The sequence below is a fragment of the Pseudotamlana haliotis genome (genome assembly GCF_008806375.1).
Taxonomy (GTDB): Bacteria; Bacteroidota; Bacteroidia; order Flavobacteriales; family Flavobacteriaceae; genus Pseudotamlana; species Pseudotamlana haliotis.
The window spans coordinates 1-41,348 of the sequence record NZ_WAAT01000040.1; the positions used below are offsets into that span (position 1 = coordinate 1).

Genomic DNA, 41,348 nt, shown 5'->3' on the forward strand with positions numbered 1-41,348 from the left:
AAAATAAGCGACAACTGGAGAGAAGACTATAATTTTAATCATCCACATAAATCTCTAGGAAATAAATCCCCTAAAGAATATATACCCAGATTTGATGAAGAATTTAAATTCTTCATCAAATCTATACTTAATTTCGAAAACGTTATATTTCCCAAGGGAAATATAACGTCATTTAATTGTTTAATTTCTTCATCACTACCTGTGTATAGTAATCCTGTATACTACTTTTATATCTCTATTATTTGAACGTGATATTTATGAAATAAATCAATTATGACGTCATTATTTAAAATAATATCAGTCAAAATTTTATACAATACTATTCTTTTTTTAATCATACTCTGAATAAGAAATTCTAACAAACAAGATGTTTTTTTAAAATAAAATCTAAGCTAAATCTGAAACCAATTGTTAATTATTTCTCCTTCTATATTATGATTTCCTTTGTGAATGAATTCATTTTTAGCAGCGTTATACTCATAGTCTTTTCCCCAATCTTTATAATTACGAGAAACAGATTTAATAGCATCACAAATAAACGAAACCTCTTCATTGGTCATGGTTGGGTGAACAGACATACGTATCCATCCGGGGCGTTCTATTAAACACCCTTCTAATATCTTTACTTCAATTGATTTTGAAGTGGCTTCATCTACGTTTAATAAATAATGCCCATAAGTACCAGCACATGAGCAGCCACCTCTGGTTTGTACTCCAAATCGATCGTTTAAAAGTTTTACAATTAAATTATAGTGTGCATCTTCAATATAAAATGAAAAAACGCCTAATCTTGCTGTATGGTTTTCTGCAAGGATTTTGAGGTTCTTTATTTTTTTTAGGCGTTTAAAAATGATCGCATTCAGTTCGTGCTCTCTATCTAAAATATTTTTAACACCCATTTTTTCTTTCAACTGAATGGACAGGGCTACTTTTATAGCTTGTAAAAACCCAGGTGTGCCACCATCTTCTCTAGTTTCAATATCATCAATGTAATCATGGTCACCCCATGGATTGGTATAGTTTACCGTACCGCCTCCAGGGTTATCTGGCACCAGGTTTTTATAAAGTTTTTTGTTAAAAATTAAAACTCCCGAAGATCCTGGACCTCCTAAAAATTTATGCGGGGAAAAGGTTATAGCATCTAAATATTGATCTTCATCTTTTGGATGCATATCAATATCGACATAGGGAGCAGAACATGCAAAATCAACAAAACATAAACCATTGTTTTGATGCATAATTTTTGCTACCTCATGATAATTTGTTCTAATACCTGTTACATTAGAGCAGCCTGTAATTGCTGCTATTTTTATAGGTACGTTTTTATATTTCTCAATTAAATCTTTTAACTTTTCAGTACTAGGTAGGCCTTTATCGTTCGATGGAATAACTGCAACTCTTGCAATGGTTTCAAGCCATGACGTCTGGTTAGAATGATGCTCCATATGGGACACAAAAATGATAGGTCTTTTTTCTTCTGGAACATCTGTATGGTCTTTTAAGTTTTCATTAACTTTAAGACCCAGAATACGTTGAAACTTATTGATAGCACCTGTCATTCCAGTTCCTACAGTAATTAAAATATCATCATTGGAAGCATTTACATGTTTTTTTATAATGTTTCTTGCATTGTGGTAAGCCAACGTCATTACTGAACCTGTAATTGAGGTCTCGGTATGAGTGTTGGCTACGTAAGGTCCCATATCATTTAGCAGCTTTTCTTCAATAGATTTGTATAATCTTCCGCTTGCTGTCCAATCGGCATAAATGATTTTCTTTTTTCCGTAAGGAGATTCAAACTCTTGATTTATTCCAACAATTTCGTCCCTAAAAGGCTTAAAATAAGCTTCAAGGTTTGATCCTTTTCTTTTAGTACTGAAAATGCTTTTAATCTTATTGGCTGTTATATTCATAATAATTAAACGTTTAACAAAGAATCACTTTGGTTTATTCAAAAAAACTCAAAGTGACTCTTCTCACTAAAACAAAAAACTAACTCAATTCTTAATTAAATTTTGAAATACCCTCTTTTAACCAATTGTAGTACTCATCTACATTTGGGGTATAAGCTACTGGGGTTATTAAGTTTTCTTCATCATGATTCATTAATACATAAAATGGTTGTGAGTTGGTTTTGTATTTAATAGTTTGTAACTCACTCCATTTCTGACCTATATATTTAAGCTTTTTTCCTGGCTTTAATTTTGAATCTATAACTTCATCAGCTTTAAGTTTGCGTTTATCATCTACATAAAGTGAAATTAATATAACATCATTTTTAATTATGTCTAAAACTTTTGGTTTAACCCAAACATTTTGTTCCATTTTTCTACAATTAACACAAGCATGCCCTGTAAAATCAATCATAACAGGTTTACCTACTTTTTTAGCATACGCTAAACCTTTATCATAATCATTAAAAGCTAAGATATTATGTGGCGGCATTAAATGCGCACCTTCTGGCACATCATCATGATGCCCTCCAGGCACCATACTAGAACTTAATTCCGTATAACCAACGCCATAAGGCGATTCACTATAATGCTGAGGTGGAGGGAACGCACTAATTAAATTCAGCGGTGCACCCCATAAACCTGGAATCAGGTAAATAGTAAATGATAATACCAGTAATCCTAAACTTAATCGCCCAACAGAAATATAGGTTACAGGCGAATCATGTGGTAACTGTATTTTTCCGAAAAGATAAAAGGCCAAAGCTCCAAATATAGCTATCCAAATAGCGATAAATACTTCACGCTCTAACCAGTGCAATTGTAATACTAAATCGGCATTCGATAAAAACTTAAAGGCTAATGCTAGTTCTAAGAATCCTAAAACCACTTTTACCGTGTTCAACCAACCTCCAGATTTAGGTAATGAATTTAACCATCCTGGGAAAGCCGCAAATAATGCAAATGGTAAGGCTATGGCTAATGAAAACCCTAGCATACCAACTATAGGACCAATTTGACTGCCTCCTGCTGCGGCTTCTACTAATAATGTTCCTACTATTGGACCTGTACAAGAAAAAGAAACAATAGCTAATGCTAAAGCCATAAAAAAGATACCAATCAATCCACCTCTATCGGCTTGCTTATCTACTTTATTTGCCCACGAATTAGGTAACATGATTTCAAATGCACCTAAAAAAGATGCAGCAAATACTAATAACAATAGGAAAAATGCAATATTGAACCAAACATTTGTAGAAAGCGCATTAAGGGCATCTGCTCCAAATATCAAACTCACTAAAGTACCTAATAACACATAAATCACAATGATAGAAATACCATAGATAATAGCATTTCTTATACCGGCTGCCTTATTTTTACTTTGTTTAGTAAAAAAGCTTACCGTCATAGGGATCATTGGAAAAACACATGGTGTTAATAAGGCCGCAAAGCCTGATAAAAAGGCGATAAAGAATATTCCCCAAAGCCCTGTTTGTGATTCTTTTTTGTTTGATGTTAGAACATCATCCTCTACCTCTGAAAATGTTGCTTTTGCCGCTGCTTTATCATCAGAAATCTTAAACATTAAATCCACTTCTGTGGGAGGTAAACACCTGGTATCATCACATACCATGAACTCTACAAATCCTTTAATACTATTTATTCCTTCTTTGACTTCTACAATTTGCTCGAAAGTTGCAGCGTTTTCAAAAAACTTAATTTTGATTTTAAACACAGGGTCATCAATAATATGTCCTGCTTCTTCTTGGGTATTGCCTTTTAAAGAAAAACCACCCTCTGAATCATCATAAGAAAATGTTGTTGGGATTGGTCCATCTTCTGGAACATCTTGTGAATATAAATGCCAACCGTTATCTATTCTGGCTTTACTGATTAACTTGTATTCTGTTTCTGAAACTTTCTCAACGCTTGTAGTCCATTTTACAGGCTCAAATATTTGAGAATATGTATTAAGACTAAAGGCTAAAACAAATAATAATAAAAGGTTTTTCATAAAAAAATATGTGTTAAAAAAGGACTGCTGATCACAGCCCTTCTTTTTCATCTTGCTAAACTTTATAATTGACTGACTAACTCAAATAGTTAAAAACAAAGACATTAGAAAGATGCTTAATTATTATTTTAACGGTTTAAATATTATTTCAAATGAACTTGAATTGTCTAGTAACTTTTTAACAAACTCTTGAATATCATTTACAGTAATATTCTTAACTATATTTTCAAAATTATTAGGATCATTTCTATTGTATCCTTCTCTAAAAAAATCGATTAACAGATCCATTTCATACCTATTATATCCCTTTTCCTGCTCACGCTCTTTTAGATAATTATTCATGGTCTTTTCTAGATCTACGGGCAAAACATCTCCTTGCGCTAATTTATGAATCTCACGATGTACAATTTCTACTAATGTCTCAACTTTATCAGGGTTACAATTAAAAGTTACCATGAGTTCTGCTTCACTTTTTGGTCTTTTATAAAGATTCGATCTTGTACTCGCTCCATAGGTCCCTCCTTCTTCTTCTCTTAAGGTCTGGGTAAACCTAAGCTGTAAAACATCACCTATGGCTTTAGCTAGAATTTCATTTTTTAAACTAAATTCAAAATCAGATTTATAACCTATAAACACCTTACCTTTGGGAACTTCCATTTTAAGATTAAACTTTTTATCAATCTCTTTATTAACCCAAGAAGATGATTTATCCTTCCAGTTTTCTTGAGTATTCTGTGATGGAATACTTGCAATATATTTTTCTAATAATGGTTTTAGTTGCGCTTCCTTAACATCTCCTACAATAAAAAACTCAAAATCTGCTGGATCATTAAAACGATCTGAATAAATTTCTTTTACTTTTTCAAAAGAAAACTCTTTAACCAAATCTGAATTGAATAATCTATGATTAGGATCTGCTTTACCATATAAAGCAACAGTAAGGCTGTCATTCATTTTCTCATCAACATCCTTACTTCTTTTTAGAAGGTAATTATTAATATTACCGCGTTGTACTTTATATGCTTCTTCATCAAAACGAGGTTTTACAAATCGTAAAAATGTCATTTGTAATAAGGTTTCAACATCTTTAGTTACTGAAGAACCTGAAATAGACTCACTAAGCTGCCCTACTGAAACTGATGTGAAGGCCGTTTTTCCTGCTAAGATTTTATTCAATTCTACAGCAGAGTAATCTCCAAGACCTGATTTACCAACAAGATCAGATAAAATTCTAACTGAAGGAATCTCATCTTCATTTAACAAAGAAACTCCACCATAGCTCAGTGCTTTTAGACTTACATCATTTTTATTTTTTTTAGAAAATTTGAAGTGCACTTTTGCTCCATTGCTTAATACAAAAGTTGTAGCCCCAATCTCATTTGTTTCAGTCTCTTTAACTATGTTACCTGGCTTAATTGCTATACCAGACATTAATGTTTTTCCGGCAAATTCATCAACATAAGGTTTAATGCTATTATCATTTTCAATGCTTTCAATCATACTCGCAGCATCTTCCTCTGATAGATTTTGGTTACCTTTTACACCGGTAACAATTATATATCTGTTTTTATCTGAATATAATTCTTTAAGTCTATCATGAACCTCCTCTGCTGTTAATTGTTCAAATATGGATTTAATAATTTGAAAACGCTCTTCTAAATCTGGGATTGTTATGTTTTCTAAATAATTGCCTTTAATACCCTCAGCAATACTACCATGTGATTTATCATCTTGCCCCGTGATCTCATTCTCATAATAGTTAGTGTAATTAGAAATTGTTCTATCAATTTCTGCTTGCGTAAACCCATGCTTTACCGCTCTATTAAGTTCCTTAACCCCTATTTTAAAAGCTTCATACTGCTTATTTGGTTTTGGAGAAACCCAAAGAGAAAACACATTTGATGACCTAGAATTTTTACCGTAGCTTACAGAAGCTCCTAGTAAAGGCGTCTCAGGGTTTTGAAGAATTTCATTCATTCTTGAAGATAACATTCCGGTTATCATACTACTGATTATTGATGTTTTTAAATCTGAGACATTTCTATCTGTTATTTTTTTAGGATGTCTAATAGAAAAATTGATTCCTGATGTTGTAACTTCTTCATCCATCGCCAAGCTAAATAGCATTTCTTCATTATCAGGAATATCTACTATAAATCTTTCCTTAGGGTTATCAACTTTAGGTATAGCAGAGAATTTTTCTTTAATTTTTGCTTCTATTTGAGCAACATCTACATCCCCAATAACAGCTATAGCCTGTAAATCTGTTCGGTACCAATCATGGTAAAAATCACGTAAGGCCTTATACTCAAAGTTTTCAACGATATCCATTAAGCCAATAGGTAAACGGTTAACATATTTTGAATGGTTAAAGCGTGTGTTTAAAGATTGTTCTAAAATTCGCATTGGCCCCGTGCGCCTGCTTCTCCACTCTTCTTTTATAACACCACGTTCCGCATCAATTTCTTCATCAGTAAGTAATAAATAATTAGACCAATCGTGCAAAACTAATAAACAAGTGTCAATCAACTCTGGTGTAGTAGGAATATTGTTCATATTGTATACGGTCTCATCAAAAGACGTATATGCATTAATATCTTTACCAAATACAGCACCGTGTTTTTGCAACGTGTTTAATACGCCTTTACCCTCAAAGTTTTCAGTGCCATTAAAGGCCATGTGCTCAAGAAAATGTGCTAAACCTTGTTGGTCATCGTTCTCAAGAATAGAACCAACATTTTGGATAATGTAATAGCTTGCGGCATTTTTAGTAACATCTGTATTATAAATATAATATGTTAGGCCATTAGGTAAAACTCCTTTTTTAACCTTAGTACTTGCAGGAATAGGAGCATTTAAATTTAATTCTTGTGAAACTCCTTTTGAGCTCATTAGAATAACAGTTATAAGTAAAATATTTTTAAATAACATTTTTACAGTTCTATACATAGTAAAGTCTTAGTGTTTTTTACTTAAGACGAAATAATTAATATCAACCCCTATTTTAGAAATGTTAAAATTATTATAAATCAGATTTTGAATACTTTATTTCATTGGAAAAAGGTCGCCATATTTTTAAATAGATGACTGTAGGCTTCCCCATATATAGAACTGCTTAATTTTCCAAAACTGGTTTAAAATTACTGTTTTTAATTCTCTTAGGGTTAGCCTTCGAATATGTATTTGTTTAGGACTCCACGTCTATAACTTCCATTGAAGCGTTCTATAAAAGCATTTTGAGTTGGTTTTCCTGGTTGAATATATTTAAAGTCTATTCCATGCATTTGACTCCATTCTTTGGTGATATTAGGGATAAATTCAGGACCGTTATCCATTCGTACTTTTCAGGCTTGCCCTTTTTGTTAATTAGGTGGTTAAGCACCCAAACTATGCGGTTACTGGTCAATGAAAAATCTATTTCTATATGAAGAACTTCTCGGTTAAAATCATCAATGATATTAAAGGCTCGAAAACGTCTTTTGTTTTCTAATACATCAGTTACAAAATCCATACTCCAAGTGTAGTTGAGTTCTTTTGGTTCTTCTAAAAGCTCTATAACTCGTGCAGGTAAACGCTTCTTTACTTTCCTTCTCAAGGGAAGTCCTAACCAGACATACACCCGATGTACGCGTTTGTGATTCCACAGGTTGCCTTCTTCTCGTAAGCGATCATAAGCCTTACAAAAACCCTATTCAGGGCGTTCTTGAGCTTTTTGTTGTAAAGCTTCTTCTATGTCGCCGTCATCCTTGGCTTTGCATGTATAATAATAAACACTCTTACTCATTCCTAGAACACGGCACGCCCTACTAATACCGTAATGAATAAGTTCCTTAGTGATGCTGCGTTTACTGAAGGGCTTTAAAGCTTTTTTTCAATGATCTTTTTGGCCATTTGGTGGTCAAGAGCTAATGTAGCATACATCTGTTTAAGCTTACGGTTTTCTTCTTCAAGCTCTTTTAACCTTTCTAACTCTTTTGAGTTCATTCCAGCGTATTTTGAACGCCACTTATAAAAAGCAGCTGAGCTTACTACGTGCTCACGACTTATTTGGACGACACTCTTTCCGTTATCAAACTCCTTTAAAATCTTTGCAATCTGTTGCGGGGAAAATTTACTTTTTCTCATAATACTGTTAAAGTTAAAAATTATTATTATACTTTTAAACAGTTCGGTTTTAAGGGAAGCTTGCACTCGGCATAAACAAATAGCAGATCAGCACGGTGTCAAAACGTATTTCACAAGACCATATACGTCGCAAGATAAGGGTACTGATGAGAACCGGATAGGATTGATAAGAAGATTTTTACCCAAAAGAACAGACCTGAACCTAGTGAGTTCAGAACGGATTCAAGAAATAGAAAAATTAATCAATAATAGAAGAGTTAGAAAGTTTGGCTACATTAGCCCTATAGAAAAATTAAAATCTACTTGGCCTGTTGCACTTATAACTTGAACATGGTAATTTAGAATTTGTGTTGTCCCTAAATAGAGTAACACAAAGCATTAGTTTTTAGAAGAGAATTAGCTATAGCAATTCTAATAGGAAAGAATTGAACTAAATATATTCATTTAAAATCTTATAAAAATAAGCTCTTAGCTCTTGAACATCTCTTTTATTTTAGCAATCTCATATAAAAGGTTAAACACCTTATAAACAAAATATCTAAAAACCATTTACTTAATCTTTTTAGACTAATAATTGGTTTTTTAAAAATCTACAACATTAAAAAACGTGCAAGTTTTAATATAGTCTATTTGACTTTGTTGGTTATATAAACCTTTTAAATATTAAAAAAAGTACTTCTAAGAATATTTAATTCTTAGAAGTACTTTCTATAAGTAGGTATAAAAAAATTAATATTTATTTTGTACCGTTTCTCCTTTACTTAAAAGTATAATTTCATTACCTATTGGCCTAGCATACCTTCTATCATCTGGCTGAATAGTAACTGTTTCACCATTAACAACTCTAGTAAGAATAATAGAATCAGTAAGATCATCATTATTCAATCTTTTAATATCCATAAAGCGATATTCAAAAGGGTCTTCTCTTCTACGTTCATCAATTATTTCTTCAACAGTTTCTTTCACCGTTGAAGGTATAGGTAGAGCTACATAATCAGCAGGTTTAAAGCGGTTTACTCTTACCATTTCAACATCTGCCATAGCCCCAGTGATATCATTATCACGAGCCTTGCACTCTGCTCTTGTTAAATACATTTCAGCAACTCCTGGTCCAGCAAGTGAAGTACCAGGTCCTAAATCCATATAACTTGTCCAAGTATTTGTAGTTACACCAGAACGTGAAAACCAACCATCAATAAAAAACATGTTTCTTATATCATTTGGATCATATAAATCCAATAACTCTTGACTTGGACTAGTATTCCAGTTACCATTTGAAGATTCTACATAGAAATACTCATCAGTATAAAGCTCAGGAATAGAAATATCCCAAGTTCTTAACTCGACTGAATTTGGATATGTAAATGGTCCGTACCATAAAGAGTAAGGTAATTCATAAATACTTGTAGCGTAATCTACCATAGCATTGTACCCATTTAACGCCGCATCTGCATGTGTTTTAGCTTTTTCATATTCTCCCAAATACAAATATACTCTTGCTGCTAACGCATGAACACTAGGCTTATCGGTTCGAAAAGGTGATTGCTTTAAAGCAATTGGATGCTTTAAAGCTTCTTCAATATCAGCTTTAATAAAATCAAATGTTTCTTTTACTGTTGCTCTTGCTAAACTTTCTGTAATAGATGACGTTTGTTTTAACACAACACCCATTTCATTAAGGTTTGAATCATTTGGATAAAGTGAATACACTACTGCTGCTTGAAACAAATGAAATGCTCTTCTAAAATGAGCTTCAGCAATAGTCTCAGCCAATAAAACAGGATCTTCTGAAATTAATTCACCACCAGCTATTTGATCTAAGGCTAAGTTTGGTAAAAGCAAATAGCGATAATAACCACTCCATTGACCATCTCTAGTTCTATCAACATCTGTTTCAAAAGTATAATGTGCCAATTGTTCATCAGTAATTGTAAATGACTCATCTAAAACAGCTTGAGGGACATATGCATTATCGGTACACCAGATATTTACTTGATCGTCTGTAAAAGGTATATTAATACCATTAAATAATTTATCAATATCGTCAACTGATGTTATTTCTACTGAATTACTAACGCTCGGGCTCTTATCTAAAAAATCCTCAGAACACCCAAATGTTAAAATGCTTAATAAAGCTATATATATATTTCTCATTTTATTATTTTTTTAAAATTCAACATTAATACCTACAGAAAAAGTTTTTTCAGGAGCTCTAGCCACTCCTCTATTATATTCAGGGTCAATTTTAAAATCATTAGCAACCCAGATATTTCCTAAATTTTCTGCCTGAGCAAATAAACGTAAATTAGAAATCCCTATTTTAGAAAGTACATCTCTAGACATATCATATGACAAATAGATTTGTTGTAAACGTATATGAGCAGCATCTTCTACTAATGAATCTAGCTGAGGCACATACCATCCCCAACGGTAATTATAAAATTCATATTGAGTAGTTAATTGAGGTAATCCCATAGCATCATGATTCCCTGCCATTAGTCCTTCTAAATCTTCGTGATAAAGCCCACCTGTTCTAAATGATGGATACTCAAAAGTTGTTCTCACAAATTTATGCCCAAACTTACCTAGCATACGTGTACTTAATGTAAATTGTTTAAACCTAAATGTGTTATTCCACCCTACAACTGTAGGAGCTACTTTAGTACCCATATATTTAAGAACTTCTCTTCCATCTTCTCCGTTAATTCCTATATTTTCATCCATACCATAAGTCACTCCATTTTGCCCGTTAATAGTTGGGTATGGTACTGGCTGAGATGGTATAGTTTGCATGCCTCCATATTCAAAAGCATAAATAGGTTGATATGGTTTCCCTTCAATATATGGAAAGCTAACTAATGATCTTGGATGAATAAAAAGGTCTGCTAAGGATGTTGTTTCACTATTATTATGACCATAAACTAAATTGGTTGTTAAGAAAGCGTTATCTGAAAATTTAATATCAGAAAACAAATTGAATTCTACACCTTTATTAACCATTTCACCAACATTATATCTAGCCGATGATTGTCCTGTTGTAGAAGGAACATCTACTGATGCTATTAGAAGTTTACTATGCTTATTATACACATCAATAGATCCATACAATTTACTATCAAATAAATTAAAATCTGTTCCAAAGTTTAGAGTATTGATGCGTTCCCAGCGTAAATCTGGATTTCCTAAACCATCAAGGTAACCACTAAATAATCCGGTATTAGCATTAGGTGTAGAATATATAGTTATAGTTGGCTTTGTTGCTTCACTACCAACCAAATTTCCATTTTCACCATTAGTTACTCTAAAAGATAATTTATTTATAGCATCTACATCTTCTAAAAAACTTTCATTCTTTGCATTCCATGAAAAGCCTAAAGACCACATAGGATTATAACGTTGACTTTTATCTTCTACAATAAAGTTTGCGCCATCAGAACGTGCGCTTCCTGAAACTGTATACTTACGGTCATAGGTATATGATAAGTTACCAAAATAGGATAAAAAACGACTATCATATTGACCATATGCTCTTTCTCTTCCTATATATTTAGTATCATAGTCCCATACTGGCGACCATGGTGTGTTTTCTGGCAAATCAAAAGTATTATTATCTTTATTAAAACCATAAGTTCTAGCTCTTGTAGCACCTTTAGTAGTGCTTGAAATTCTTTCAAAACCAGCTAAAGCGCTAACAGCATGTTTTCCAAATATTTTATCATATGTCAATAAACTTCTAAAAGTTGTTGAAATAGTTTCTTTAGAATCATAATCAAGAATAGCACCTGGATTAATACGAGTTCTACCTATTGCAGCATTTGCAGGATCATAATCCTCTATAGATGAACTATTAATGACTTCCATTTTAGAAAAGAAACTATTGGCACCATAAGTAGTATTAGCTGTTGTTTTAAAGTTTTCATATTGAAAACTTGGTTTAAATTGTAAACCATCAACAATGTCAATTTCTAAACCAGTACTAATTCTGTAATTGGTGTTTTTAAATTCTTGTAAATTTTCTCTAGCATCCCTTAATGGGTTGTAAGTAATCTCATCATAAGGTAAGTTTGTTAGGGTATTCCCCATAACATCAAGATATTTTGAATTATAAGAAATACTAGCGACAGATGAATAAGCACCATTAGCATCAATTAAACTTTCATATGGCGCCATGTTTCCAAGTGTTTGTAACCCAACTCTACGAGCTCCGGTTGAACCATAAGGCGCTGACCCCTCTAATGCATTCGTAAATTTTGAATTATCTACCATTCCATTTAGATTAAAAGTAATCCAATCTCCTATTTTGTATTGATTATTAATGTTAATCAAAAGCTGATTACTAGTATCATTAATAAAAGCATTAACATTGTCGTTATATACTGCAGAAACACGCGTATTACTCTTTTCAGTAGATGTAGATATCGCTAAATTATACTGCTGATTAATAGGCGATGTTAACAAATATTTGCTTGCATCATCCAGGGTATTGGTACCTCTTAATCTATTTATTTTTGAATTTAATTCTGCTTGTGTAATATTACCATGATAAGCATCATAATATGCTTGAGCACCATGACCATATGCGACTTGAGCTATACCTCTATCATAAACGGTTTGAGGTGGTGGGTTATTTGACATACTACCTACTACTCCAAACCCACCTGGTGTCCAAATGGTACTTTCAAAATCTAATGTTGTTGCTGAATTAGCTCCTGTAAAATTATAATCTAAATCTACTTTAGATCTTAATTTCACAAAAGTACTAAATGAAACTTTCAACTTACTACCTTCCTGTGCCTTTTTAGTAATAACTACAATAACACCATTACCTGCTCTAGCACCCCAAATAGAAGCTGCTGCCGCATCTTTTAAAATTGTAACACTGGCAACATCATTAGGGTTAATAGTATCAAATCCCCCTTGAATTGGAAAGCCATCAACAACAACAAGAGGAGCAGTACTAGAATTAATAGAACCAACCCCTCTTACAACAACGTTATTAATATCAATATTACCATCTGCGTCTTCAACAATTTGTACATTTGGAGCAATACCTTGAAGAACAGAACCGATGCTTTGTGTTACATTATTTTTTATTTGATCTTTTCCAATAACATTAAAAGCCCCTGTAGATCTTTCTCGTGATATTTTTTGATATCCAGTAACAACAACCTCTTCAAGTTGGTTTAAATCTTCTTGTAAAATAAAGTTATATGTTGTTTTACCTGCTAAAATATTTTGTTGCGCTTTTTTATACCCAATTCCTGTAACCACTAATATATCTCCAGGAGTGGCAGTTAATCTAAAAACACCATCGAAGTCTGAAGTAGTACCACTAATAATATTTGTTTCAGCACCGGAAGTATCTTTAGTTAAATAAACACTAAGCCCAGGAATAGACATGCCGTTTTTATCGGTTATTGTTCCTGTAACCAAAATTCCTTGAGTGTTATTTAATGCAGCCCGCTCTGTTATTAAAACATTATTAGAATTTGCCACTAGTTGAACTTGAAACTCACCTTTAGACAAGGTTTTTTGAAGTAAGCTGTTAATGTAAATATTACCTTTTTTGAGGTTTACTTTAGGTAAATCTTTAAACATATCAACTTGATAGATAAATGTATATTGGGTTTGATCCATAATAAGATCAAAGACTTGATCTACAGTTAACACCTTATCTGCATCGATTTTTATTTTGGTATTTTGAGAAAACACCTCACTTGTTGGTGTTAAACTAAAAACCATAGAGCAAAACAAAAAAATAAAACTCTTCATAACTGTAATCAGTATTTTTTTTCTGACAAAGAAAAAAACATTTTTTAATTTAATTTCCATAAATTTACATTGTTAATTGGTTAGTTAATATTGAATTAATAATTGACACTTTATAGAGGGAGATGAAGTATTGTTCTGTGGTAAGTCTAAAACCTCTCTCCCTTTTATTTTATAATAATTGTTTTTCCATTAATTTCGTATGAGTTTATAAATTTAGTATGCTTGATATTTAATAGAATTTCTTCAATATTTTGATTTTTTCTTGATACCCCATTAAAACGGATATCTTCTAAATCATGATTAAGAAAAACGATATCAACATCATACCATCTAGATAATACCTTCGCTATTTCTCCTAAGGTTTCATTTCTAAAACTAAAAATACCGTTCTTCCAAGAAATCACCTTTTCTACATCTACACTAGCTACCTCTATTATGCTGTTTTGAATTTTAACATTTATTTTAGACTGCTCTCCTTCTTTTAATATGGTATTATCGAACATATTACTTACAGATACACGCCCTTCTGCTAATGTTGTATAGATATTTGTTTCGCCTTTATAAGCTTCTATATTAAACTTAGTACCTAAAACCTCAACCTCTTGAGCATGAGTTCCAACAATAAAACGAGCGCCATGATGCTCAGTGCTTGAAGACACTTCAAAATAAGCTTCTCCATAAACAAGTTCTACCTTACGTGGTTCTCCCTCTACAAAAGCTATTGGATATTTAAGTTGAGATTCCGAATTCAGCCATGCTTTAGTGCCATCAGGCAACTTAATAAAGAACTGCCCCCCCCTAGGTACGGTCAAGAAATTATATTTAACTTCTTCCTTAGAAACTTTAGAATTACTATATAATACATGCTCTCCATTGGCAGATAAATTATTAGACACAAAATCCTTACCATCTTCTAATATGACACTTGAACCGTCTTCTAATGTTAACACAGCCCTATTTGTTCCTGCTTCAATAGTGTTGTCTATAATAACAGGTGGGTTTGTTGTAATTTGATTTGGCAACTGTTCATGGACTTGAGTCTTTACATAAGCAATGGAAAGCGATATAAACAACACTATTGAAGCCGCAACAGCATATTTCCAATAAGCTGGCTTTCTTTTTTCTTTCTTAATTTTAGATTCAATACCACTCCATGTAACATCAAGATTACTTAAGTTAACTGTTTGATATTGCTCAATATTATAATTCACACTAACATAGTGTTTAAATACAAGCTTATTGTTTTCACTTTCGTTTAACCAATTATTAAGAATATTTAATTCATCACTGCTTATTTGATTTGAGCAGTACCTAATAATTAAATTTTCTATATCGTTATTTATCATAATATCTTTTATATTTAGTTTTACGGTTACTTTTTAATATACCCCTACTTAAAATTACTTTTTTTTTTTAGATTTGCTCTTTAGCCACCTCAAAATGAAAAACAACACGGAAGACCTTCAATTATTGATTCTTAATTTCAAAAAAGGGAATACTTCGGCTTTTAAATATTTCTTTGAAAAATATCATAGCAAACTTACCTCCTTTATTAATAGCTACACTAATAATCCTGAATTAACCCAGGATATTGTTCAAGATGCTTTTGTAACTTTATGGGAATCAAGAGATAAAATTGATAGCAGCAAATCTATAGCTCCATATTTATACAAAATTGCATACAACATATTCATTAACAACTACAGAAAACATGTTAAAGAATCTAAAATGCTTGATGCCTTAATGTATAAAACTTTAATTGATTTAAGTGAAGAAGACACTGATTTACAAGAAAAAAAATTAAAACAAATAACAGAGGCCATCGAAATTCTTCCTCCAAAGTGTAAAAAAGTTTTTCAAATGAGTAAGCTTCAAGGGTATAAATACGCCGAGATAGCTATCATGCTTAATATATCTGTAAAGACCGTTGAAGCTCAAATGGGTAAAGCCTTCGCAATAATTAGAGAACGAATCAAAAAAACAGGACCATTAATCTTAAGTTTAATAGCAAAACATATCTACCATAAAACTACAAATACCTGGCATAAATACTTAAACAAAACCCCCATTTAAAAAATAAATGAGGATTGAAAAATATTACAAAAGACTATTAGTCTTTCCAATTCTCTAATCTTCTTTGCTGTTCTTTATACGGTATTCCTTCAGTTATCCAGTCTTCAGCTTTATCCTCTTTAAGATAATGGCCAAACCATTTTAAAATACGTGTTTGATAATCAAATCTGTTTTTTTCTTGCCTTAACCCATGCCCTTCATTAGCATAAACTAATAAAACAAAAGGTTTACCAGCTCTTCTAGCCGCATTATAATAGGCTAACCCTTGAGACCAATTAACATTAGTGTCGTTATCTCCAACTTCAAAAAGCATTGGTGTATTTAAATTTTCAATTTGCATTATTGAAGAATTTCTAAAGTAATTATCAGGACTAACCCAAGGTGCAGAATTCATACGCTCCTGCCCTACTTCAAAATGATCATTTTCTGGTCTACCTCCAAATGCAGGAGTAATAGCTAAATTCATAGCAACTAAATCTGTTAACCCAGCTCCAGCAACACTAGCTGCAAAAATATTGGTTTGGGTAGGTACAAACCCAGCTTGGTAACCTCCCCAAGAATGCCCAATAAGACCAACCTTTGAGGCATCAACATCGCCTTTATCAACAACTACATTAACTGCATTTTCTAGAGTTGTTGTTGATGAAGTACCTGGTTCCCCTGCTATAAAGTGAATATCTGGATTTAGTACAAAATATCCATTTTGAGACCATACGGTTGTATTATAGTAATCGTATTTTGAAGGCGCAATATACCTATGTAATCGGTTTGAAAGTTTTTCATAGACATAAGTAATCATGGGGTACTTTTTACCCTTCACATAATTTGCTGGATAATATAAAATACCTTGAGCATTTTTACCAACTGCGTTTTTATACTCAATTAACTCCGCCTTACCCCAAGCAAAATTATTTTGAAAAGCATTTGTATTTGAAAGTTTTACAGGAAATTTAAATTCGGTATTTGTTAAATACAAATTTGGAGAATCTTGGTAGGATTGTTTTACAAAAAGGATATTATCTGAGTTCTTTAATTTTAGTGATGCCAAAGAAATATCAAAATTATCATAAACTAGTCTTTTAATTTCTTTACCAGGAATACCTTTAGCAAAACCTGTATTTTTTGTGTATTTACCTTTCAAAGAAAAATACACAGTTTTACTAGCATCGGTTTCTATTTGTTCACTATCAAAATTAATAATTCTATAAACAACACCTTCTTTTTCACCATTAGTTATTTTTTTTGGAGCAGCCCCATTTGTAAAAAATTGCCAAACATTAAATTCACTATAAACAAAAAATGATTTACTGTCTTTATTCCATCTATTAAAACCAAAAGCTGCTTTTTGAGGCAAAGGATGGTCATTTTCAAAATTAATAAATGTACCATTTAATCCTTGTGTAATATTTTTAGAGGTGCCTTTAGAAATATTAAACAAGTGAATATCATTATCTTTTAAATATGTAAAGTATTTATTATTTGGGCTTACTCCCCATGCCCTTGTAATATTTTCTAATACTTTTAATTTAGCTCCTGTTTTAGAGTTAACGGTATAAACATCATAACTAGGTCTGCCAAAAATAGCTTCAAAATCATAAGGTGTTCTATCAAGACCAAGCACAACTTCATTATCTATTTGAACTTGAATTTTTTCAACTAAATCATCAGCTAAGGGAACAAATTTATTTTCATTAATATGCCATACTGCACTTAATGGTTGTTCAATATCTCCCATTTTGCTTTTCTTTTGAGCAGAAATAATAACTAAATCTTTACTATTCCAAATTTCTACTTCAGGAGCTTCTTCTTTACTAGCCCCGGTAATAAGAGAGTCTTTTTTCTTTTCTGTTTCTTCAATCTTTTTTGATTTATTTTCCCAACTAAATGTTGTAAAATAAATTGAATTTGCATCTTCAGACACCCTAACTCTATTACTTAATAATCTTGTATCTTTTGGGAAGTTTTCAAATTTTGATTGATTAAAAATATGAGAAGAGGTCTTTTTTGAGTTTAAGTCTTTCCATAATAGTAAATGATGGGTTTCATCTATATAATCATCATCTTCAAATGTTCTCATTACAAATAGATCATCACTATCTTTAAGCCATAGCATGTTAGAATACGTTGTGTTTTCCTGGTCTAAAACTCTTAAAACACCTGTGTTTGGGTTATACGTTTGAATAGCATTTCCAACCTTGTCTTTTGTTTCAATTATCATAGCGATAATGGCATTATCACTTTGCCAGTTGTAACTCTTAACGTTTCCAAAAGTCACTTCATTTTTAGAATTTAAATTTTTAACAATCAAAACATCTCCCTCACTACGCTTCATAGCAATATAGCTGCCCACATCACTAAAACTAATAGATTGATACCCTTCCAGCTCTAAAGTATCTTTAGTTTTTAGATTATAAATTATAGATTTAAGAGATGCTTTATCTTTATCGGCATCTTTCTTTTTAGATTTTAAACGTTTTTTCGCTTCTTTCCCTGGAAGCACTTTGCTTAAACTTATCCAATTAGCATCATTAGAAAACACAGCTTTTGAAGTATTTGGAAATACAATTGAACTTTTATTTTTTGTATTGTAAATATACGTTGAGTTATCTTGATCATTAGTTGTTGTCTTATAAGTAACCCATTCTCCATTACCTGAAATAATCACATTACTTAGCCTTTCCCATTGACCGTAATCACTAGGCTTTACTAAATTAATAGAATCCTTTTTTATTTCTTGAGCAAAAATATTAGAATGACTATTAATAAAAACTGTTATTACAACAGCAACAAGTTGTTTTAAAAAAGAAGATTTTAGCATAATTATTTATGTTAAGTTATTTTTAGTGTCTGATATTCATTACGGATTTTTGTTAAATACCCTAATTATCAATACTGAAAACTAGATTTTTTAACTTTATTTTAGTAGTTCACTAATTGCGTGTGTGTGTGTGCGTGTTGCAAACGAATATTTACCCTTTTTCTTTGAGATAAAAGTTTTTCAATTTGATTAATAAAATAAATTTTAGTCCTGCTTAGGATAACCAAAAAGTTTCAATAAAAGCAAAGGAGGGTTAAAACATAACCCTCCTTTGCTTTTATTGAAAAAAAAACTACTTAATCTTCAGTATAAATATTTGATGGCCAATCGGTTCCATCTGTTCTTGTAAATCTTACGGTTCCTGTTTCATCATAAGCATCAGAATATTGGTATGTGAAAGCTATATCCATAGAAGCTCCATTTAAATTTGAAATGCTCCATTTTTCTTGATAACTTCCTTGAACATAAGTTAAGCCATCTAAAAAGTCATAATAAACCTTTCCTTTCCCTCCATATTTGTAATCCCATAAAAGATTACTCATGCTATAAACACCTTCTCCATCATGTGTGATATTAACAGTACCTGTTTTTCCTAACCAAACACCTCCGTAAGTAATTGCACCTCCACTTAATTCAATCCACTCAAATTCAAAAGTACCCTCAAATAATGGTGGCGCAAAGTCTTCAACTCTAACTTTCATGGCATATCTATTACTTTCTCTAATAGATTCTCTTGAGTCTAATGTAGATCCATCTTTAGCAGTAATAACATAGTAAAGTAAAAAAATATCGCCTTCTCTTGCCAAAGTGCTAGACCTATCCTTCTGAAAATCATTTTCATATACCCCATAGGCTTCATCAGCTCCTAAAGAAAAAGTAAAAGCGCCAGATTCTGGGATTTCTGCAGAACCAATCATTTTACCATCGGTATTAAATGGTGTTGAATAGTTATAACCATCTTTTTCTTCTACAGTAATGTAGAAATCTACTTTTGAAAAGTCTTTAGCCGGGTTTTTTGACTTTAACCTCATATTTATCTCTACTTCATCATTCCCCCAATATTCTTGTTTTGTTTGTAAATCATAATACCAAATGAAAGTTTCTTTATCCTCTACAGGTTCAAAAACTAACTTAGTATCTAGTTGCCAAATTGATTCTGAATTTATTGTATCATCATCGTTATCACTACAAGAATTAAATAATAAAATGGCGCCGAAAAATAAAAAGCATCTTAAGATCAATGTTTTTTTCATAATTTGAATTGTTAGTTAATATTAAATTGTTCTGTGGTTATTTATAATCTTTACGTATTATTTACAAAAACCCCTACGTGATTTTTATTTTTTTAACATGGAATCTAAAAATGCTACTATTTAGATACTTAAATCATCAAATAGGTTAATTAATTTGTGATCTGATGGTCTTGGTGCATTAGCTGAAACAATATTGCCAGAAGGGTCTATTAGAATGAACCTAGGAATTCCTTTTATTAAATACCCCTTAACAAACTCTGAACTCCAACTTTTATCTGAAAATAATTGAATGCCTCCTAGGTCTTTATCGTCAACCATTTTTTTCCACTTTTTATAGTCTCCTTGTCTATCTACAGAAATACTAATAAACTCAATGTTTTTTCCGTGGTAATTTTTTTCAATTTTCTTTAATGATGGGATCTCAGCCATGCATGGTCCGCACCATGTTGCCCACACATCTATGTACACGTATTTACCTTTTAAATCATCTAAAGATGTTGTTCCTCCAGCATGATTTTCATAATCAACAAACTTTGGTGAAGAGCTCCCTTTTGATAAAAGTTTTAACTGATTATAAATCTTAGTAATTGAGTCTTTTGCAACCCTATCTGTAGACGCATTGTTAAAAGCTTTATAAAAACCATCTAAATCACTTGTATAAGTGATATTACCTGAACTATTTCTTAATAGCAATTGGTTCTTTATTTCTTGATTGTCTACATTTTTGGAAATAAAATCAATTAAACCCAAGTAATAATCTGCGCTCTCATCTTTAATTGTACTTTTATATGTATCTCTCAAGTCAGTCTCAACAATAACTCTATAGAGTCCAGACCTATTGAACTCATCAACATTAAATTTATCTAAAGTGTTCAATTCTAAAAAAAATGAATCAGAAGGCTTAAAGGATTCATTTTTTATAAAACGTCCTCTTGCAACAGGGTATTTTTGCAAATCATAAATGAATTCATAATCAATATTAAACATCTGTTCTTTGATAAACTCAGCACCCAAGTCTTTAGCTTCATTTAACAAGACTTTTTTCTTATTTTTATATGCAGTTATATATTGTTTAAAACCAACCTCATCTCTGTTATATTTTTCTTCATAATTTGAATTCTCTTCATTTGATATCTTGGCTAGTTCAACTTTAATATTTTTTTCTTCAGAACCTACGCCTTCAAAGCTTAATGTATTAAAAAAATCATTTCCATCTAGAGTCATTTTAACATGATCGCCCTGATTAACAGGTAGCCAAATATTCTTGTTTTTATATAAAAAAAGGAACTCTCCGTTTTGTATTTGAATGGTATCATTAAAGCTACCATGCTCATCTATTTTTAAAGTATGAGATTTTATTTGTTTATAAGATTTTATTACGAAACTTTTTGATGTATCATAATTGGCTATTGTTCCTTGTACTATAGCATAATCGATAGGTTTTTCATTTACGTTACAATTAAACATTACCCCTAAAGCTACTAGTAATAGCATGTACCTTATCTTCATATTTATTTTTATATGTTTAATGAATTAAATAATTCAATTAACTTTTTATCTGAAGGTCTTGGAGCAGAATACTTCACAATATTGCCATTAGGATCTAATAAAATAAAATGTGGAATTCCTTTAATTTGATAATCTTGAACGAATTGAGATTTCCATGCATTATCTGCTAACACTTGAACACCACCTAATTCTTTATCCTTAATCATCTTTTTCCATTTATCATGATCTTTTATCTTATCTATTGATAAACTTAAAAACTCAATATTTTTATCATGATACTGCTTTTCAACCTTCTTTAAAGAAGGTATTTCAGCTTTACAAGGTCCACACCATGTTGCCCAAACATCAACATAAACATATTTACCTTTCAAATCATCTAATGAAGTAGTACCACCAGCATTATTTATATAATTAACAAACTTTGGCGACGGCTCACCAACCGCAAGAACTTTTACTTTTTCATATAACTCGGTAAGGGCTTTTTTATCATCTTCATTTGTTGAAGTCTCCATAAAAAGGGTATAATATTGCCCCATATTATCAGAGTATTTAATTTCCTCTATTTGCTCAGATAACAAAGCATCCCTTATAATCTCATTGGGAATTTCTTTAACTGATTTAATAAATGACACACCAAAATCCTGAGAACTTGAGTTCGCTAACTCAATACTCTTAGACTTATAATAACTTTGCACCAAATATTGATAATAAATAGAATTTAAGTAGTCTTCTTCATTGTGATAATCAAATCCATCTAATTCAGCTAAAAAAGACTCTGGCACTTTAAAGTCTGGCTGTTTTGTATAAAATGAATGACTAGACTCGTAGTTATTTAAATGATACAAATAATTATAATGAATATTCTTTTTTTCAACATTAAAAAAAGCTTTATCTAACCCCTTATAGCTTGAAGCAATATGCGTAACTTCTTCTTCAATTTTTTTACATTTAGCCTTAAAATCTTCTGGTTGTAATTGATAAAAAGATTTTCTATCCCCCATTATATTTGCAACCGCATTCTCTTTTTTAGTAAGATAATTACTGCTCTCATTCCCTTTTCCTGTAATTGAAAGACTGTTTTTAAAATCTTTAGAATTATAATTCAGTATAATATGATCTCCAGCAGATAGGTATAAATCACTATAGTTTCTACCTTCACTAAAGTGGAAAATACCAGGTAAATAATTAATAGTATCAATAAAAGTTCCTTCCCTATCAACTGCAATCGTTTTATTAAATTTATAGTCAGAACTCATTAATCGAATTGCAGATATTTCTGTATTCAAAATTTTTCCGGAAATGATTGCGTAATCAACTTCCGCCTCTTTTTTACAAGATATTATTGAAATAATAGATAAAAATAAAATTACTTTTTTCATATTGATAAGTTTTCTAGTTTAATAGTTATATGTTTTAAATACGCTGAACTTTTTATTTACCCTTAGCCTTGTATTTTTTTTAACATAAAATTATAATTTCACAAAATAGCTTATCCTATATAGTTGATATAAAACTAAAACACTTCTACATAAAACACTTTAAGTAGTTTGTTGTTAACCCTCAAACATAAACACTATCGGATTTAACATAAATAAATGAAAGAAAATAACATTCACTTTTAAATAGCATGTTGTTCATATACCAGAAATAAACTCTAACATTTTAGATAACATGGGGTTTCTATTATTCTTACTCCAAACGGCAGATAATATTGTTCGTTGTGAGATATCTTTAAGTTCAATAAATTTAACATGCTCATTAATTCCTGTTCTTAAAGAACTTGGCACAATTGAAATTCCAAAATCATGCTCTACTAATTTGTATATGGATGAGGAATGAATGGTTCTGTGAGAAACATTTGGTGTAAAGCCACTTTCTTTAAAAATCTCCATTATTTTTTGATAATAACTAGGGCTATAAGACTTATCAAACATAATGAAATTCTCGTCCTGTAATTGTTTTAAACCTGTGAAATTTTGTTCACTTAAATGATGTTTCAATGGCAGTACTAAGGAAAATGTATCTTCTAAAATTGGTTGAATATTCAATTCATTTGGTATAGTCTCAATTCTTACAAAACCTATATCAATTTCTTTCATTTGAAGTGCAGAAATTTGATTTAGGTTATCCATTTCTTGAAACCTGAAATGAATATTTGGATGCTTGTTTCTGAGTTTCACTAATAGCTCGGGTATAATGTTTTCCATCGCAGATCCTATATAACCAAAGTTTAGATTTCCATCAATACCGTCATTGATACGTTTTGCTTGATTTAAAATATCATCTAAGGCATTTAAGTTTACTTTCAACTCTTTTTTTAAATATTCTCCCGCTTTGGTTAAAGAAACATTTCTATTATCACGATCAAAAAGAATAACCCCCATACTTTCTTCCATTTGTCTTATTTGCCTACTTAATCCTGGCTGAGAAATAAACAACTTATCTGCAGCTTTTCTAAAATGCAATTCATCTGCTACAGCTAAAAAATAAATTAAATGACGATATTCTAATTGATTACTCATAGTTATTAATTGTTAACTAAAACAGTCTTATTTTGCATCAAATATAATGGTAAATTTGTAACAAATCTTTATCTACCATGTTCAAATACGGAATCGACACTTTGACTGTCGAAAAAATCTTAAAAATTTCAAAAGGAAAATTAAAAGCTATTTTAACTCCAAATGCTATAGAAAAAGTTAACCAATGTAGGTTAAAAGTAGAAAAAATGGCCACTGGAAAAAAAGCTATTTACGGAATAAATACAGGGTTTGGTCCATTATGTGACGTACAAATCACACCCGAAGAAACCAATTTATTGCAAAAAAACTTATTAATCACTCATGCCGTTGGAGTTGGCAAACCTATTGATAAAGAATTATCTAAAATAATGATGATTTGTAAAGTTCATGCATTATGCCAAGGGTTTTCGGGAGTTCGATTGGAATTAATAGAAAGAATTATATTTTTTATAGAAAATGATTTATTACCTGTAGTTCCAGAACAAGGTTCAGTAGGAGCGTCTGGAGATTTAGCACCTCTGTCTCATCTTTTCTTGCCACTTATAGGAGAAGGCGAATTTTGGATAGACAACCAAATTCAACCCGCTTTAACAATATTAACAAAACATAATCTGAAACCTATCACGCTTCAAGCCAAAGAAGGACTAGGATTAATTAACGGTACTCAATTTATTCTAGCCCATACTATTATAGGTTTGAAAAAAATGGAATACCTTTTAGATTTAGCAGATGTTTGTGGAGCAATGAGCATTGAGGGTTATCAAGGTAGTTCTTCTCCATTTAGAGACGAGCTTCACCGTATAAGACCTTTTCAAGGAACGATTGAGGTAGCTGAAAGAATGACCATGCTTCTTTATAAATCTCAAAATGTGGATTCACATGAAAATTGTGAACGCGTGCAAGACCCTTATTCAATGCGATGTATTCCACAAGTACATGGCGCTTCTAGAAATGCCTATTATCATTTAAAAGAATTGGCAGAAATAGAAATGAATTCTGTCACAGACAACCCTATTGTTTTAAGTGATACTGAAGCGATTTCTGGAGGGAATTTTCATGGACAACCGTTAGCTATGGCTTTAGATTATTGCTCAATTGCAGCTTCAGAATTAGGAAACATTTCAGACCGCAGATGTTATTTATTACTAGAAGGCAAATACGGGCTACCTAGGCTACTAACTACAGGAGGCGGATTAAATTCTGGTTTTATGATACCTCAATACACAACAGCTGCCCTAGTTACAGAAAACAAATCACTATGTTTTCCGCCATCAGCAGACAGTATCCCAACATCGCTAGGTCAAGAAGACCATGTTTCTATGGGGAGTATTTCTAGTAGAAAATTCAATCAAATCTTAGGGAATCTAGAAAAAATACTTGCTATAGAGTTAATGTATGGTGCTCAGGCATTAGAATTTAGAAGACCAAATACATTCTCTGATATTATTGAAGAAAATCATAGAATTATTAGAACTAAAATTCCAAAATTAGAAGACGATCGCATTCTAAAAGATGACATTAATGCTATAATAGAGTTAGTTAACAATCAAGTTTTCAACTTAAAATAACTAAAGAGATGACTTTTAAAGAACAAATTTTACAGGGTATTCCTTCTAGTTTACCCACAAAAAAAATCTATCCAGAAAATGCTAATAGAGCGCCAAAGAGAAAAGATGTTTTATCTATTGAAGAGAAACAATTAGCCATTAGAAATGCTCTTCGTTACTTTCCAAAAAAATGGCATCAAGAATTGGCAATTGAATTTGCTCAGGAGTTAAAAGAGTATGGGAGAATTTACATGTATCGATTCAAGCCAGATTATGATATTTATGCGCGGTCAATTTCAGAATACCCTTCAAAATCATCTCAAACAGCTGCAATCATGCTAATGATTCAAAATAATTTAAATCCTGCTGTTGCGCAACACCCAGAAGAATTAATAACATATGGAGGAAACGGTGCAGTTTTTCAAAACTGGGCTCAATACTTATTAGTCATGCAATATTTAGCAACCATGACAGATGAACAAACCTTACATATCTATTCTGGTCATCCAATGGGGTTATTTCCTTCTTCAAAAAATGCACCAAGAGTTATTGTCTCCAATGGCATGATGATTCCTAATTATTCAAAACCCGATGATTGGGAAAAGTTTAATGCTCTAGGAGTTACTCAATACGGACAAATGACTGCCGGATCATTCATGTATATTGGCCCTCAAGGCATAGTGCATGGCACTACTATCACTGTAATGAATGCTTTTAGAAAAGTACTTAAAAAAGACGAAAAACCAGCTGGAAAAATATTTCTAACGGCAGGATTAGGAGGCATGAGTGGAGCTCAACCAAAAGCAGGAAATATTGCAGGGTGTATTACCATTTGTGCCGAAGTTAACCCGAAAGCAGCCATAAAAAGACACGAACAAGGCTGGGTAGATGTACTTATTAATAAAATTGATGACCTGGTCATGCGTGTGAAAAAAGCACAATTGAATAACGAAGTTGTTTCCATTGCTTATATAGGAAATGTTGTAGATGTTTGGGAGCGCTTTGATTCAGAAAATATATTTATTCATTTAGGCTCAGACCAAACCTCCTTACATATCCCATGGACAGGAGGCTATTACCCGGTTGATATTTCGTATGATGAATCCAATCGATTAATTCGGGAAGAGCCAGAAATTTTCAAACAAAGAGTTCAAGAAACCTTGAGACGTCATGCTGAAGCAATAAATAAACATGTAGCAAAAGGAACCTATTTTTTCGATTATGGAAATGCGTTTTTATTAGAAGCCTCAAGAGCTGGTGCAGATGTAATGGCTAAAAATGGTATAGATTTTAAATACCCATCATATGTTCAAGATATTTTAGGACCTATGTGTTTTGATTACGGCTTTGGGCCTTTTAGATGGGTCTGTGCCTCAGGAAATTCAAATGATTTAGATACCACCGATGCAATTGCTGCTTCTGTTTTACAAGAAATTATGGAAAACTCACCTGAGGAAATCAAACTTCAAATGCAAGATAATATCACTTGGATCAAAGATGCAAAAAAAAATAAAATGGTTGTTGGGTCTCAAGCTCGTATTTTATATGCAGATGCAGAGGGTAGATCTAAAATTGCAGAAGCTTTTAATAATGCCATTGCATCAGGTAAAATTGGTCCTGTTGTATTAGGAAGGGACCATCATGATGTTAGCGGCACAGATTCTCCTTATAGAGAAACTTCTAATATTTATGATGGTAGTAAATTCACGGCAGACATGGCCATTCATAATGTTATAGGAGACAGTTTTAGAGGCGCTACCTGGGTGTCTATCCACAATGGCGGAGGTGTTGGTTGGGGTGAGGTCATAAATGGAGGTTTTGGTATGTTACTAGACGGAACTAAAGAAGCCGAATCTCGCTTAAAAAGCATGCTTTTCTATGATGTAAATAATGGAATTGCACGTAGAAGTTGGGCAAGAAACAATGAGGCTATTTTCGCTATAAAAAGAGAAATGAAAAGATCTCCAAATTTAAAAATAACTTTACCTAACTTAGTAGAAGACAACCTTTTAAACAACTTGTTTTAATGACCACTTTATTTAAAAACATCAAAGAATTAGTTCAAGTTCGTAATACCCCTGTTTCTTATGTGTCAGGCTCAGAGATGAAAACCTTACCTACAATCAAAAATGCTTTTTTAATTGTTAAAGACGGATTGATTTCAGACTTTGGAACCATGAATAACTGTCCAACTTTAAAATTTGATAACACTATTGATGCTTCAGGGAAACTAATTTTACCTGCATGGTGTGACTCCCACACTCATATTGTTTATGCCGGAAATCGTGAAGGCGAATTTGTTGATAGAATACATGGATTGTCTTATGAAGATATAGCTAAAAATGGTGGTGGCATACTAAACTCTGCAAAAAAACTACAAAAAATTTCTGAAGAAAATTTATATAAACAAAGCAAGGTTAGACTTGAAGAGGTCATAAAATTAGGCACAGGTGCTATTGAAATAAAATCTGGCTACGGATTAACGGTTGATGCCGAACTAAAAATGCTTAGAGTTATTAAGCGCTTAAAAGAAAGTTATCCTGTAAAAATCAAATCAACTCTTTTAGCCGCACATGCATTACCAAACGCATATAAAAATAATAAAATAGGGTTTTTACAATTATTAATTGATGAATTGATTCCTAAAACAGCTAAAGAAAATTTAGCCGAATTTATTGATGTTTTTTGTGAAACCGGGTACTTTTCAGTTGAAGATACAGAGCTTATTTTAAAAGCTGGTAAAGCACATGGTCTCTTACCAAAAATTCATGTGAACCAATTCACAGCTATTGATGGCATACAAGCTGGTTTAAAGTACAACGCCTTATCGGTAGACCATCTTGAAGAAATGAGAAAGGAAGATATTATGGATTTAAAAAACACTGCAACTATGCCTGTAGCATTGCCAAGTTGCTCCTATTTTTTAAGCATTCCTTACACCCCTGCTAGAAAAATTATAGATGCCGGCTTACCACTTGCCCTTGCATCAGATTACAATCCTGGGTCTACACCATCTGGAAATATGAATTTTGTTATTTCTACAGCCTGTATAAAAATGAAAATGACTCCTGAAGAAGCTATCAATGCAGCTACGATCAACGGTGCTTATGCTATGGGACTTGAAAAAGAAGTTGGTTCTATATCCATTGGTAAAAAAGCAAATCTTATTTTAACAAAAAAAATAAGTTCTTATGCTTTTATACCATATTCATTTGGGAACAACCAAATAGAAACAGTATTTATAAACGGTAACCCTTTCAATTAAATAATCATGAAAGACCCTTTTAAAATTTATAAAGCCAAAGGACAAAAAGTTCCTATTATACTAAGTATTCCACATGCAGGAACCAAATTCCCAAAAGAACTAAAAAACAAGTTCGACAAAAGAATGCGGCAACAGGTTGATGATACCGACTGGTATGTTGACCAATTGTATCAATTTGTTCAAAACATGGGTATTACCATTATAAAAGCAAAATATAGCAGATGGGTTATTGACTTAAACCGAGACCCACAAAGTGAAGCTTTGTATAATGATGGAAGAATTATCACAGGGTTAACACCAACTACAGATTTTTTTGGAAATAACATTTACCGTAAAGAAAAATTTGTTCCAAATACTATTGAAATAAATAGACGTCTAGAAAACTACTATTGGCCATATTACAAAAAAATTGAGGAATTACTAAAAGAACGAAAATCTGAATTTGGAAACGTATTACTCTGGGATGCACATTCAATTCGAGAATTTGTTCCAACTATAAGAAAAGAAAAATTTCCCGATTTAATTTTAGGAAATAATAATCATGTTACTGCACACCCTAAACTAACCACTTCAGCAATTGAAGGTCTTAAATCTGGTAGTTATCAAGTTAGTATAAACACACCATTTAAAGGCGGGCATATTACTAGGTATTTTGGAAAACCAGAAAACAATATTCATGCACTACAATTAGAGATGAATAAGATACTGTATATGGATAACCGAGAATTAAATTTTGACGAAAAACGTGCTATCCAAATGCGAGACGTGTTAAAAAACACTTTAGAAGGGGTTATAAAAACCATCTATAATTTATAACTAAAACATCAATGAAATCATTTTTATTTAAAGGACTTTTAACTCGTCATGGATGGGAAGAAAATACAAAAATTACCATTGACAATGATGGTATAATTACTGCCATTCATCATGATTCTCAAAATGATAATTCAGAATTTATTAATGGCTTTGCTATTCCTGGTTTTCAGAACGCCCATTCTCATTCTTTTCAATATGCCATGGCTGGTTTGGCTGAAAGACATGAAGGAACTGGAGTTCCAGATGATTTTTGGTCTTGGAGAGATGCCATGTATAAGTTGGCTCTATCTGTAAATCCAGATCAATTTGAAACTATTGCCACAATGCTTTATGCTGAAATGGCAAGACATGGCTATACTCAGGTTGCAGAATTTCATTATGTACATCATGATAAAAATGGTAAGAAGTATAATGATCTTGCCGAAATGGGAAATCGACTAGTCTCAGCTGCAAAAAAAGTGGGCATCAAAATCACACTAGTTCCTATATTTTACCAAAAAGGAGGTTTTGGTGAAAATCCTACAAAAGCACAACGCAGATTTATATCTTCAACCTTTGATGAATATCAAAAACTATATGATGCCAGTGAGCAGGCAACAAAAAATTATCATGGTGCCAATATAGCTACTGGAATTCACTCTATGCGAGGCGTTGAACCAGAACTTATAAAACGAATCGCTACTGATTTTCCACAAAATGTTCCTTTTCATATTCATATTGCTGAGCAATTAAAAGAAATAGAAGACTCTAAAACCTACTTAAATAAACGCCCTGTAGAATGGATGTTAGATAATATAGAAATGACTGAGAGGTTTCATTTAGTTCACGCTACTCATTTAAATGACCGAGAAATTAAAGGAATTGCAAAATCAGGGGCCAATGTTGTTTTATGCCCATCAACAGAAGGTAATTTGGGTGATGGCATTTTCCCTTTAAAAGAATTTCAGGAATATGGAGGACATTGGAGCATAGGAACCGATTCACATATTAGCTTAAATCCATTAGAAGAATTACGTATTCTTGATTATGGTCAAAGATTAACATCTCATAAGCGCAATATATTCTATAATCCAAAACAAGTAGATAGTGGTTTATTTAGTATTGATATGACTCTAAAATCAGGAAGAAAAGCAATGAATAACTATAATACTAACTATTTCAGGATAGGCGCACCACTAGATGCCGTAGTATATGATGCAGAATCTCCGCTTTTAGCCTGTACATCACTTAAAAATATTGCTTCTACTCTTATTTATAGTTCTGATGTATCTATGCAATTAGGAACCTTAGTTGATGGTAAATGGATAACCAAGAAAGAAGGATATTTCTTAAAAAAAGAAGTACAACGTGATTTTATAAATACCATGAAGAATTTAGAATTGAGGTAGAAGGCTGAAATTTTTCTAATAAACCTTTTTAATGATTGTCCCTTTTAGAAAGTAAGTTAAGTAAAACGCTAAAATATTATACCAAAATAAAAAGCAAGATCCATTGAACGAAAAGAGTCTAAGATTCCTCTTCATTTTTTGTATAGATAGGAGAGACTCTAACTCCTAAACATTGCTGTATTAGACCCTATGTTTAATTTTTCTAGCAAATCCACCACATCCGCACATTATTGAAAATAAGATAATCAATTATTTCATTTTAATCACTAATTCATAATAAAACAAATACTCCTAAGTAGAAGAAAAATATCGAAACTCTGCACTTATTCTGTACTGGATAAAATAAAAAAGCCTCTCAATTTCTTGAAAGGCTTGATTTTTATATCTTGTTGCCTCTATACGTAATAATATTATTATTAGTCGCTCTATTAAGTCTTCAACCAGACACATAGCTATTAAATGTGTGGAATTATTACAATTTACTTTTTCCAACAGGTTCTTTTTATACGTACGCACGGTATAAGGGTTTCACACCTCTCTTTCAAATAAACTAAAGCATTTAGAACCTCAAAATTTTACTATATTGCAGCCAAATTTCGCCTAGCTCTGTGCAAAAAAAGTGTGCAAACACCTGAAAACCAAATAAAAAAAATGCTTGAAATAGATAGTTTATTAGAATTCGAAAACTGGATAAACACTGGGGCTAAAACACCTCTAGCCTTACAAGAACTGAATTTACTTGCTTATGATGCCAAGATATTCGAACACACGTTTAAAGATTCTATGTTTTTAGGTTGTGAATTAAGCAATGAAGCCGCAGGACATATTGTTAAAACAGGTGGTATGGTCATTTCCAACAGAAAAGACCAGCCTTTTAAAATGCACAAAGCCAGATTATATTCTGTAGAAGAATTGTTTAAAGGTTTTGATATCAATAGCGAAGGTGGTTATAAAGACACTTTCGATTATAAAGTTTATAAAGATTATGTAGAAAACGGCATGGAAACCCCAGCTTCCATTCATACCAGTTTAGCCCGAAGACTCCACGACCACAGCATCACCGATGCCCTTTACGAACTTATTGAAGGCAAAAAAGTAGTAGCCATTATGGGCGGACATGCCATGGAGCGTCAAGACCCTTATTACTTAGAAATAGCAAAAATATCAAGAACGCTTACGCGGAAGGGCTTTTTGATGGTCAGCGGAGGCGGTCCAGGTGCTATGGAAGCGACCCATTTAGGGGCTTACTTTGCCTGTAGAACTGAAGCGGAATTAATAGAAGCTGTTGACACCTTTAAAACACGTTTACCTGATGCCATATCTGGTAAGGAATATGATGATAAAGATTGGCTGCATCGTGCTTGGAAGATAAAAACCCAATACCCTATTCTGCCCGGTAAAGAAGAAGCTTCCATGAGTATTGGTATCCCAACTTGGTTGTACGGTCATGAGCCACCAGCACCTTTTGCTACTCATATTGCGAAATATTTTGCTAATAGTGTTCGTGAAGATGGCCTGTTAACCATTGCCAAATACGGAGTGATTTTTGCCCCAGGAAGCGCTGGAACCACTCAGGAAATTTTTCAGGAAGTCACCCAAAACCATTACGCACCTTATAACACCCATACCATAAAAAAACATGTGTCACCCATGATTCTTTTCGGAGTTAAGACCTGGACGGAAGAAAGACCTCTTTGGGATTTCATGAAACACACTTCGGAAGGTAGACCTTACGGCGAATTGCTAAACCTTACAGAAGATGCTTCAGAAATTATTAATTACATTGTAAACTACGACCCCGAAGCTTATGCCTTTCCGAAGTAAAAATGGCAATGTTTCTATTTTTTTATTGCATTCAAAAATTTAACTACAAAAAAAAGCAATTATTACTTATATTTGTAGTGTTATGACTTTTATATCAAAAAACATCAAACATTTGAGAGGACTAAAAAAGCTTTCTCAAGAAGCCTTTGCAGAAGAGCTAAAGGTAAACCGTTCACGTATTGGGTCTTATGAAGAAGGTCGTTCAGCACCAACAATTGAGTTTCTTATCCAACTGTCTGATTTCTTCAAAATCCCTATTGATATCTTACTCAGAAAAGACCTTACCAAAGCCAAAGACTTTTCGTTTATAGAACTGAATAATCAGCGGGTACTATTTCCTATTACGGTCGATAGTGACAATGAAGACCTGATTGAAGTAGTTCCAGTAAAAGCTTCGGCAGGTTATTTGGCCGGATATGACGACCCCGAATTCATTGAGCAATTGCAAAAAATCAAGCTGCCTTTTTTACCGACTGGAAAGCACCGTGCCTTCCCCATCAAAGGAGAATCTATGCTTCCGCTAAAAGACGGCTCCTATGTTATTGGACGTTTTGTTGAAAGCAGAAGCGAAATAAAAACAGGCCGAACTTACGTGCTTGTTACCGCCAACGACGGCATAGTCTATAAGCGTGTGATGAACAACATCGATTTTAACGACTCTTTGCTATTAATGTCCGATAATAAATTCTACCACGATTATAGTGTCCCAATTGGTGAGGTTTTAGAGCTCTGGGAATACGTTTGCAGCATCAACACGCAAGAATACAGTGAAGAAGAATTAAAACTGAGTAGTATTGCCACCATGCTTACCGAATTAGGTGTTGAACTAAAGGCTTTGGAGAAGTTAGTTAATTGATGCTAGTTGTTGGTTTTTGGAGACTTACGCTTACACTAATTTTCAGATATGGTGTAAGCATTAACCTGTGAAATGGATGCCTAATTATTTTCTCAGTGCAACTCGGCGTTATCCTCTGTGAAACCCCGTATAATAAATGCAGAAAAACCTCAGCTAACCTCTGAGGAACAGAAACAGCAAAAACAAAAGCATTACCCCTAGTTCTGAAGTCTGATCGAGCCTACCTATCGGCAGACAGACACAGCCGACACTTTTATTCAATACAATAAACCAAACTTCTCGACTCCGCTCGAAGACCGAAAACGAACAGCTCTAGAGATGGTGATTGAGCGGAGTCGAGAACCTGTCTTCTTTATAATAAAATCCAAATATTTATTTCAAAATCAACTAATTACTTCATAGAAATCGAAGACCGTTACGAAACAGCAATTTTACTGGTGTTCGAGCGGAGTCGAGAACCATCATACCCCAAAGAAAAGCATGAATTCACCAACATTCCGTTGTCAAAAAACTCGATTTCTACTACGCTCAATCTGACACACTACTCAAATTCAATATATACTATTTAAGTCTTTGCTGCGCTCTGTGAAATAGCCCCTAGATTTTCCAATAATAAATTATTTACAATGACTTCTACATATTTATTGAAATTATAAGTAAATTGAATCATTAAAAATTAATCCAACTGAAATCACAACTATGAAATGGAAAGGTAGAAGACAAAGCTCAAATGTTGAAGACCGAAGAGGTCAAGGAGGTGATAATAGTCGCGGCATTGGCGGTTTTAGCCCTATGCTTCTCGGCCCGCTAATCAAGCTCTTATTTTCAAAAACAGGTTTAATAATTGTTGGTATCTTTCTTATAGGATCCTTTCTTACCGGCAACAACCCTTTAAATATTATCAGCCAGTTTTTTGGTGGCGGACAAATTCAAACCGAAAACGCTTCCCATTACCAAGGCACTGAAAAAGAAAATGAATTAGCACAATTTAGCGCTACCATCTTAGCAAATACTGAAGATGTTTGGAATGCTCAATTAGAGAATTACCGCAACCCTACCCTAGTGCTTTTTACCGGTTCGGTGTCTTCGGCCTGTGGCTCAGCATCTAGTGCTACGGGCCCTTTTTATTGTCCGGGAGACGAAAAACTATACTTAGACCTCAGCTTTTTTAGCGATATGGAGCGCCAATTAAATGCGCCAGGAGATTTTGCTCAGGCCTACGTTATTGCCCATGAAGTTGGTCATCACATTCAAAAGATCATGGGTATTACAGAAAAAATAGATCGCTTACGCGGAACCATGAGTAAAACCGAATACAATAAATACTCCGTACGACTAGAACTTCAAGCCGATTTCTTAGCGGGTGTTTGGGCACACCACTCACAGGAAATGACTCAAATGATGGAAGCTGGCGATTTAGAAGAAGCCTTAAACGCGGCCAACGCCATTGGTGACGACCGCTTACAAAAAAATGCTTCGGGACGTGTAGTACCAGATTCATTCACACACGGTACTTCTGCTCAACGTATGCGTTGGTTTAAAAAAGGATTCGAAACAGGTGATCTTTCTCAAGGCGATACCTTTAATGCTAACCCGCTATAAATATTTAATAACCTTTAGGAATTTAATTAACGTATCACACTATTAAAATAGCATACAAAAACCATATTCAATTTAGTACAAACAAAACCACTGTAATTGCGCTTATAATGGTTTTGTTTTTTATATGTTATTTTATGAATCCTTTAAATTTACAACTAAATAAATAGCTTATCATGAAAATTGAGACCGCATTTTAAGCTTAATACTAATAAATCATCTATATATCTACTTAAAGACTTCCTACAAACTTGGTAAAAAGATAAATAACCAATAGCCTTGCGGCTTTATTACAATCAACCTAATAGACTCACACAACCTAACGGAATAAGTAACGAAAAAAAGCAAACAAATAAAGCAGAAATTAAGGCGACAAGACCGAATTTTTAAGTACATTATTTACAACGAAACCTTAATTGATTTTAGAGAACAATTTTGGTCTTTTCTAGGGGCATTTATAGGCATTGCACTCATTGGTTTTTTGCAATCTTCCTATTTATTAGAACTTGAAAACATCCTTTTAATCGGCTCATTTGGCGCAGCAAGCGTCCTGATTTTTGGTGCCGTTCAAAGTCCGTTAGCCCAACCAAGAAATCTTATTGGTGGCCAACTCATTTCTGCATTTATAGGGGTTACCGTTTTTAAACTAATACCCGATGTGATTTGGATTAACGCCCCTTTAGCAGAGGCGACTTCCATTATTGCCATGCAAATAACCAAAACATTGCACCCACCGGGAGGTGCTACAGCACTTATTGCGGTTATTGGCACCGAAAAAATAAGAGCACTAGGTTATTTTTACGTTATTTCTCCTGTGCTTGCAGGAACTTTAATATTGTTTATTACAGCACTTATTTTTAACAATCTGACTAAACATAGACAATACCCAACCAACGGAAAACTTACTAGGGTATTTAAAAGTAGAGGGTTAAAGAGTAAACGTTTAAGAAAATCACTGGCCTTTTTTTTAGGTTAATATTTATTTTAGCTCCCATAGGCCCCTTCAGGTTTAAAAAATACTGAAAAGGCTTTTTTTTATTAAAACATAATAGCTCCACGTCTAAGCTTCTGGATTTTCCTCCTTAATTTATTCAGACTTTTACTATCTTAGTTCTGTATTTTCACATTTTTTTAAGATTTGTGTCGTACCGCTTTTATTAAATAGGCATCTTTGTAATCTAGAATGCATTGTTTTATACCAGAATCAAATTAACCAACCTAAAACCAATGAAAAAACATAACAAACTCTCTGAATTAGCCTCTACAGCCATTTGTGGAAATGACATCAGTTCATCCGTTTTATATGTTTCGGCATTAGCCATCGCCTTTGCGGGGCAGTATGCCTGGATTACTCTGCTAATTGTTTCACTTGTGCTTTTTTTATTCCGAAAAATATACGGTGAAGTAGTTGGAGCATTACCTTTAAATGGTGGTGCTTATAACGCCTTATTAAATACAACTAGCAAATCAGTGGCCTCTTTTGCGGCTACACTGACTTTACTTTCATACATGGCCACAGCCGTAATTTCAGCTAATGAAGCCATACATTATCTGCATCATTTAATTCCGTCTATCCCTATCATTATCGCGACTATCGTTTTACTTTGTATGTTTGGTGCATTAACGATTGGCGGGGTTTCAGAATCAGCTAAAGTAGCCATTGGTATCTTCTTGTTTCACTTAGGATCATTTCTGTTACTAACTGGCTTTATTGTATTTTTCTTGATAAGCAATGGTTTTGATCTCTTTTTTCAAAACTGGGAAATGCCCACGACTGGAGGAAGCATCACTAATGCGATTTTTCTAGGTTTTGCCGCTTCAATGCTTGGGGTTTCTGGTTTTGAAAGTTCGGCAAACTTTGTTGAAGAACAACAAAAAGGCGTATTCCCTAAAACCTTAAGAAACATGTGGGTTGTAGTTAGTGTGATTAACCCACTAACAGCCATTTTTGCTTTAGCTTTATTTACTTTACCTGTTTTGCAAAGTCCTGAATACCAAAACACACTTTTAATAGAAATGGCGTCTTACGCTGGCGGAGATTGGCTAGCCATCATAATTGGAATTGATGCCTTTTTAGTATTAAGTGGTGCCGTTTTAACAAGTTTTGTTGGTGTTTCTGGTTTATTAGAGCGTATGGCCTTAGATCGTATTTTACCTCAATTCTTTTTGAAGAAAAATAAAAAAGGAAGCTCTTACCGCATTATTTTAGTGTTTTTAGCTCTAACCATTTCGGTATTACTCATCACCAATGGTAATGTTAAATTACTAGCTGGGGTATATACGATTTCCTTTTTATCGGTTATGACACTTTTTGGTATAGGAAACATTCTTTTAAAAGTAAAAAGAAACCGCTTGCCAAGACCGGAAAAAGCAAGCTGGGGCGCTATCATTTTTGCTATAATAGCGGTTTTAGTGGCTTTGATTGGTAATATTATTATGCAACCCTCTGAAGGGGTTCCTAGTAATCTCACCGTGTTTTTAGAGTATTTCATACCATCCATACTGTTTATTTTGGTGATGTTAAATCGCACCATTTTATTGAAATTCTTATTGAAACTGATTCACTCGGTATTTGATCCATTTAGAAATTTTGTATTTAAAATGGATAAAAAAATCCTTAGGATTGTTCACGATATTAATTCACAAGAGTTCGTTTATTTTACTAAAAATGATGATGTGGCGACCTTAAATAAAGTGATGCTATACATACAAAAGAATGAACATACAAAAAACCTAAAAGTGGTTACAGCTCTTAAAAATGGTAATGCTGTTACTAACGAACTGCGTAATGATATAGATGTTATTGACCGTGAATACCCAAAAATTAAAGTTGAATTCATAGAATTGGATGACACTTTCGGACCAGAACTTATCAATAAGCTTTCTAAAGCATGGAAAATACCAATTAACTTTATGTTTATTGCCTCTCCTGGAGATCATTTCCCTTATAAAGTAGAAGACTTGGGTGGTGTGCGCTTAATTATTTAATTTACTAAATACTTTTCTTAAAAACAAAGCAAGTTCTCGACTGGGCTCGAATGCCGTTACTAAACATCAATTAACCGGTGTTCGAACGGAGTCGAGAACTTATCTCAACGACTACTTTCCTTATATATTTCACCAATCTGAATTCGGGTAATTGCATTGAAATTTTGAATTCAAGACTTTGTTATTCTAAAATTTCCCTTTAGAATAACGAACTGGTCTCGGCTACGCCTATCTGTCAATAGGCAGACGCGAATACCATTTTCATTCATATTCTAATTATTTGATAGCTTATCTGTTTCATGAAATTCTGAAATCGAAGATTCAACACAATTAATCGCGTTCAGAATTCGGACATGGCATGTCGCCATAAAACCTCTAAACCTAACGTAAATTTGTAGTGTAATTATAAAAGATTACATTTTTTCATATAGTTAGTTTAGTTTGGTTTTTAAAGATTAATAGAGCTGCTGTAGGTGTGGTTACCCACAGCGGTTTAATCTTTTCCTAATGCACACTAGTTAAAATTCAAAGTCGCCCAAGTAAATCATTATATATAGTAAAACCCTGTGGAAATTCATTTTCCACAGGGTTTTCGTTTTTTTAGAGATCATGTTAAGTTCTCGAGGTAGTCGGATTCTGAAATGATATTTCAGAATTACGAACTACGCCAAACACGCTTTTATTAGCTCTACCATTTTTGAAGCACGGGCTTTCACCTCTTCTTCGGTCCATGAGAGTTTAATTAAGCACGATATATTTCTAGCGATGTAGTGATCTGATTTTTCAAAAGTTTTAGTTTCTAGATATTTCAATCCGTTTTTAACTTCAGCTGAAATAGGAAATAAAGACTTCATATCTTTTAAATGCTCCCATTTTCTAATGTAGTGCCAATTGTTATTGAAATAATGAAAACATGCATCTACCCCATTTTCTTTAAATGCTGAAGACACTTTTGTGGCGATTTCTAAATCTGGTAAAAAGAAGCTTAAAAAAGCATAACTTTCTTCTCCTCCTTCTGGAACGGTTCTAAAGGTTACTTCTGGAATTTCAGAAAGGGCTTCTTTGATGATGTTGAAATTCTTTTTTTGAATGGCTATAAATTCTGGAAGACGTCTTACTTGTGCTAAACCTACAGCGGCGTGTAGTTCTGAAATTCTGAAGTTATAACCTAAAAACGGATGTGTTTCGGCGCCTCTATCATTCCCCACGTGGTCGTGACCATGATCGCTATAATGATCGGCATTGGTGTAGTAATCTTCATTATTGGTCACTACTGCTCCGCCCTCGCCACTAGTTATAGTTTTTACAAAATCGAATGAGAAACACCCTAAATCACCTATGCTACCTAGGGGTTTTCCGTTGTATGTACCACCAATAGCTTGGCATGCATCTTCAACTAAAAGTAAATTATTGCTTTTACAAATATCTAGTAAAGCGGACATATTAGCCATACCCCCACACATTTGAACCACCATTACGGCTTTGGTTTTTGGTGTAATGGCTGCTTTTACAGCTTCGGGATCAAGCCCTAAAGTATCGTCGATATCTACCAGTACCGGAATGGCACCTAACATCATGATGGCCTCAAAACTAGCCACAAATGTAAAACACGGCATGATCACTTCATCACCGGCGCCTACGCCTGCAGATGCCAAGGCCACTGAAACGGCTGCTGTTCCACTAGAAACTAGCTGCACGTGATTGGCTTGAAAGGTGTTTTGTAATGCGGTTTCTAGTTCTTTTGATTTCCAATGGCCGTTACGCATGCCATCGAAACCATAGCGCATGAGCACGCCATTGTCTAAAACATCATTGACTTCTTTACGTTCTAAATCTCCAAATAATTCAAATCCTGGCATATCAATTTTTTTACTTTAATGTTGTTTTTTAGTAAAGCTGTGCGTTAGGGATTGTAGCGGCATCCTTTTTTGCCATGAAAAGCAAAAAAGATATAGCGGAAAGCCCGACCCTTGTGGTAACGCCCAAACCTTTTATATTTCTATAACGCCCTCGTTTATGGGACGTCTTACTTTTTTTAATTCGGAAAACATATCGTCGGCCGCGCGATACCCTAAAGGTAATAGCAACACCGATTTTAAGCCTTGTTTGTCGAGCTCTAAAATACGGTCGTATTCTTGGGGTAAAAATCCTTCCATGGGGCAAGAGTCGATACCTTCCATGGCACAGACTGTCATTAAGTTACCCAAGGCGATATAGGCTTGATTGGTAGACCATTGTTGGCGTTGAGCTACCGATTTTTTTGCCATCATGTTGACCAGGTCCTCACGGTACGGCTTTAAAATGGTTTCTGAAGTTTTACGAATGCCTTTGATATTTTTATAATAATTATCAATATCGGTCGTACTAATATCGCTTTGTACACAAATAACTAATAAATGTGAAGCGTCTACCACCTGTTTTTGATTGAACGCCGCTTTTAATAGCGACTGACGGACGGTTTTATCTTCAACAATCACTAACTTAATGGTTTGCAAACCAAAGGATGTTGCCGTAAGGTTGAAAGCTTGTTTGACCACATTTAATTTTTCTGCGGAAAGCTTTTTTGTAACATCAAATTTTTTGGTTGCATAACGCCATTGTAGTTGCTTAATCGTATCCATTATTAGGTTTTGAATTTGGGCAAAAATAAGCTATGCAGTTTGTATTTTACTACAATATGCTCAAAAATTAGGTTTGAAAATGGGCTCGAAAAAAAAAATTAAAAAAAATTGATTTTTGTTTGACAGAATTGAAAAAGGTTTCTATATTTGCACCCGCATTCAGGGAATACCTGATGAGGCACTCAGGAGAAATGGCAGAGTGGTCGAATGCGGCAGTCTTGAAAACTGTTGAGGGTCACACCTCCGGGGGTTCGAATCCCTCTTTCTCCGCTGAGTTTTTTTTAAACTCCCTTTAAAACCTTGCAAAACATTGTTCTGCAAGGTTTTTTCATTTTCAAATGTTTCACTTTTTTTTAGATTTGTTTCGGATCATTCCTAAAAGTTGTGTTTATGCAAAAATTGTAGT

General features: G+C 33.2%; 24 protein-coding genes, 1 tRNA gene and 2 pseudogenes. 13 read left to right on the forward strand and 14 right to left on the reverse strand.

All coding sequences use genetic code 11. From position 1 onward, the window contains the following. Window positions 1–392: 392 nt before the first annotated feature. From F6U93_RS07570 to F6U93_RS07585, 4 genes and pseudogenes are all read right to left on the reverse strand, one after another. Window positions 393–1,913, reverse strand: a complete 1,521-nt coding sequence (locus F6U93_RS07570; RefSeq protein WP_150938438.1) for an aminotransferase class V-fold PLP-dependent enzyme — start codon at window positions 1,911–1,913, stop codon at window positions 393–395. 91 nt (window positions 1,914–2,004) lie between these two features. Then, a complete protein-coding gene (locus F6U93_RS07575; protein WP_150938440.1) occupies window positions 2,005–3,966 on the reverse strand; it encodes a protein-disulfide reductase DsbD family protein in 1,962 nt (653 codons plus the stop codon). 123 nt (window positions 3,967–4,089) lie between these two features. Next, window positions 4,090–6,858 carry a M16 family metallopeptidase gene (locus F6U93_RS07580; RefSeq protein ID WP_225312610.1) on the reverse strand — a complete coding sequence of 923 codons (2,769 nt, stop codon included), beginning with the start codon at window positions 6,856–6,858 and terminating at the stop codon, window positions 4,090–4,092. A gap of 223 nt (window positions 6,859–7,081) precedes the next feature. After that, window positions 7,082–8,091 (reverse strand): annotated as a pseudogene (locus F6U93_RS07585) (IS3 family transposase). Between the two features lie 70 nt (window positions 8,092–8,161). Between F6U93_RS07585 and F6U93_RS15025 the strand changes: the two are divergent. Continuing rightward, window positions 8,162–8,419: pseudogene (locus tag F6U93_RS15025) on the forward strand (transposase); the annotation flags it as partial. Between the two features lie 401 nt (window positions 8,420–8,820). Here F6U93_RS15025 and F6U93_RS07590 read toward each other — a convergent pair. From F6U93_RS07590 to F6U93_RS07600, 3 genes are all read right to left on the reverse strand, one after another. Then, window positions 8,821–10,245 (reverse strand): RagB/SusD family nutrient uptake outer membrane protein, encoded by a 1,425-nt coding sequence (locus F6U93_RS07590; RefSeq protein WP_150938444.1) that lies wholly within the window; start codon window positions 10,243–10,245, stop codon window positions 8,821–8,823. 12 nt (window positions 10,246–10,257) lie between these two features. Beyond that, a complete protein-coding gene (locus F6U93_RS07595; RefSeq protein WP_191963471.1) occupies window positions 10,258–13,863 on the reverse strand; it encodes a SusC/RagA family TonB-linked outer membrane protein in 3,606 nt (1,201 codons plus the stop codon). Window positions 13,864–14,027: 164 nt separating this feature from the next. After that, window positions 14,028–15,209, reverse strand: coding sequence for a FecR family protein (locus F6U93_RS07600; RefSeq protein ID WP_150938449.1), 1,182 nt, complete (start codon window positions 15,207–15,209; stop codon window positions 14,028–14,030). A 94-nt stretch (window positions 15,210–15,303) separates the two neighbouring features. Between F6U93_RS07600 and F6U93_RS07605 the strand changes: the two genes are divergently transcribed. Next, window positions 15,304–15,936: an RNA polymerase sigma factor gene (locus F6U93_RS07605; protein ID WP_150938451.1), complete on the forward strand. Its 633-nt coding sequence runs from the start codon at window positions 15,304–15,306 to the stop codon at window positions 15,934–15,936. Between the two features lie 37 nt (window positions 15,937–15,973). Here F6U93_RS07605 and F6U93_RS07610 read toward each other — a convergent pair whose 3' ends face one another. The 5 genes from F6U93_RS07610 to F6U93_RS07630 form a co-directional block, all read right to left on the reverse strand. Next, window positions 15,974–18,754, reverse strand: coding sequence for an alpha/beta hydrolase family protein (locus tag F6U93_RS07610; RefSeq protein ID WP_150938453.1), 2,781 nt, complete (start codon window positions 18,752–18,754; stop codon window positions 15,974–15,976). A 296-nt stretch (window positions 18,755–19,050) separates the two neighbouring features. Next, window positions 19,051–20,007: a hypothetical protein gene (locus F6U93_RS07615; RefSeq protein WP_150938456.1), complete on the reverse strand. Its 957-nt coding sequence runs from the start codon at window positions 20,005–20,007 to the stop codon at window positions 19,051–19,053. Window positions 20,008–20,127: 120 nt separating this feature from the next. Beyond that, entirely contained in the window at window positions 20,128–21,516 is a 1,389-nt protein-coding gene (locus F6U93_RS07620; protein ID WP_150938458.1) for a TlpA family protein disulfide reductase, read from the reverse strand. A gap of 8 nt (window positions 21,517–21,524) precedes the next feature. Then, window positions 21,525–22,895, reverse strand: a complete 1,371-nt coding sequence (locus F6U93_RS07625) for a TlpA family protein disulfide reductase (RefSeq protein ID WP_150938460.1) — start codon at window positions 22,893–22,895, stop codon at window positions 21,525–21,527. A 255-nt stretch (window positions 22,896–23,150) separates the two neighbouring features. After that, window positions 23,151–24,038, reverse strand: coding sequence for a LysR family transcriptional regulator (locus F6U93_RS07630; RefSeq protein ID WP_150938462.1), 888 nt, complete (start codon window positions 24,036–24,038; stop codon window positions 23,151–23,153). Between the two features lie 77 nt (window positions 24,039–24,115). Here F6U93_RS07630 and hutH point away from each other — a divergent pair, with 77 nt between their 5' ends. The 10 genes from hutH (at window position 24,116) to F6U93_RS07680 (ending at window position 38,321) form a co-directional block, all read left to right on the forward strand. Then, window positions 24,116–25,606: a histidine ammonia-lyase gene (gene hutH / locus F6U93_RS07635; protein WP_150938464.1), complete on the forward strand. Its 1,491-nt coding sequence runs from the start codon at window positions 24,116–24,118 to the stop codon at window positions 25,604–25,606. Window positions 25,607–25,614: 8 nt separating this feature from the next. Beyond that, complete coding sequence (locus F6U93_RS07640; RefSeq protein ID WP_150938466.1) at window positions 25,615–27,612, forward strand: urocanate hydratase; 1,998 nt, start codon at window positions 25,615–25,617, stop codon at window positions 27,610–27,612. Beyond that, a complete protein-coding gene (hutI, locus tag F6U93_RS07645) occupies window positions 27,612–28,850 on the forward strand; it encodes an imidazolonepropionase (RefSeq protein ID WP_150938468.1) in 1,239 nt (412 codons plus the stop codon). The genes F6U93_RS07640 and hutI overlap by 1 nt, the downstream gene beginning before the upstream one ends. A gap of 6 nt (window positions 28,851–28,856) precedes the next feature. Beyond that, a complete protein-coding gene (locus tag F6U93_RS07650; protein WP_150938470.1) occupies window positions 28,857–29,666 on the forward strand; it encodes an N-formylglutamate amidohydrolase in 810 nt (269 codons plus the stop codon). A gap of 11 nt (window positions 29,667–29,677) precedes the next feature. Beyond that, window positions 29,678–31,054 carry a formimidoylglutamate deiminase gene (gene hutF / locus F6U93_RS07655; protein WP_150938472.1) on the forward strand — a complete coding sequence of 459 codons (1,377 nt, stop codon included), beginning with the start codon at window positions 29,678–29,680 and terminating at the stop codon, window positions 31,052–31,054. A 651-nt stretch (window positions 31,055–31,705) separates the two neighbouring features. After that, window positions 31,706–32,878: an LOG family protein gene (locus F6U93_RS07660; protein WP_150938474.1), complete on the forward strand. Its 1,173-nt coding sequence runs from the start codon at window positions 31,706–31,708 to the stop codon at window positions 32,876–32,878. Between the two features lie 82 nt (window positions 32,879–32,960). Continuing rightward, entirely contained in the window at window positions 32,961–33,734 is a 774-nt protein-coding gene (locus F6U93_RS07665; protein ID WP_150938478.1) for an XRE family transcriptional regulator, read from the forward strand. Window positions 33,735–34,433: 699 nt separating this feature from the next. Continuing rightward, complete coding sequence (gene ypfJ / locus F6U93_RS07670; protein WP_150938481.1) at window positions 34,434–35,336, forward strand: KPN_02809 family neutral zinc metallopeptidase; 903 nt, start codon at window positions 34,434–34,436, stop codon at window positions 35,334–35,336. A gap of 394 nt (window positions 35,337–35,730) precedes the next feature. After that, a complete protein-coding gene (locus tag F6U93_RS07675; protein ID WP_449421229.1) occupies window positions 35,731–36,309 on the forward strand; it encodes an HPP family protein in 579 nt (192 codons plus the stop codon). 251 nt (window positions 36,310–36,560) lie between these two features. Then, window positions 36,561–38,321 (forward strand): APC family permease, encoded by a 1,761-nt coding sequence (locus F6U93_RS07680; protein ID WP_150938485.1) that lies wholly within the window; start codon window positions 36,561–36,563, stop codon window positions 38,319–38,321. 662 nt (window positions 38,322–38,983) lie between these two features. Here F6U93_RS07680 and F6U93_RS07685 read toward each other — a convergent pair. Further along, entirely contained in the window at window positions 38,984–40,180 is a 1,197-nt protein-coding gene (locus F6U93_RS07685; RefSeq protein ID WP_150938487.1) for a DegT/DnrJ/EryC1/StrS family aminotransferase, read from the reverse strand. Between the two features lie 132 nt (window positions 40,181–40,312). Beyond that, a complete protein-coding gene (locus F6U93_RS07690) occupies window positions 40,313–40,942 on the reverse strand; it encodes an NAD(P)H-dependent oxidoreductase (protein ID WP_150938489.1) in 630 nt (209 codons plus the stop codon). Between the two features lie 185 nt (window positions 40,943–41,127). On the opposite strand from F6U93_RS07690, the gene F6U93_RS07695 reads away from it, so the two are divergent. Continuing rightward, window positions 41,128–41,212 (forward strand) — tRNA-Ser (locus F6U93_RS07695). The last annotated feature ends 136 nt before the right edge of the window (window positions 41,213–41,348 follow it).

Excerpts from the sequence above, each read along its gene's own strand:
- F6U93_RS07625 (WP_150938460.1), bottom strand. The coding sequence starts at position 22,895 with ATGAAAAAAGTAATTTTATTTTTATCTATTATTTCAATAATATCTTGT.
- F6U93_RS07575 (WP_150938440.1), bottom strand. The coding sequence starts at position 3,966 with ATGAAAAACCTTTTATTATTATTTGTTTTAGCCTTTAGTCTTAATACA.
- F6U93_RS07605 (WP_150938451.1), top strand. The coding sequence starts at position 15,304 with ATGAAAAACAACACGGAAGACCTTCAATTATTGATTCTTAATTTCAAA.
- F6U93_RS07685 (WP_150938487.1), bottom strand. The coding sequence starts at position 40,180 with ATGCCAGGATTTGAATTATTTGGAGATTTAGAACGTAAAGAAGTCAAT.
- F6U93_RS07640 (WP_150938466.1), top strand. The coding sequence starts at position 25,615 with ATGACTTTTAAAGAACAAATTTTACAGGGTATTCCTTCTAGTTTACCC.
- hutI (WP_150938468.1), top strand. The coding sequence starts at position 27,612 with ATGACCACTTTATTTAAAAACATCAAAGAATTAGTTCAAGTTCGTAAT.
- F6U93_RS07610 (WP_150938453.1), bottom strand. The coding sequence starts at position 18,754 with ATGCTAAAATCTTCTTTTTTAAAACAACTTGTTGCTGTTGTAATAACA.
- F6U93_RS07615 (WP_150938456.1), bottom strand. The coding sequence starts at position 20,007 with ATGAAAAAAACATTGATCTTAAGATGCTTTTTATTTTTCGGCGCCATT.
- F6U93_RS07690 (WP_150938489.1), bottom strand. The coding sequence starts at position 40,942 with ATGGATACGATTAAGCAACTACAATGGCGTTATGCAACCAAAAAATTT.
- F6U93_RS07600 (WP_150938449.1), bottom strand. The coding sequence starts at position 15,209 with ATGATAAATAACGATATAGAAAATTTAATTATTAGGTACTGCTCAAAT.
- F6U93_RS07630 (WP_150938462.1), bottom strand. The coding sequence starts at position 24,038 with ATGAGTAATCAATTAGAATATCGTCATTTAATTTATTTTTTAGCTGTA.
- F6U93_RS07570 (WP_150938438.1), bottom strand. The coding sequence starts at position 1,913 with ATGAATATAACAGCCAATAAGATTAAAAGCATTTTCAGTACTAAAAGA.
- F6U93_RS07660 (WP_150938474.1), top strand. The coding sequence starts at position 31,706 with ATGCTTGAAATAGATAGTTTATTAGAATTCGAAAACTGGATAAACACT.
- F6U93_RS07665 (WP_150938478.1), top strand. The coding sequence starts at position 32,961 with ATGACTTTTATATCAAAAAACATCAAACATTTGAGAGGACTAAAAAAG.
- F6U93_RS07580 (WP_225312610.1), bottom strand. The coding sequence starts at position 6,858 with ATGAGCTCAAAAGGAGTTTCACAAGAATTAAATTTAAATGCTCCTATT.
- F6U93_RS07680 (WP_150938485.1), top strand. The coding sequence starts at position 36,561 with ATGAAAAAACATAACAAACTCTCTGAATTAGCCTCTACAGCCATTTGT.
- F6U93_RS07650 (WP_150938470.1), top strand. The coding sequence starts at position 28,857 with ATGAAAGACCCTTTTAAAATTTATAAAGCCAAAGGACAAAAAGTTCCT.
- F6U93_RS07620 (WP_150938458.1), bottom strand. The coding sequence starts at position 21,516 with ATGAAGATAAGGTACATGCTATTACTAGTAGCTTTAGGGGTAATGTTT.
- ypfJ (WP_150938481.1), top strand. The coding sequence starts at position 34,434 with ATGAAATGGAAAGGTAGAAGACAAAGCTCAAATGTTGAAGACCGAAGA.
- hutF (WP_150938472.1), top strand. The coding sequence starts at position 29,678 with ATGAAATCATTTTTATTTAAAGGACTTTTAACTCGTCATGGATGGGAA.
- F6U93_RS07595 (WP_191963471.1), bottom strand. The coding sequence starts at position 13,863 with ATGAAGAGTTTTATTTTTTTGTTTTGCTCTATGGTTTTTAGTTTAACA.
- hutH (WP_150938464.1), top strand. The coding sequence starts at position 24,116 with ATGTTCAAATACGGAATCGACACTTTGACTGTCGAAAAAATCTTAAAA.
- F6U93_RS07590 (WP_150938444.1), bottom strand. The coding sequence starts at position 10,245 with ATGAGAAATATATATATAGCTTTATTAAGCATTTTAACATTTGGGTGT.